The organism is Duganella rhizosphaerae (assembly GCF_040364205.1).
GTDB lineage: Bacteria > Pseudomonadota > Gammaproteobacteria > Burkholderiales > Burkholderiaceae_D > Rugamonas > Rugamonas rhizosphaerae.
On the sequence record NZ_BPWK01000012.1, the window covers coordinates 168,290 to 216,534 of the forward strand.

The window sequence follows — 48,245 nt, forward strand, 5'->3', positions numbered from 1 at the left end:
GCTCGGCGCTTTCCAGAAGTGGTTGAAGCCGATGCCCAGCATGTTGGCCAGCGAGGCGAACGAGGACAGGTGGCCACCGAGGTCGCCGTCGACGCGGTTGGCCTTGACGACCATCGCCATGGCGTTCCAGCGCATCCACGAGCGCAGCTTCTCTTCGTATTCCAGGTTGCCTGGGCAATGGGTTTCGAGATGGGCGGGGATGGTGTTGACGTAAGCGGTATTGGCGGAGAACGGGATGTCCGAGCCGCTTTGGCGGGCCAGGTCGATCAGGCGTTCCATCAGGTAGTGAGCACGTTCAGGGCCCTCTTGTTCCAGCACTGCAGCCAGTGCGTCCAACCATTCTTTGGTTTCTTGCGAATCAGGGTCGGTGTTTGCCGTTACCTGGTCAAGTTGAGCTGACATGTATTAAGTCTCCTGAGTTTGAGTGCTGAACTAACGCTGATTATTTACCAATACTTCAATGCCGTGTGCGATTCTAACAGCACTTTTCCGCTTTTTCAAATTACGATACGTCATTTCGTATTGTGAAATCACCCCATGAGAATCTTGTGCGCCGCAGCATCACAAAACGACCGTAAACGAGGCGCGGGGCGCGCTGCGGCTTTATAATCCTGCTTTCCTCTCCAACCTGGTTAAATCATGCCTGCTCAACTGATCGACGGAATCGCCCTCTCCCAAAAACTGCGCGCGGAAATTGCTGCACGTGCTGCCGCCCTCACCGCCCAAGGCAAACAGCCCGGCTTGGCCGTGATCATCGTCGGCGACGACCCGGCCAGCCACGTGTACGTGCGCAACAAGGTCAAGGCTTGCGAGGACGCCGGTTTCTATTCGTTGAAGGACCAGTACCCTGCCGACCTGAGCGAAGCCGCGCTGCTGGAGCGTATCGCCGCGCTGAACGCCGATCCGGCCATCCACGGCATCCTGGTGCAAATGCCGCTGCCTAAGCACATCGACCCGCACAAGGTCATCGAAGCGATCTCCACCAAGAAGGACGTGGACGGTTACTCGGTGCTGAGCGCCGGCGAGCTGATGGCCGGCCTGGACGGTTTCCGTCCGTGCACGCCGTACGGCTGCATGAAGCTGATCGAAAGCACCGGCGTCGACCTGCGCGGCAAGCACGCGGTCGTCATCGGCCGCAGCAACACCGTCGGCAAGCCGATGGCGCTGCTGCTCTTGCAAGCCAACGCCACCGTCACCATCTGTCATAGTGCGACGCCGGACCTGGGCCTGTACACCCGCCAGGCCGACGTCGTTGTGGCCGCAACCGGCCGCCGCAATACTCTGACCGCTGATATGGTGAAGCCGGGCGCGATCGTGATCGACGTCGGCATCAACCGTGACGAAGCGGGCAAGCTGTGCGGCGACGTCGATTTCGCCGGCATCAAGGAAGTGGCATCGCACATCACGCCGGTACCAGGCGGCGTGGGCCCGATGACCATCACCATGCTGCTGATGAACACCGTCGAAGCGGCCGAGCGTACTTAACCCGACAAGTCGGGGTCTGACCCCGCATGGGGTCAGACCCCTGTCGCCGCCGTGCGGGGTGAACGATTCCCGCGAGCGTACGTAACCATTATTGGAACTGATATGACTACAGATAACCCGCTTCTCGACTTTTCCGGCCTGCCGCGTTTCGATGCGATCAAGCCCGAGCACGTCACCCCGGCCATCGACGAGCTGCTGGTCAAGAGCCGCGCCGTGGTCGAGCAACTGGAAGCGCCGTCCGAGCAGGTGACGTGGGATAACTTCGTCACCCCGCTGGAAAACGCCACCGAGCTGCTGGGCCGCGCATGGGGCATCGTCAGCCATCTGAACAATGTGGTCGATACGCCCGAGTTGCGCGCCACCTACAACGACAACCAGCCGAAAGTGACCGAGTTCTGGACCGCGCTGGCCCAGAACGAGGAGCTGTTCGGCAAGTACAAGGCGCTGCGCGCATCGGCCGGTTTCGACAGCCTGTCGCCGGCCCGCAAGCGCATCATCGACAACGCGATCCGCGATTTCCGCATGGGCGGCGCAGAACTGCCCGCCGATAAAAAAGAACGCTTTGCCGACATCCAGGAAGAACACGCGTCGGTCTCGACCCGCTTCTCCGAAAACGTGCTCGACGCCACCAACGACTACAAGCTGCTGGTAACCGACGAAGCCGACCTGGCCGGCCTGCCCGCCGATGTGAAAGCCGCCGCGCGCGCCGCCGCCGAAAAGGAAAACAAGCAGGGCTACGAATTCTCGCTGCACTTCCCGTCCTACTTCCCCATCCTGCAATTCGCCGACAAGCGCGAGCTGCGCGAAACCATCTACCGCGCCAACGCCACCAAGGCTTCCGAGCAGGGCGATGTGTTCAGCAAGAAGGAAGAGTGGGACAACACGCAAAACATCGTCACGCTGCTGAAGCTGCGCGACGAGGAAGCCAAGCTGCTGGGCTACAAGAACTTCGCCGAGGTATCGCTGGTGCCGAAGATGGCGCAATCGCCCGACCAGGTGATCGCCTTCCTGGAAGACCTGGCCAAGCGCGCGCGCCCGTTCGCCGAGCAGGACCTGGCCGAACTGAAAAAATTCGCACAGGAAGAACTGGGCATAGCCGAACTGAAGGCCTGGGACATTCCATACGCCTCCGAAAAACTGCAGGAGCGCCGCTACGCCTTCTCGGCGCAGGAAGTGAAGCAGTACTTCCCTGAGCACAAAGTGGTCGACGGCCTGTTCCGCCTGATCCAGAACCTGTTCACCGTCGAGATCAAGCCGGACGACGCGCCGGTCTGGCACAAGGACGTGCGCTTCTTCCGCATCGAGCGCAACGGCAAGCTGATCGGCCAGTTCTACCTCGACCTGTACGCGCGCGCCGGCAAGAGCGGCGGCGCCTGGATGGACGACGCCCGCGGCCGCCGTGCCGAGGAAGAGAAAGTCCAAACCCCGGTCGCCTACCTGACCTGCAACTTCACCGAGCCTGCGGTGGTGGACGGCGTTGCACAGCCGTCGCTGTTCACGCACGATGAAGTGATCACGCTGTTCCACGAATTCGGCCACGGCCTGCACCACATGCTGACGCAGGTGGACGAGCTGGGCGTATCCGGCATCTCCGGCGTCGAGTGGGATGCGGTGGAACTGCCGTCGCAATTCATGGAGAACTTCTGCTGGGAATGGGAAGTGCTGGAACACATGACCTCACACGTGAGCACCGGCGAAGCGCTGCCGCGCGCGCTGTACGACAAGATGCTGGCCGCGAAGAATTTCCAGTCCGGCCTGCAGACCTTGCGCCAGGTGGAATTCTCGCTGCTGGACATGCACCTGCACTACGACTACGACGCCAGCACCGGCAAGACCGTGCAGCAGTTGATCGACGAAGTGCGCGCCAAATTCGCGCTGATCATTCCGCCGGCGTTCAATCGCTTCCAGAACTCCTTCGGCCACATTTTCTCCGGCGGCTACGCGGCGGGCTACTACAGCTACAAGTGGGCCGAGGTGCTGTCGGCCGACGCCTACGCCGCGTTCGAAGAAGCCAAGGCGCTGGGCCCGGAAGCCACCACCGAAACCGGCAAGCGCTATCTGCAGGAGATCCTGTCGGTAGGCGGCTCGCGGCCTGCGCTGGAATCGTTCACGGCCTTCCGTGGCCGCGAGCCCAGCATCGACGCGCTGCTGCGTCACAGCGGCATGGCGGCCTGATCATGAAGCGGCTGGCCGTCTTCGCCACCGCGCTGCTGTGCCTCGGCACGGCCAGCGCCCAGGTGTACAAATGGGTCGACGACAAGGGCGTGACCCACTACAGCGACCAGCCGCCACCGCCGTCGGCGCCGACCAAAACAAAAGTCGAAGTGAAATCGTTTTCCACCGGTGGAGCTTCGGTGGAGTTGCCGCAGGAACTGGCCGACGCCGTGCGCAATCGCCCGGTCACGCTGTACACCACGGCCCAGTGCGATGGTTGCGACAACGCCCGCGCCATGTTGATGGCGCGCGGCATTCCTTTCAATGAAAAAACCATTACTTCGGTGGACGACCAGTTCGCACTGAAGAAGGCAGGCGGCAACGGCCAACTGCCATTGTTGCTGGTCGGCCGCAGCAAGCTGACCGGCTTCGAGCAAAACAGCTGGGACGTGTTGTTGAGCGACGCCGGCTATCCGCTGGAAAAACGCTTGCCACCGAATTATCAATATCCGGCGCCGGTTTCCGCCGCGCCGCCGCCAGCGCCGCCAGTCGAAGCGGCGCGCCCCGTCGAGGAGCTGGCCAAGCCTCTGCCACCGGTCAATGCGCCGCCCGGCTTCCAGTTCTAGAATTAGCGTTCGGTAGCAACATCGGTGCCAGCGCCAAAAATAATTTTCGAATAAACTGGAATCAGGCAGCACCTCGCTGCATGCACTTCCCCTCTACAGAACAGATCAAAACAGCTATGACACGCATCGATTTCCACACCAACGTGCCGGACAAAGTCGCCTACGCCTGCCGCCTCGTGCGCAAGGCCTGGGGGGCGAACAAACGCGTGGTGCTAATGGCAGACGATGAGGCGCAACTGGCAGAACTTAACGCGGCGATGTGGACATTTTCCGCCACCGACTTCCTGCCCCATGTGCTCGCTGGCGACGCCCTCGCCGCGCACACGCCAATCATTCTCACGGACAACGATGAGGCAGAATTACCACACAAAGAATTATTGGTAAATTTGTCGCGCCGCGAGCCTTCCGGGGTCGCGCAATTCGAGCGCATGATCGAAGTAATTTCCTCCGATGAGGATGACGCGGCCGCAGGCCGCAAGCGCTATGTCGCATACAAGCAGCAAGACTATCCACTTACCCACTTTGTCACAGGAAAATCATGAGCCAAGCCCAATCGTTTGACGCCAGTATCCCTGTATTGACGGAAGTCCTGAAGGCCGAGCCGCTGGGCGATGAACTGCTGCCCGGCGAGGCCGCTTCCGGTACCCGCTCCACCTTGTCCAAGCGCGCCGAAATGGCGGCCGAGCTGGAAGCCGACGCCATCGACAACTGGAGCGATGCCGAATGGGCGATGATGGAGCATCGCCTGTCCGAACGCATCATGCACCAGCTGCAATCGCGCGTCGATTTCGTGCTGGAGCAGCGCATCAAGGACTGCATGGCCGAAGTCCTGACCCACGCCCTGCACGGCCTGACCAACGAAATCCGCATCGGCCTGCACGACACCATCGAGAAAATCGTCGCCCGCGCCGTTTCGCAAGAGCTGACGCACTTGCAGGCCAAAAAGTAACAATCCCCCTCCCCGGTCCGCGCCCGCTTGGTGCGTGGACCGCACTCTTCCAGCGCAGGGCCGCCTCAAAACCGGGAAATGCGGACACTACGCCGTCTCAAAACCTGGAAGCGCCATTTAAAAGTGCGAAACCCAGCGAATCTCCCTTTGCGTAAAGAATAATTTGTTGTACCTTTTGGCCTTGCAGAAAAAATTCTGCGGCGTTCATGAGACACCGTCGCTTATTCAACCACTGGAGAATGCATATGCAGTTCAAGACCAAATTCATTCCACTCGCCATCGCACTGGCTTTTGCTGGCAGCGCCGGCGCGCAAGAAGTGATCAAGATCGGCCACGTCGCGCCGGTCTCCGGTCCGTCCGCGCACCTGGGCAAGGACAATGAAAACGGCGCCAAGATGGCCGTCGAAGAATTGAACGCCAAAGGCATCAAGATCGGCGGCAAGCCGGTCAAGTTCGTCCTCGTGCTGGAAGACGACGGCGGCGATCCGAAACAGGGCACGGCGGTCGCGCAGAAGCTGGTCGACGCCAAAGTCAACGGCGTGATCGGCCACCTGAACTCCGGCACCACCATCCCCGCTTCGAAGATTTACTTCGACGCCGGCATCCCGGAAATTTCGCCAGCCACCACCCAGACCAAATATACGCAGCAAGGCTTCAACTCGGTGTTCCGCGTGGTCGCCAATGACGCCAAGCTGGGCGGCACGCTGGGCGGCTATGCAGTCAACAAGATGGGCGTGAAGAAGATCGCCGTCATCGACGACCGCACCGCCTACGGCCAGGGCGTGGCGGAAGAGTTCATCAAGGGCGCCAAGAAAGCGCTGCCGGGTGTGCAAATCGTCGGCAAGGAATTCACCACCGACAAGGCCACCGACTTCAACGCCATCCTGACCACCATCAAGGGCAAGAATCCCGACCTGATCTTCTTCGGCGGCATGGACTCGGTAGGCGGCCCGCTGCTGCGCCAGATGAAGGCGCTGGGCATCCAGGCCAAGTACATGGGCGGCGACGGCCTGTGCACCGAATCGCTGCCTAAGCTGGCCGGCGCCGACGCGGTCAAGGTCGTCACCTGCGCCGAAGCCGGCGGTGTGCCGCCTGAGCTGCAAAAGAACATGGACGACTTCCATGCGCGCTACAAGAAGAAGTACAACATGGACGTGCAACTGTACGCGCCATACGTGTACGACTCGGTCATGACGATGGCTGCCGCGATGCAGGCCGCAAACTCTGCTGAGCCTGCCAAGTACCTGCCGTTCCTGCAAAAGATCAAGTATCAGGGCGTGACCGGCCTGATCGAGTTCGATGCCAAGGGCGACATCAAGGATGGTTCGCTGACCATGTACAACTACAACAACGGCACCAAGACCATTACTTCGGTCATCAAGTAAGTTTAATAAAAAAGCCCCGTCGGCCTGAACGCGCTCAAGATCGCGCTCAGTGCAGACGGGGCTTTTTTTGATTCTACTGCGGCGCTGATTACTTCTGCGCCAGCACCCATTTCACCAGGGTTTTCGCTTCAGCATCGGTCACTTGCGGATTGGCTGGCATCGGGATCGCGCCCCAGGCGCCGGAACCGCCCTTCATCACTTTGGTGACCAGCTTGGCTTCAGCGTCTTTCTGGCCGGCGTACTTGGCGGCGACATCCTTGTAGGCAGGGCCGACCAGCTTGGTGCTCACGGCGTGGCATGCCAGGCAGTTCTTGGCTTTTGCCAGGTCCATGCCCGCGTCCGCCATCGCGGCTTGCGACGCGAATGCCGATGCGACCACCATGCCAACCATCATCAAATTACGTTTCATTGTCTTCTCCAGGTAAGTGCTACTCAATTCTGCCAACAATTCTACCGTGTTTTCCCAGTGCACATTAAACGCCATACCGCATATGCCCGTTGACCAATAATAGAATATTGCTGCCCGTAAAGCCATTTTCTTTGTAAGATGACGTAACTGGAGGAACACATCATGCCTATCATCTTGGTGATCTTGGCCCTGTGCGGGCTGCGGTATTTTGAAGTGTGGAAGTTCGCCCTGCTGTCCTGGTGGTGGATTATCGGGCTGATGGTGTTCGCCTTCGTGTGGTTCGAGTTCCTGGAGCCGATGCTGGGCCTGGACAAGCGCAAGGCGCACGACGAAGACGAAAAGCGCCGGAAGGCGCGCGTGAAGCAGAATTTCGACAAGAAATAGCAGTCACCCCGCACTGCGGCCGAAGGGGGCATCTCGCACTGCGAGATGCGGGCGCAGCCCTCCCCTGACCCCGTACGGGGTCAGACCCCAGCCTCAGGGTGAGGGGTCAGCGCTTGATCTGCGACAGATCGCGCACCGCGCCACGGTCGGCCGACGTCGTCAGCGCCGCGTATGCTTGCAGCGCCTGCGACACGTAGCGCTGGCGGTTGACCGGCTTCCACGCCGCATCGCCCTTGGCTTCCATGGCCGCGCGACGCGCCGCCAGGTCCGCATCGCTGATGCGCAGGTTGATGGTGCGGTTCGGGATATCGATATCGATCATGTCGCCCTCTTCCACCAGGCCGATCGCGCCGCCTTCCGCCGCTTCCGGCGAAGCATGACCGATCACCAGTCCCGACGAACCGCCCGAGAAGCGGCCATCCGTCAGCAGCGCGCAGGCTTTGCCCAGGCCCTTGGACTTGATGTACGAAGTCGGATACAGCATCTCCTGCATGCCAGGGCCGCCCTTCGGACCTTCGTAGCGGATGATGACCACATCGCCTTCATGCACGGTATCGCCAAGGATGCCCTCAACCGCAGCGTCCTGGCTCTCGAACACGCGCGCCTTGCCGCTGAATTTCAAAATGCTTTCATCGACGCCGGCCGTCTTCACGATGCAGCCGTTCTGCGCCAGGTTGCCGTACAAGACAGCCAGGCCGCCGTCCTGCGAATAGGCGTGCGCCTTGTCGCGGATGCAGCCGGTGCTGCGGTCGGTGTCCAGCGCGTCGTAGCGTTCCGATTGCGAGAACGCCGTCTGCGTCGGCACGCCGCCAGGCGCGGCGCGGAACAGCTGGTGCACGGCCGGATCGTCGCTGCGCTTGATGTCGTTGCGTTCGATCGCATCGCCCAAGGTTGGCGCGTGAATGGTCGGCAGCGAGGTATCGAGCAAACCGGCGCGCGCCAGTTCGCCCAGGATCGCCACGATGCCGCCGGCGCGGTGCACGTCTTCGATGTGGTACTTGTCGGTCATCGGCGCGACCTTGCACAGGCATGGCACCTTGCGCGAGATGCGGTCGATGTCCTTCATGTCGAAGTCCACTTCCGCTTCGTGCGCGGCGGCCAGCAAGTGCAGCACGGTGTTGGTGGAACCGCCCATCGACACATCCAGCGCCATCGCATTTTCAAACGCAGCCTTGCTGGCGATGGAACGCGGCAGCACCGAGTAGTCATCCTGCTCGTAGTGGCGCTTGGCCAGTTCGACGATCAAACGGCCGGCGCGCAGGAACAGCTGCTCGCGGTCGGAGTGGGTGGCGACGATGGTGCCGTTGCCCGGCAGCGCCAGGCCCAACGCCTCGGTCAGGCAGTTCATCGAGTTCGCGGTGAACATGCCGGAGCACGAACCGCAGGTAGGGCATGCCGAACGTTCGATCTCGGCGACGTCCGCATCGCTGACCGACTGGTCGCCGGCCTTGATCATGGCGTCGACCAGATCGAGCTTGATGATCTTCTGTTTGCCGTCGACCACCTTGATCACCTTGCCCGCCTCCATCGGGCCGCCGGAGATGAACACCACCGGAATGTTGAGGCGCATCGCGGCCATCAGCATGCCCGGCGTGATCTTGTCGCAGTTGGAGATGCAGACCATCGCATCGGCGCAGTGGGCGTTGACCATGTACTCGACCGAGTCGGCGATCAGGTCGCGCGACGGCAGCGAGTACAGCATGCCGCCGTGGCCCATGGCGATGCCGTCATCGACGGCGATGGTGTTGAATTCCTTGGCCACGCCGCCGGCCTTCTCGATCTCGCGCGCCACCAGCTGGCCCAGGTCCTTCAGGTGCACGTGGCCCGGCACGAACTGCGTGAACGAGTTCACCACAGCGACGATAGGTTTGTCGAAGTCGCCGTCCTTCATGCCGGTCGCGCGCCACAGGGCGCGGGCGCCGGCCATGTTGCGGCCGTGGGTGGTGGTGCGGGAACGGTATTGCGGCATGATGTTTCTCCAATGATAAAGGCGGGCTTAAGACCGCTGTCGTAGCATGACAGATTGCCTTTCCCCTGCCCCGGTGTCAAATATAGTATTTTCGACTCTGTGAGTCGTATAAAATATCACTGGTAAAAATTTCAATAGTAAACAATATGAACCTGGAACTGCGGCAACTGCGCTATTTCGTCACCGTCGCCGAGGAACTCCACTTCGGCAAGGCGGCGCTGCGCCTGCACATGACGCAGCCACCGCTGTCGCAGACGATACAGGCGCTGGAAGAGCTGCTGGGCGCCTCGCTGTTCGAGCGCAACCGCCGTGGCGTGGCGCTGACGCCCGCCGGCCTGGCGCTGCTGCCGGAAGCGCGCCGCATACTGGCGCAATCGCAGGAACTGCCGCAGCTGGTGCAGCGCGCCGCCGCCGGCGAGGTGGGCAGGCTGACGCTGGCCTTCATCTCTTCGGCCGACTACAGCGTGCTGCCGCCCTTCCTGCGCGCCTACCGCGCCGCGTATCCACAAGTGCAGATCACGCTGCAGGAAGCCACGTCGGATCTGCAACTGGACGACCTGCTCAACAACCGTATCGACGCCGGCCTGCTGATCCCACCGCTGCCGGACAAGGCCAAACTGGAGCTGGACTACCTGCCGGTGCTGAGCGAGCCTCTGGTGCTGGCCCTGCCGGCCGGCCTGCTGAAGAAGCAAGGCAAGCTGGCATTGGCCTCCCTGCCGCCGCTACCGTTGATCGTCTTCCCGCGCGCGATCTCGCCAGCCTTGTACGACGCCATCCTGTCGGTGTTCCGCGACGCCGGCATCACGCCGGAGATAGGCCAGCAGGCGATCCAGATGCAGACCATCGTCAGCCTGGTGTCGGCGGGCATGGGCATGGCGCTGGTGCCGCAGTCCGTGTCCAACCTGATGCGGACCGGGGTAGAATACCGGGCGCTGCGCGACGCCACGCCGCTGGTGGAAACCGGCCTGGCCTGGCGGCGCGACAATGCCTCGCCGGTGCTGCGCGGCTTTTTGGAATTATTAAGAAAGAACACCCTATGCTGATACACCCGATGCCCGACCCGATCGCCCTGCAACTGGGGCCGGTGGCGATCCACTGGTACGGATTGATGTACGTCCTCGCCTTCGCCATGTTCATCACGCTGGGGCGCGTGCGCATCAAGCAGCCGCACATCGCCGCGCAGGGGTGGCGCAAGGAAGACCTGGACGACATGCTGTTCTACGGCATGCTGGGCGTGGTGATCGGCGGCCGCATGGGCGAGGTGCTGTTCTACCGTCCTGGCTATTTCTTCGCCAATCCGATCGAGATCTTCAAGGTCTGGCACGGCGGCATGTCCTTCCACGGCGGCTTCCTCGGCGTGCTGATCGCGATGGCCGTGTGGGCGCGCAAGAGCGGCCGCAATCTGCTGGACGTGTACGACTTCATCGCGCCACTGGTGCCGCTGGGTTATGCCGCCGGCCGCCTGGGCAACTTCATCAACGCCGAACTGCCGGGCCGCGTGGTCAGCGATCAATCGCTGCCGTGGGCGATGCTGTGGCCGGATACGAACTATCCGCTGTCGCCGAATCCCGTGTTCCTGCAAGGCTTGCGCCATCCGTCGCCGCTCTATCAGCTGTTGATTGACGGCCTGGTGGTATTCATCATCCTGTGGCTGTACGCGCGCAAGGAGCGTCCGCGCCTGGCGGTCGGCGCGACGTACACGCTGCTGTACGGCTGCGCGCGATTCTTCACCGAATACTTCCGCACGCCGGACTGGGAGACCACCTTCCTCGGCATGCCGATCACCTCGGGCCAGGTGCTGTCGCTGCCGATGATCATCGGCGCACTGGCGATGCTGGCATGGGCCTACACGGTCAAACAGAAAGGCCGCGCCCCAGTCTTACGCTAAGGCCTTGCGCAGCATGTAGGCCGCCAGGCCGTAGAGCACGACCGCGAAGATTTTCTTGAGGGTCTGCACCGGCAGCTTATGTGCGGTGCGGGCGCCCAGCGGCGCCAGTGTTACGCTGGCCGCCGCGATCACCAGCAACGCCGGCAGGTAGATGAAGCCCAGCGAGTATTCGGGCAGGTCCGGCGTGCCCAAGCCATAGTAGATATTCGACAGCGTGCCCGCCAGCGCGATCGGAAAGCCCAGCGCGGCGCTGGTCGCCACCGCGTTCTGCATCCTGACGTTACACCAGGTCATGAACGGAATCGACAGGAAGCCACCGCCCGCACCCAGCAAGCCCGCCACCAGGCCGATGACGCCACCGGCGCCGAACATGGCTGCGTTCCCCGGCAGGCCGCGCTGCGCAACGCCTTCCACAACCACCGCCTTTTTACCGAACAGTATCTGTGTCGCGGAGAAGCCCAGGAACACGCAGAACAAAATCGCCTGCCCCGCAGGACTCATTTGCTTGGCGATCCAGGGCCCGCACCAGGCGCCGAGCAATATGCCCGGCGACAGCAGCAGCGCCACCCGCCACAACACCGCACCATGCAGATGATGCGCGCGCACCGACGACATCGACGTGAACAGGATCACGCCCAGCGATGTCGCCACCGCCATATGGATGTTCACGCTGTCGGGAAAGCCCTTGGCGCTGAAGATCATCGTGATGAACGGCACCAGTATCATGCCGCCGCCTATACCCAACAGGCCCGCCAGGAAGCCGCCCACGGCCCCCATCAGCAGCAAGACCAGTACCAGGCCGATATCCATCAAGCGCCTTTCTTGAGCAGCTTGACGATGGTGTTCCACTGCGCCGCCGTCACCGGCGTGATCGACAGACGGCTGCCTTTTTGCAGCACCACCATATCCTCCAACGCCGGTATGGTGCGCATCTCGGCCAGCGGCAGCAGCCGCGTTTTCTGCGTGCCCTGCACATCGACCGAGATCCAGCGCGGCTGCTCCGGCGTGGCCTTGGGATCGTAGTACTTGCTGTCCTTGTCGAATTGCGTGGCGTCGGGATAGGCGCCTCCCACCACCCTCGCCAGGCCGGCAATGCCGGGCTCCGGACAACTTGAATGGTAGAACAGCACGCCGTCGCCGTCCTGCATGCCATCGCGCATGAAGTTGCGCGCCTGGTAGTTGCGCACGCCGAACCACGGCGTGGTCTGATCGGGCGACGCCATGACGTCGTCGATGCTCACTTCATCAGGCTCGGATTTCATCAACCAATATTGCATGGAGCGACTCCCAATAAAAACGTCCAGACGAAAAAAAGCGGCTGCGCACTCACATGCTTGCAACCGCTTCTTAGTAATGAGGCCCCGCCTGTGCCGTCTTTGCCGGCATCCCGAACCAAACGGTTCAAGGTGGTCACAGTTAGTTCAATTTCGGGTTCATCGGACTAGCGACGCTCACGCCCATCGAACAAAATTCCGCAACCGGTGCACATAAATGGTTCAAGGAATATATGGCAATCGCGAACACCGCAGGGTGAAACGAAGTTTACTCTCTTGTCCGCCGCAAAGGAAGGAGTTTAGCGAATTAAAACAGAGTTTCTTGCGGCGTCAGCGCGCTATCGAGCACTTTGTGCATGGCGCTGATCTTCGTCTGCACTTCCAGTATAGACATGTCGGACAACGGCCCCACCGGCGATTTCACCGACAGGAACTCCGCCGCCATGCCCAGCGCCGCCATCACGGCGATGCGATCGTTGCCCTTGACTTTACCGCCGTCGCGTATCGCCGTCATCTTCTTGTCCAGGAAGGACGCGGCCTCGCGCAACGCGCGCTCCTCGCCTTCCTTGACGACCAGCCGATACGGCGAACCCATGATGGTGACATCGAGCTGTATCATCGTGCATCCTCGTTTGCAGGCTGTTCTTCCTCTTCGGCGTCGCCGTCGAGCGCGGGGATTTTTTCCAGCAAAGCCTCGACGCGGCCGGCCGCCTCGCTCAACTTGCGCTGATAGCCCATGTTCTCCACCACGAGGGCGGCATTAGCCTGACGCAATTGTGCATTTTCCCGGCGCAGCGCCTGGGTCATCTCGGCCAGCTGGTCGATTTTGTCGGATAGTTCTTGGAAATCTGAAATCATCCCGCCACTATAGGCAGCGCGCGGAACGCCGTCAACCGAATCGCACGCCCGGCCCGCATATTTGGCGGGCAAGCGCGCGATTTATTTCCTCACTGTCAACGTCGCGGCAAAAATTGCTACTTTGCCAGCAAGCGTGGCGTAATACTCACATAGCCCTCGATGCCGCTGGCCTGACCCGGCTCCGCCTCGACGATCACGTTGATCTCGCGCTTGCCCACGCCGGCCGGCAGCGGCAGCTCGAACGCCGCCAGCGCGTAGCTGTCCTTCTTGCCGACCAACTGGCCGTTCAGCCAAACCTCCGCCTTGCCACGCACGCCGGCGAAGCGGATCATGCCACTGCCGTCGGCCAGATTCTTGCGCGGCGTGAAGCTGGCGCGGTACAGGTGATATTTCGCGGCGGCCGGCGCGATCATCGGCGGCGAACCCCAGCCCCAGGTGTTCATATCGAAGCTGGCCAGCTGCTGATTCGGGTCGGGACGCTCGGCGCTGTCCGGCGCGATGCGCCAGCTGCGCACGAAGGTCAACGGCGCTTCGGCCGCCGCCACGTAGGGCCGGGCAGGAACCGCCTTGACCGGAATGCTGATGTGAGCAGGCGCCAGGCCGGGTGCCGTGGCGGTCACGCCGATCGCCTCCGCGCCGTCGTAGCTGGTCTGCACGATCAGTTGCGCCAGGCCGTTGAACAGACGGCGCGTCGCGCCCTTCTCATCCTCATGCGAGTTCGGATCGCCGTTGCCGTGGCCGATGGAGCGGCCGCCGCCCGTTACGGCAAACGTCACCTGCGCATCGGCCAGCGGGACAGCGCGGCCTTGCGCATCCAGCGCGCGCACGGTGATCGGCATCGCATCGCGGCCGTCGCCCGCCAACTGCGCGCGGTCCGGCAGCAGCTCCAGCGTGACGGCGGCGCCGGTGGTTTCGACGGCCGTGCGCGCGACTTCCTTGCCGCCGTTGTAGCCGATCGCTTCCAGCTTGCCGGGCGCGTAGGCGACGTTGAAGCTGTTCATGCGGTACGGGTCCACTTTCTGCTCGCCCAGCAGGCGGCCGTTCAGCAGCAGCAGCACGCGTTCCACGTTGGCCATCACCATCACGCGGATGTCCTTGCCCTCGCTGCCGCTCCAGTTCCAGTGCGGCGCGATGTAGATCAGCGGACGGTCCTTGATCCACTGTACCTGATGGATGTAATAGGCGTTCTTCGGGAAGCCATTCAGGTCCATGATGCCGAACACCGAGCTGACCGACGGCCATTCGTTCGGCGTCGGCTCGCCACGGTAATCGAAACCGGTCCAGACGAAGCCACCCGCCACATATGGCCGCGTGGCGATTGCCTGCCAGGCGTCGCGATGGGTGTTGCCCCACTCCGCCGCATCGTCGTCGTAGCTGGCGATCAGGTTCTTCTCGCGGACAGTCTTGAACTCGCCGCGCGTCATATAGGCCGACGTGTCTTCGGAGCTGGTGAATGGCTTGTTGGGATTGGCCTTGTGATAGCGGTCGTAATCGGGCACCTGGTAATTGGAACCCACCACGTCCACCGCATGCGAAACGTTCAAGGCAGTCAGGAAGCCGCCGTTCATCGCCGCCGTGACGGGACGGGTATCGTCCAGCGCCTTCACGGTCGCCGACATGCGGCGCACCATTTCGTAGCCCACTTCGGTGGCCTGCTCCGGCTCCTCGTTAAATACCGACCACAGGATTACGCCCGGATGATGGCGGTCGCGCTTGACCATCCACTCCAGCTGCCGCATATAGTCCGGCGATGGATTGAAGTTGCGGTTCTCGTCCATCACGACGAAACCCATGCGATCCACCAGGTCCAGCACCTCGGCCGCGGGCGCGTTATGCGAGAAGCGAATCGCGTTCACGCCAAGCTCCTTCAGCCGGCGCAGACGATACTCCCATACGGAGTCCGGCACGGCCACGCCGACACCGGCATGATCCTGGTGGATGCAAACACCCTGTAACTTCACATGCACGCCGTTGAGGAAGAAGCCCTGCGCCGCATCGAAGCGAATGGTACGGAAGCCGGTATTCAGCGATACCTCATCGAGCGGCTTGCCATCCTGCAGAACGCGCGTCGTCACGCGATACAGATTGGTTTTCTCCAGCGACCACAAAGCCGGATTGGCGATAGCCAGCGGCACCTGCACCGTATTCGTGCCCAGCGCCGTCACGCGCGCAGCCGCGCTCTGGCGTGCCACCTGCTTGCCGGCAGGGTCGAATACCGACACTTCCACCGTCACGCCGCTGGCCTGCTTGCCGCTGTTGTTCAGCGTGACCTCCACCGGAATAGTCCACTGATTGCCCTTGCCCGATGGCGGCCGGGGCGTCGCATGCACGCCATCAGTCACGACATGCACGGGATCGCGCTTGACCAGCCACGCATGGCGATACATGCCAGCCCCCTCATACCACCAGCCCTCCATGGCCTCCGCATCGGCGCGGATGGCGATGGTGTTCATCGCATCGCCATAGCGCAGGTAGGGCGTGATGTCGATATAGCTGGAGTTGTAGCCGGACCAGTTGCGATTGACCACATTGCCGTTCACCCAAACGGTGGCGTGGGTGGCGATGGCGTCAAACTGCAATTCGAAGTGGCGGCCGCGATCGGCCGCATCCACGCGCAGATAGCGCCTGTACCAGCCGATGCCGCGCGGACGATAGCCCTGCGAGACGTTCGCGTTGGGATCGAACGGACCTTCAACCGCCCAGTCATGCGGCAGGTCCAGGTGGCGCCAGTCGGAATCGTCGTATTCAGTACCGGCCGCGCCGGCGGCGTTGCCGGCCTTGGCGTTGCCGTAGGATTCGCCATGCCCCTTGATCGGCGGCTGGACGATGTCGCCCAGGTGGAACAGCCAGCCGCGATCCAGCGACAAGCGCTCACGCCCCGGCGTTGCAGCCTGCGCAGCCACGCAGGCCGTCAGCAGAAGAACGGCGGAACACAGCCGCCGCCAGTTGAATGTGGTCGATTTCAATCCGCGCCCCCTTAATAAAAAAACGGAGCAGCGCCATCACGCACCGCTCCGCTAAAACCACGATAAAAACAGATAAGCAGATTACAGCTTGAACGACAGGCCCAGGTTGAAGCGGCGGCCAAACTCGGTCACTTCCTGCTGCACAGGGATGTTCGAGCTGGTATAGACGGCCTTCTGGTTGGTCAGGTTGTCGATGCCGAAGCGCAGCTGGACATTCGGCGTCAATTGCTTGGCCAGGTTCAGCGTCACATAGGTTTCGGCTTCGTTCTCGATCAGCTGGCCGGCGCCCCAGGTTGGATTACGCACGAAGGCACTGTGGTAGTTGGCGGAGATGCGCGCCTCGTAACCGGCCTTCTCGTACCACAGCGTTACGCCGCCGTTGCTCTTCATCAGACCTTCGATCGGATAAGGATTCACGGTCGGCGTTTTTTCGCGGATGTTACTGGTGGTGTAGGCGTAGTTGCTGGCGATGCCCAGACCATCGAACGGCGCAGGCAGCGAAGTAAAGGCCTGCTGGTACACCAGCTCCACGCCGCGGATATCGCCGCCGTCACCGTTGACCGAACGGGTAATGGTGGCAGGACGGCCATTGACAGTGGTGCTGTCGCTGGTGATGGCGATGTAGCGCGAAACCTTCTTGTAGAACGCACCAGCCGACAGCAGCGAGCCTTTGCCGAAGTACCACTGGTAAGCCAGGTCGACCTGGTTGGCCATCATCGGCTTCAGTTCCGGATTACCTGCGCTGCCGCTGATCGGCTGGGTGGTATCCGCCACCACGTTCAGGTTGCGCGAGGAACGCATCTCGTCCAGCGGCGCCCGCGACATGGCGCGCGCCACGCTGAAGCGCACCTGGCGTTCCTGCGCCTCGTCCATGTTGAAGATCAGGTTAAGGCTAGGCAGGATCTCGTTGTAGGAGGTGCCGCCCTCCACCGCCGTCGGCGCCTGGTTATTCAGCGATTGCATGCCATAGCCGGTCTGCGTGGTGTGCACCAGACGCACGCCGACGTTGCCGCGATAGGTCTTGCCGAAAGCTTCGCCGTCCAGATCACCCTGCACGAAGGCCGACGTGCTGCGCTCCTTGACCTTCCAGCCGGACAGCAGGTCGTTCTGCGTTTGCGGACGGCCGTTCGGGTTGAAGGCATCCGGACCGAAAGCTGCGGAGGTCGAAGCGCCGAAGTCCTTCAGCGCGATGTATGAAGGGAAGCCGCTGACATTGACGGTCTCGTATGCCGATGCAGGAATTGTCTTCGCATCGAGCTGCCAGGTGGTCTGGCGATAGCTCTTCTCGCGGTCGGTGGCGCGCACGCCAACCTTCAGGCGGCTGATGATGCTGCCCTCGATCGGACGCGATGCACTAAGGCTCACCGCGTTCAGCAAATCCTTGATGTGGCCGTCGGTATCGACGTACAGGGTCGACGCGCCGAAGTTGGCGGGATTGCCGGTGTCCATGCCAAAGTTGTAGCTCTGGTTCTCGTTACCGGTGAAGTCCCAGGTGATCGTGGTCGGGTTGTTCGAATACTGGCGCACGTCGCGCCACTGGCTGCTGCGCATCGCGTGCGAAGTCGACAGATCGCTTTCCACCTTCCAGTCGCCGACGTTGAACTTGCCATTGATGCCGCTGGCGGCAACGCTGGTGTCCTGTATCCACAGGTAGTCGTTGGTGACCACGCCGACGTTCTTCAGCGTGCCGCCGGCGACGTAGCCGTTGCGGATATCGAGGTTGCTGAAGTTGCCCGACTCGTAGCCGTCCCAGTTACCCAGGTCGCCGGTCCAGTGCTGCAGGCCCGGCTCGCGGATCGCGGCCTTGGCGTAGTAGCTGTCGGCGGTGATCAGCACATCGTTGGACGGTTTCCATTCGACCTTGCCAAGAACGCTGGTACGCTTGTCCTTGCCGCGTTTGACTTCATCCTGGAAGCCCCACGGCGTCTTGTCTACTTTGCCGTCGCCGTTCAGGTCAGCCGAGTGGTCTTCATTGAAGCCCCAGTGGCGCACGTTCTTTTGCAGCGAAGGCTGGTCCTGGTAGCTGGCGGCCAGCGCCACACCCAGCGTCTTGTTGTTGAACTGGTCGATGTAGACACCACCCAGGCGCGGCGCGGTCTTGTCGGCGCCGCCAATGTCCTTGGCCAGCGCATAGTACAACGCGTCCGCCTTCAGCGAAACCTGGCGGCCCGAATACTTCAGCGGCGAGACGGTTTGCAGGTCGATGGTGGTGGCGATGCCGCCTTCGGCCAGTTCGGCGTTCTGCGTCTTGTAGATGGTGGCGCCGCTCAGCGACTCCGATGGGAACTGCTCGAAACGCACGGCGCGGTTAGGCTCCGACGAGGCCAGCTCGCGGCCGTTCAACGTGGCGCCGATGAAGCGCGGGCCCATGCCGCGCGCGACGATCTGGCTGGCGTTGCCGCGATCCAGGCCGGACGACATGCCCGGCAGACGCGCCAGCGATTCGGCGATGGTGGTGTCCGGCAGCTTGCCGATGTCTTCCGACGAGATCACTTCCACGATGCTGTTCGAAGCCTCCTTCGCTGCCAACGCGTTGCGCACCGAGGCACGGATGCCGGTGACGTTTACTTGTTGGATATCAGCTGCGGCTGCGGCTTCCTGGGCAAGCGCTTGTTGGACCAGCATAGGGGACGTGAAAAGCGTGGCGATGAGCCAGCTCATTTTTTTGTGCTTCATGTGCATCTCCAGTGTTGTTTTGGTTTCGTCTCTGATTAACGACTAGGACGAATAACTGGATGCTAGCGAAACGAAAGAAGCACTTCCAATAGCTTATTGAGTGCGGGCCATACCAAGTTCGTATATCAAGCCCACGAAGGCTTACGCAGGCCGGCGATAGTGAGGGTAGATGGCGGCTGCGGCATCGCGCAGCGCGAGCAGCATCGCATCGGCGCCAGGCGAGAGCTGGTGTCGTTTGCGCGTCACAATGCCGAACGAATCCATGCTGACGCCCAGGTCGAACGGCAGCACCGTCATCAGGCCTGCCTCCAGATACGGCTGCACCGCGTCCGCAGGCAGCGCGACGATCATGTCATTGCTCATGAGGAGGCTGGCAACGACGGGCAAATCGAGGGTCTCGACGGTTTCCGCGGGCTGCTCCAAACCGTGAGAAAGGAACAGCGCCGTCAAGCGGTCGCGCAGGATGCTGCCGGCGGGCGGCAGTATCCAGCACTGCTCCATCAGGTCTTCCAATTTCAGGTCGGTGCGTCCGGCCAGCGGATGACCGGCGCCCGCGATCAGCAGGTGCGGTTCATCGGTCAGCGGTTCGAAATTGAGTTCGTCGGCGGCCGCCGTGTCGAGAATGCGGCCCACCACCAGATCCAACTCGCCGCTGCGCAGGCGTTCCACCAGCGCTTTACTGGTCGACATGCTGACCGAGACATGCACCCGCGAGTGGCGCGATTTCAGCAGGTTGATCGCTTTCGGCACCAGGCCGGTGGCCGGCGCCAGCACGGTGCCTATGCCCACGCGTCCGCGCAAGCCGGACAGCAGCTCCATCACTTCCTGGTGTGCCGCGTCCATCTCCGCCAACGCCGCACCGGCGCGGCGTATCAGTACTTTCCCGTACCAGGTCGGGGCGACGCCGCGCGACAGGCGTTCGAACAACTGAACGCCGAGCGCGTGTTCAAGCTCGCCCAATAATTTGGACGCACCGGGTTGGGTCAGGTTGGCGGCTTGCGCTGCGTGTGCAATCGATCCGTGCCGGCCCAATTCGACCAACAACACCAAATGGCGGGTTTTCAGGTGGGAGCGGACGAAGCGATCGGAGCTTGAATCGGTCATAGGGGTGATTTTCTGGATCGCCCATCATAAGGGCGCGCCGATGTAGCGTCAATCACCGTGGCGCGGACGTTGGGAATCGGCGACTGCGGCGGGGCCGTCGTCGAACGGGGTGTCGACCACGCCCGGCGCCAGCCCCTCGGCCACGCCAGGCGGCAGTCCATACAGGCCGCCGCGCGCGCCCAACAACAGCAACCTCTTCAAGTCGGCGCCGCCGAAGGCCATGCTGGCCACGGGCTCGCGCGCCAGTTCGATGCGCTGGCGTGGATGGCCGTCGGCGTCGTACTGCGCCACCGCCCCGCCCTGCACGCTCCACAGCATGCCCGCGCTGTCGACGGTGGCCGCGCCCCGCTCCGGCGCCGGCGCCGGCATCGAAGCAAACGTGCGCACATCGCTTACCTTGGCGCGCTCCGCGTCGTACGTGCATTGCATGATGTCGCCCCTGATGGCGTCGGCGAAGTACATGCGCGCGCCGTCCACGCTGAAGGCGATGCTACGCGCCGTGACCACCACCGGCAAGGCCAGTCGGCGCAATCCGTGGCGCGTCGAATACTGGTAAAAGCTGCCGATAGGCCGCTGGTCGGCGCCGGTGTTAGCGGTACCAAAGACAAAATTCCCCTGCCGGTCGGTGCGTCCGTCACTGATGACGGTGCGCGCTTCGGCGGCGTCGATGGTCGCCAGCACCTGCGCCTGCAGCGGGCGGCCGGACTGGCCGGCGGCCGTCAGCTCCACCATGCCGAGGCGCTTGCCCAACCCGAGCAGCACCCGCCCGGAACGGCAGCACGCGATCAGGCCAGCGCTTTCCAGCAGGCGCACGCCGCTCGGCATGCTGTCCTGCGCTGGCCAGGCATAGAGCTGGCTGCCCTGCGGGTCCGGCCAGCGCCAGCAGGCCGCCTGGGCGTCCCAGCGCAGCGCGCATGCGGCCTGGCCGACGCGTACCAGCATAACGCCGGGCGTGGTAGCGAGGGGCGTACTGAGTTGGCTCATGCTGAGGGGCTCCAGATAGATGACGTGACCGCACCAGTCTAAGTGGACCTTTCCCCTCGCAGATATGAATAAATCGCCCGCTGGCATGCCGATATCGAATACCTGCGAAGCCCCGCCCTAGCTATGCGATATTGATATGCCTACTTACGAATTAATCATATTTCCAGTCTAACTGGCAGGCTTAGACTGGACGCTGTTCCTGAACTTACTCTCCACACCTATGAAAATCATCAAACTGACGACCTACCGTGTACCACCGCGCTGGATGCTGCTCAAGATCGAAACCGATGAAGGCGTCGTCGGCTGGGGCGAACCGGTCATCGAAGGCCGCGCACGCACCGTGGAGACGGCGGTGCAGGAAATGGAACCGTACCTGATCGGCCAGGACCCGGCCCGCATCAACGACCTGTGGCAAACCATGTACCGCGCCGGCTTCTATCGCGGCGGCGCCATCACGATGAGCGCCATCGCCGGCATCGACCAGGCGCTGTGGGACATCAAGGGCAAGGTGATGGGCAAGCCGGTCTACGAGCTGCTGGGCGGCCTGGTACGCGACCGCATGAAGATGTACAGCTGGGTGGGCGGCGACCGCCCTTCCGACATCATTGAGCACATCAGCAAGCTGCGCGAAGGCGGCTTCGACACCTTCAAGATGAACGCCACCGAGGAACTGGGCATGCTGGATACCGCCGCCGCCGTCGACAAGGCGGTCGAGCGTGTCGCTGAAATCCGCGCCGCCTTCGGCAACAGCATCGAGTTCGGCCTGGACTTCCACGGCCGCGTGGCCGCGCCGATGGCCAAGGTTCTGCTGCGCGAGCTGGAGCCATATCGCCCTCTGTTCGTCGAAGAGCCGGTACTGGCCGAGCAAGCCGAATACTATCCGCGCCTGGCCGAGACCACGTCGATTCCGCTGGCGGCCGGCGAACGCATGTACTCGCGCTTCGAATTCAAGAACGTGTTCCACGCCGGCGGCCTGTCCATCGTGCAGCCGGACCTGTCGCATGCGGGCGGCATCACCGAGTGCCTGAAGATCGCCTCGATGGCGGAAGCCTACGACATCGCACTGGCGCCGCACTGCCCTCTTGGCCCTGTCGCGCTGGCGGCCTGCCTGAGCGTGGACTTTGTGTCCTACAACGCGGTGCTGCAGGAGCAGAGCATGGGCATTCACTACAACAAGGGCGGCGAGCTGCTCGACTATGTCCTCAACAAGGAAGACTTCCGCATCACCGACGGCTACATGAAACCGCTGACCAAGCCAGGCCTGGGCGTGGAAGTCGATGAAGAACGCGTGATCGCAGCCAGCAAAAATGCGCCCGACTGGCGCAACCCGGTGTGGCGTCACGCCGACGGCAGCGTCGCCGAGTGGTAAGCATGGCAGACCACATGCCCTACATGCCCTCCATGCCCTTTTTGTTGCGCCGCCATTCGATCGCCGTGCTGATCGCGGGCGTCCTGGCAGGCGCCGCCAGCGCCGATACGATGTTGTCCATCGACGCCAGCGCAGCCACGCCCGCACCAAAAGCGGCTGCGCTGCGCATGGGCAGCTCCGTCGCGCCCAACGGAGACAGGCTGGGCGCCAACGCCCGCTACCTGACCCGCAACGGCGCGCCGTGGCTGCCGGTGATGGGCGAGTTCCACTACAGCCGCACGCCCGCCTCGCAATGGGAAGCGGAGCTGCGCAAGATGAAGGCCGCCGGCATCGACATCGTCACCAGTTACGTGATGTGGAACCACCACGAAGAAGTGGCGGGTAAATTCGACTGGCAGGGCAACCGCGACCTGCGCCGCTACGTGCAGCTGGCCGCCAAGGCCGGGCTGGACGTGGTGGTGCGCGTAGGCCCGTGGGCGCATGCGGAAGTGCGCTACGGCGGCGTACCGGATTGGGTGGTCAACGCCATGCCGACCCGCTCCAACGATCCGCAATACATGGCGCTGGTGGAGAAGCTGTACGCGCAGATCGGCGCGCAGCTCAAGGGCCAGCTGTGGAAGGATGGCGGCCCCGTGATCGGCATCCAGCTGGAAAACGAATACAACATCGATGGCCCCGGCAAGGGCGCGGCGCACATCGCCGCGTTGAAGAAGCTGGCGCTGAAGGCGGGCATGGATGTGCCCTACTACACCGTCACCGGCTGGGACGGCACCATCTATCCAAGCGGCGAAGTGACGCCGGTGTTCGGCGGCTATCCCGACGAACCCTGGGGCACCAGCACCAAAGAGCTGCCGCCGAAAGAGACTTACGCCTTCAGGTTCGACACCCGCGTCAGCGGCGACCTGGGTGCGCAGACCGCCGCCCATGCGCCCGGCACGGCGGAGACGGACAAGGACGTGACGCCTTTCCTCGGCGCCGAATATGGCGCGGGCCTGCCGTTCATGTACCGCCGCCGCACGGTGGTTTCGGCGGACGATATCGCGTCGATGCTGCCGGTGCAGCTGGGTTCCGGCGTGAACCTGATGGGCTACTACATGTTCCACGGCGGCCGCAATCCGACTGGCCTGGGCGGCACCTCGATGGAAGAGAGTACCCTCAGCGGCGGCTACAACGACACCACCATGATCAGCTACGACTTCCAGGCCCCGCTTGGGCCGGACGGCCAGCAGCGCAAGGTGCTGGAGAAGCTGCGGCCCTTCCATCTGTTCCTGCACGATTTCGGTTCCCGCCTGGCGCCGATGACGGTGCGTAAGCCGGACGCCTCTCCCGCCACGCCGGACGACCTGAAGACGGCGCGCTTTGCCGTGCGCAGCGAAGGCGATCACGGTTTCCTGTTCGTGAACAACCACGTGCGCCAATACCCGATGGCGGCGCAGCAAGCCACACAGTTCTCGGTCAAGCTGCCGGGCCAGACGATCACGCTGCCAGCCACGCCGGTCGATATCGCCGACGGCGCATACTTTATCTGGCCGCTGAACCTTGATCTCGACGGCGTCAACCTCGCCTACGCCACGGCGCAGCCATTGGCTTTGCTCGACCAGGGCAAGGCCGGGGTGGTGGCGGTGTTCGGCGCCAGCGCCGGCGTGCCGGTGGAGCTGGCGTTCGACGCCGCGCTCGCACCGCAGATCCACGCCGGCAGCGGACAGCTTGCAGTAACCGGTGGCCACGCACTGCTCAGCGGCGTGCAACCCGGCGCCAACGCAGCGCTGACGGTGCAGCGTGCCGGCAAACGGCCGCTGACCATCGTCGTGCTGACAGCCGAACAATCGCAGCAACTGAGCGTGGCGGAGCTGGGCGGCCAGCGCCGTCTGATCCTGAGCGGCCAGCAGGCCTACATCGCCGACGGCGCGTTGCAAATGCGCTCTGCAGGCAGCAACAAGTTCCGCTTCGCCGTTTATCCTGCGTTGAGTGGCCAGCCGAAGGCAAGCACCGCAGCCCAGGCATGGACCACTGCCGCAGCCGCGACCAGTGTGAGCGTCGCGCTGCGCGCTGCCGGCAACGACGGCATCTTCCAGGCATTCGAGGCTGAACTGCCTGTCCGCGATCTGAAAGCAACCGTCACGCCGACGCGCGCGGCGCAAGAAGCGGCACCTATCGTCATCGGCGGCGGCGCCAAGGCCGCCGTGCAGCCGCTGCCGGAAAACTTCAAGGCCGCAGGCGCGTGGCAGATCAACGTCCCACGCGAACAACTGCGCGGGCTGGATGACGCCCTGCTGCAAATCGACTTCGTCGGCGACATCGGCCGCCTGTACTCGGGCACCCGTATGCTGGACGACTGGTACTACAGCGGCTACCAATGGCAGTTCGGCCTGCGCCAGGCCAGCGCCCTGCTCGACCAGCCGCTGACCGTCTCCGTACTGCCGTTGCGGGCCGACGCACCAATCTACTTGCCCAAAGAGGCGAGACCCGACTTTGCAGGCCAGGCCCAAATAGCCGCCGTGCGCAGCGTCAGCGTGATACCCGTGTATCAGCTGCGCGTTACGCCATAAACAAAAAAACAAACACTGGAGACCCACCATGAAACGTACCCTACTCGCCGCCGCCACCCTGTGCCTGATGGCTGCAGCCCATGCCGCCGAACCGGTCAAGATCGGCTTCCTCGTCAAACAGGCCGAGGAGCCTTGGTTCCAGGATGAATGGCGCTACGCCGAACAGGCGGCGAAGGAAAAGGGTTTCGCACTGGTGAAGATCGGTGTGCCAAACGGCGAGAAGATGATCGCCGCGATCGACAACCTGGCCGCGCAAAAAGCGCAGGGCTTCGTCATCTGCGCGCCGGACGTCAAGCTGGGCACCGCCGTCGAACGCGCCGCCAAGCGCAATAACATGAAAGTGATCTCGGTCGACGACCGCCTGGTCGACGGCGGCGGCAAACCTATCGCATCGATCCCGCACATGGGCATCTCCGGCTACGCCATCGGCAAGCAGGTAGGCGAAGGCATCGCCGCCGAGATCAAGGCGCGCAAATGGAATATGGCCGACGTGGGCGCGATCCGCGTCGCCTACGACCAGCTGCCGACCGCCAAGGAACGCACCATGGGCGCGGTCGATGCGCTGAAGGCCGCCGGCTTCCCGGTGGCGAACATCGTCGATGCGCCGCAATCCAAGACCGATACCGAAAGCGCCTTCAACGCCGCCAACATCGCGCTGACCAAGAACGCCCGCTTCAAGCACTGGGTGGCAGTCGGCCTGAATGACGAGGCGGTGCTGGGCGCGGTGCGCGCCGCCGAAGGCCGCGGCATCAAGGCGGACAACATGGTCGGCGTAGGCATCGGCGGCGCCAAGGCCGCTGAAAACGAATTGAACAAGCCTGCGCCAACGGGCTTCTACGGCTCCGTGATGATCAGCGCCAGGGAGCATGGCTACCAGACCTCGGTCAATATGTACAACTGGATCACCGGCAAAGGCGTGCCGCCGGCCGAAGTCCTGACCAAGGGCATGCTGATGACCCGCGCAAACCAGGCCGACGTACGCAAGCAAATGGGCCAGTGACATGACCGCGTACCTGCAGTTTGACCAGGTCAGCAAAGTCTTCCCCGGCGTGAAGGCGCTCAACGGCGTCAGTTTCGCAGCGCACGCCGGCCAGGTCCATGGGCTGCTCGGTGAAAACGGCGCCGGCAAATCCACGCTGTTGAAGATTCTCGGCGGCCAGTACAAGCCGGACGGCGGCCGCCTGCTGGTCGACGGCAAGGAATGCCGCTTCACCAGCGCCAAGGACGCCATCGGAGCCGGCATCGCCGTGATCCACCAGGAACTGCAATACGTGCCCGAACTGACCGTGGCGGAGAACGTGCTGCTGGGCCGCATGCCCACCCGCTTTGGCCTGCTGGACAAACCGAAGGCCCACAAACTCGTGGCCGAAAAGCTGGCCGCCATCGGCGTCGACCTGGCGCCGGACGCCAGGCTGGCCGACCTGTCGATCGCGCAGCGCCAGATGGTAGAGATCTGCAAGGCCATCATGCAGGACGCGCAGGTCATCGCCTTCGATGAACCGACGTCCAGCCTGTCGCACCGCGAAACCGAGATCCTGTTCCGCCTCGTGAAGGAACTGCGCGCCGACGGCCGCACGCTGATCTATATCTCGCACCGCCTGGAAGAGCTGTACGCGCTGTGCGACGCCTGCACCATCTTCCGCGACGGCCGCAAGATCGTCACCCACGACGTGATGGCCGACGTGCCGCGCGAACGCCTGATCAGCGACATGGTGGGCCGTGAACTGAGCGACATCTACGACTACCGTACCCGCCAGCTCGGCGAAGAACGCCTGAAGATACAAGGCCTGAACGGCAAACACGTAAAGGGTCCGCAGAGCTTCTCCGTGCGCGGCGGCGAGGTGCTGGGCTTCTTCGGCCTGGTCGGCGCCGGCCGCAGCGAATTGATGCGCCTCCTGTACAACGCCGATGCGCGCAGCGCCGGCAGCGTGACGCTCGACGGCGCCACCGTATCGACCTCCGGCCCGTCCGCCGCCATCGCGGCCGGCATCGTGCTGTGCCCCGAAGACCGCAAGGAGCAAGGCATCCTGGCCACCGCCTCGGTGGCGGAGAACATCAACATCAGCGTGCGCCGCCACGACCTGCTGGGCGGCCTGTTCCTGCGCCACAAACGCGAAGCGGCGCTGGCCGAGGACTTCATCGCCCGCCTGCGCATCAAGACGCCCAACCGCCAGCAGGAGATCCGCCTGCTCTCCGGCGGCAACCAGCAGAAGGTGATCCTGGCGCGCTGGCTGGCCGAACCCGGCCTCAAGGTGCTGATCCTCGACGAGCCGACGCGCGGCATCGACGTCGGCGCCAAGAACGATATCTACCGCATCATTCACGAAGTCGCGGAGCGCGGCTGCTGCGTGATCGTGGTGTCGAGCGAACTGCCGGAAGTGCTGGGCATCTCGGACCGCGTGATCGTCATGCGCGAAGGCGAAATCTGCGGCGAACTGTCGCGCGCCGACGCCAGCGAAACCGAGGTGCTGCGCCTGGCGCTGCCCGATTCGATCCCGCCCACCCTCGCCGCCATCCACATTGAAACGCCAGCACTTCCCACACGGAGCATCGCATGAACGTCTCACAATTGAATCCGGCCGCCAAGCCTGCGGTATCCCCCGCCCAGCGTCAGTGGCTGGTTGAATACAGCATGCCGCTGGCCTACGTGGTGCTGTTCGCCGTGCTGGCCGTCACCGTCGAGAACTTCTTCTCGCTGACGAACGTGGTCGGCCTGATGCTGTCGGTGGCGCAGATCGGCATGGTCGCCTGCACCATGATGCTGTGCCTGGCCTCGCGCGATTTCGATCTGTCGGTCGGCTCCACCATCGCCTTCGCCGGCGTGCTGGGCGCCATCGTGCTGGAACAAAGCGGCAGCGTGCTGCTGGCGGTGGGCGCCGGCCTGGTTGCCGGCGCGCTGATCGGCGCCCTGAACGGCGTACTGATCGCCTACCTGCGCGTGAACGCGCTGATCGCCACGCTGGCGACCATGCTGATGGTGCGCGGCCTGGCCTTCATCGTATCGAAAGGCCAGGCGGTCGGCATCAGCAACGACGCCTTCATCAACTTCGGAGACACCCGCATCTTCGGCCTGCCGCTGCCGGTGCTGGTGTGCGCCTGCTGCTTCCTGGTGTTCGGCGTACTGCTGAACCAGACCGTCTTCGGCCGCAACACCCTGGCCATCGGCGGCAATCCGGAAGCGGCGCGCCTGGCCGGCGTGCGCGTCGAGCGGCTGCGCGTGTGGATCTTCCTGCTGCAAGGCTTGGTCACGGCGATGGCGGGCCTGATCCTGGCCTCGCGCATCACCAGCGGCCAGCCGAATGCGGCGCAGGGATTTGAGCTGGATGTGATTTCGGCCTGCGTGCTGGGCGGCGTGTCGCTCCAGGGTGGCAAGGCGCGCATGTTCGGCGTGTTGATCGGGGTGCTGATCATGGGGACGGTGGAAAACGTCATGAACCTGCTGGACGTCGACGCCTTCTACCAGTATCTGATGCGCGGCGTGATCCTGCTGGCCGCCGTGCTGCTGGACCAGCTGAAAACCCGCGGCGAGCGCCGCTGATCCCCCCGTACCACTGGGGTCGGACCCCATCCGGGGTCCGACCCCGCTCTGCCGGGGTTAGCTGGCCACACCCACCAGCTGCACGCCTGCGCTGCCGCCCGTGATGGACGCGGTCAGCAAATCGGCAAAGGTGTGCATGCGGTCCACCGTCCATGTGGCGGCCATCTCGTACGGGCTGCTGCCCTGGTCCGCATGCGCCACCAGGTCGGCGAAGTTGATCGCCGCCACCTGCTTGCCGCTGGCGTCGACCAGGTCCAGCTCGCTGACGTTGACCTTGGCATAATCGGCCACCGTGAACTGCGCGTAGGATTTGCCGCCGTCGACATAGTTGATCACCAGGTCGGAACCGTCGATATTGGCCTTGACGTGATCGGCCGCGATGGTGACGCTGCTGAACAGCTTGTTGCCGGTGAACTTGAGGATGTCGTTGCCGCCAGCCACTTCGTGCACCGTATCCTTGCCGTCGCCCATGGACATCACATACGTGTCCTTGCCCGCGCCGCCGTACAGGGCGTCGTTGCCCATGCCGCTGTACAGGGTGTCGTCGCCGGCGCCGCCGAACAGGCGGTTGTTGCCCGCGTACTTGTAGCCCAGCGTGTAGGCCAGCATGCCGGCGATGAAGAAGTCGGCGCCCTGGAAGTCGCTCAGATGCAGGTTGACGCCCAGGTATTTGCCCAGCCAGTTCACGCCGTCGCCGCTGGCGTTGGAGGCCGTCTTCAGCGCGCTGCCCATCCAGTCCTTGGCATCGGCCAGGGCCGTGCCGACGTCGGCGTCGGCCACGTAGTTGACGCCGCTGCTGATGCCGTTCACCGCCGTGGTCAGGCCGCTCTTGCCGCTGTCGAGCGCGGACTTGAGCGGCGTGGCGACGTCGATGCCGGACGAGGACAGGCCGGTGGTGCTGGCGATGGCGGACAGCGCATCGTTGCCAACCGTATTGAGGCCGTCGGCCAGCTTGCCGCCGCTGGCCGTGGCCTTGGCCAGCTCCGCCTTGATGCTGTCGGCCACGCCGGCCCAGCCCTTGCTGATCTCGTCCGAGAAGGTGGTGTTCAGATACTTGGTGATGGCGTCGAAGCCCTTGCCCGCGTCGTTCCAGGCCGCGTTCAGCGCGTTGGCCTTGCCCACCAGCAGGTGATCGATCACGCCCCAGCCCAGGCCCATCATGGTGTCGTTGCCGTCGCCGCCGCCGACATAGCTGCCGGCATTGGTGGCGAAGATGGTGTCGTCGCCGGCGCCGCCCATGATCACATTGCCCACCAGGTTGAGCTTGCCCAGGTCGCCCTTGGCCAGCGCGCCGTACTGCGAGCGGATGAAGTTGGCGTTCATGGCCGCGCCGACCCAGTCGCCGGCCGACTCGTAGTCGTTCTCGACGATGGCTTCGGCCGCGTTGAACACGGTGATCTCGGCCAGGCCGATGATGGTGTCGTTGCCGGCGCCGCCCAGGGCGATGTTGTTCTGGCCGGAGGAGACGATCAGGTCGTTGCCGTTGCCGCCCATGCCGATGGTGGTGGTGCCGGCCAGGATCATGGTGTCGTTGCCGTCGCCGGCGTGCACGAAGTTCATGCCGGTGTCGAGGCTGACCTTGGTCGAGCTGGTGGTCTGCGCCTTGTCCGAGCCTTCCACCGCCTCGGTGGTCGTGCTGGAGTAGCTCAGTTTGCTGCCGCCGTTGAGCACGACCAGGAAGTCGTCGCCCGAGTCGGCCAGCACCACGTTGTGGTCGCCGTAGACCACGGCCGTGTCGTTGCCGGCGCCGGTCCAGGCCACGTTGAGCTGGGTGCTGCCCTTGGTGGTGCTGGTGGTGGTCTGGTTGCTGCCTTCGGCTTCGTTGGTGCTGGTGCTGGTGTTGCCGCCGCCGTAGCTGACCATCACCAGCGTGTCCTTGCCGCTGCCGCCGATCACGCCGTTGTCCTTGCCGACCACGGTTTCGACGTTGTTGCCGTCGCCGGCCACGATCAGGTTGCCGTTGACGTTGACGGACTTGGCAGCCGTGCCGAAGGCCAGCGCGGTCAGCACGTCGTCGCCGCTGCCGCCTTCGATCAGGTTGCCCTTGCCCAGCGCGGTCACGACGTTGTTGCCGCCGCCGGCCGACACCACGTTGTAGGTGCCGACCACGGTGACGACGTCGTTGCCGGCGCCGGTGACGATGCCGGACTTGCTGCCGATGGCGCTGACCACGTCGTTGCCGGCGCCGGTCGCCACCAGGTTGTTCACGCCCAGCGCGGTGGCCACGGTGTCGGCGCTGCCGCCGATCAGCACGTTGTTCTTGCCGAACGCCGTCATCACGTCGTGCCCGCTCTGGCTGGACGCCAGGCCCGACAGGCCGGCCTTGGCCACCAGGTCGGTGGCGGCCACGCCGGAGGCCAGCGAATCGACCAGGCCGACGGCGGTCGCGGCGATTTCCGCGTAGTTGCCGGTGGCCAGCAGGTTGTTGGCGCCGACGGCCGTGACCGTGTCCGCGCCGGCGTCGCCCCACACCACGTTGCGGGCGCCGAACACGGTGACCGTGTCGTTGCCGCTGCCGCTCCACACCACGTTGTTGGCGCCGATGCCGGTCACCACGTCGTTGCCGCCGCCGGTGTAGACCACGTTGGTGGAGCCGATGGCGCTGACCACGTCGTTGCCGTCGCCGTGAGCCACGTTGCTGCCGATGAAGGAAGCCACGGCCTTGGTGGCGCCGCCGGCCGCGCTGCCCAGCTTGGCGGTGACGTCGGCCAGGCCGTCACCCAGGCCGGTCACGATGACGTTGACCGAACCGGCCGCCGTCACCACGTTGTTGCCGGCCGTGTTGACGACGATGTTGTTGCCGCCCAGCGCGGTGGTGACGTTGTCGCCGCCGTTGGCCAGCACGATGTTGTTGCCGCCGGCCGCCGTCACCACGTCCTTGCCGGCGCCGGTGTAGATGACGTTGTTGCCGCCCACGGCCACCACGGTGTCGTTGCCGGCGCCGCTGTTGATGGCGGAAGCCAGCTTGGCGCTGGCGTTGTTGATGGCGGTGGCGGCCGCCTTGCTTGGCACGGCGTCGCTCAGTACCTTGGCCAGTCCGCCGGTGGCGGCCTTGACCATGCCGCCCAGTTCGGTCAGCACCACGTTGGCGCCGCCCAGCGCGACCACGGTGTCGCCGCCCACGGTGGTGGCCACCAGGTTGGCGCCGCCCACGCCCACCAGCGTGTTGCCGCTGCCGTTGGCCAGCAGCACGTTGTTCACGCCCACCGCCACTTCGGTGTTGCCGCCCTGGTTGCTGACCAGCGCGTTGCTGTCGCCCAGCGCCGCCACCTTGTTGCCGGCGCCGCCGGTGTAGGCGATGTTGAGCAGGCCGCCCAGCACGATGTTGCTGCCGCCGCCGTCGTCGATCACCACGTTGGCGCCGCCGCCGGCGACGATGTTGTCCTTGCCGTCGCTGGCGGTGACGCCGTTGGCGCCGCCCAGCGCGACCACCAGGTCGTTGCCGCTGCCGGCGTTGATGACGTTGGCGCCGCCCACGGCCTGCACCTTGTCGTTGCCGGCGCCGGTGCTGATGACGTTGGCGCCGCCGGCGGCGGTGACCGTGTCCCAGCCGGTGCCGGTGGTCACCACATTGGCCGCGCCGTTCACCGTGACGTTGTTGTTGCCGTTGCCGGCCTTGACTTCGTTGGCGCCGCCGTTGGCCTTGATGGTGTCGTCGCCGGCGCCGGCCGTGATGTGGTTGTTGCCGCCGTCGGCCGTCACCGTGTTGGTGCCCTCGCCGGCGTCGATCACGTTGCTGGCCGCCTTGACGGTGATGCGGTCGTCGCCGCCGCCGGTGTTGATGACGTTGCTGGCGCCGTCGGCCGTGACCACGTCCGCGTCCTTGCCGGTGTTGATGATGTTGGACGCGCCGCCGGCGTTGATGACGTTCCAGCCGTCGCCCGCGTTGACCGTGTTGGAGCCGCCGTTGACGGTGATGTTGTCGTTGCCGCCGTCGGTGCTGATGGTGTTGGCGCCACCGTTGGCCGTGATGGTGTTGTCGCCGCCGTCGACGTCGATCTTGTTCCAGCCGCCGTTGGCCGTCACGCGGTCGTTGCCGTTGCCGGCGGTGATCTCGTTGTAGGCGCTGTTGATCGACAGGCTGTTGTTGCCGTCGCCCAGGTCGACGTCGGCCGCCGCGCCGGCCGCCACGGTCACCGTGTCGTTGCCGGCGCCGCCCGTGATCTTGTTGTAGACGCCGACGTCGACGCGGATGGTGTCGTCGCCGTTGCCGCCGTCGATGCGGTTGTAGCCGCCCACGCGCACGATGATGGTGTCGTTGCCGTCGTCGCCGTACAGGTTGTTGTAGGCGCCGGCGTTGACGGTGATGGTGTCGTTGCCGCCGTCGCCGTGGATGATGTTGGCGCCCAGCGAACTGGCCGTGTAATTATTGTCGCCGTTGCCCAGGCTTTTCTTGGTGTAGCCCAGTTCGCTGATCTTCTTGGCCGCCGCGGTGATGTCGTTGCCCACCGCGTCGAACGCATCGCCGATGCCATTCAGGTCGCCGCCGATGTCCTTGACGGTGTCGCCGACCTTGTCGACCGCCTTGACGATAGGTTTCACCACGTTTTTCTTTAACCAGCTGCCGATACTCATCTTTACCCCTTGTTATGGATTGGTACACTTGCATTAAATCAAGGGAAAATGACAGGATGGCAAACAGAACGATTACAAAGCTGTAATCGAAGGCCAGGATTGACGGCGGGCGGGCCAAGCCGGACAATGCCGCCATGAAAGCGCTTTTAGTAGAAGATGAACAACGAATTGCCAGTTTTGTATGCACTGGCCTGCGCGAGCACGGTTTCCGGGTCGACCATTGCGAAGATGGCAACCTTGGCTATGATTACGCGCTGGCCCGCGACTACGACGTGGTCTTGCTGGACGTGATGGTGCCGGGCCGCGACGGCCTGTCCATCCTCAAGGCCATGCGGCGCGAGGGGCGCAACGTGCCCGTGATCCTGCTGACCGCCCGCAACGAACTGGACGACCGCCTGACCGGCCTCAACCTGGGCGCCGACGATTACCTGGCCAAGCCCTTCTATGTGGAGGAGCTGGTGGCGCGCATCCACGCCCTGCTGCGGCGCGTGAGCGGCGAACGGCAGAACGTGCTGACCCTGGGCCCGCTGCGGCTGGACCGCCTGAGCCGGGTGGCCGAGGTGGACGGCCGCGCCGTCGAGCTGACCGCGCGCGAAATCAACCTGCTGGAATACCTGATGCGTTCGCCGGGCCGGGTGTACACCCGCACCCAGATCCTAGAACATGTGTGGGGCTACGATTTCGAGCCGCAGACCAATATGGTGGACGTCTGCATCCAGCGCCTGCGCAAGAAGCTGGAACTGCCCGACAGCGTGGCCATCGAGGCCGTGCGCGGCGTCGGCTACCGGCTGCGCAAGCCGGACGGCGCGGCGTGAGGGCGCGCTGGCCGCGCCTGCGCTCGTTCCGGCTGCGCATCGCCCTCGGCTCCACCCTCACCGCGCTGGCCGCCATCATTTTGCTGTACGCCATGGCCAGCTACACCATCGTCCACCGCCGCGCCGACATCATCGACCGCATGCTGTCGGCCCACCTGGCCGGCCCCGGTTTCCAGGCCACGCCGCAAGCGCTGTGGCCAGCCACGGACGCCCAGCTCAACGCCAGCTTCAGCGGCTTCGCGCCGGCCGGCGGCAGCGCCGAAGCCTATGCGCTGCTGCTGGTGGAGGACGCCGGCCGCGGCCCGCAATACCGCAGCCCGGCGTGGCAGCGCGTATTCGGCAACGCCAGCCTGCCCTCCGGCCCGGGACTGCACACCGTGACGGGCGCCGGCCAGAGCTGGCGCATCGGCCAGGCCGTGTATGGCTCGGTCACGATCTGGGTGGCGGTCAACCGCAGCCTGTCCGACGCCCAGGTGCGCGCCAGCCTGCTGCGCTTCGCGGCCGCCATCGCGGTGCTGGCCGTGGCCATGGGCGCGCTGGCCTGGTATCTGGCCGGACGGGCGATGCGGCCGGTGGAGCACCTGACCGGCGTCATGGTGCGGCTCAACGCGAGCGAGCTGGACCAACGGGTCTCGGCCGCCGAGGAAGACCTGGAATTCGCCCAGATGGTCAGCGTGTTCAACGCCATGCTGGACCGCCTGCAGCGCAGCTTCCTGCAGGCGGCGCGCTTTTCCGGCGACGCCGCCCATGAGCTGAGGACGCCGCTGACCATCCTCCAGGGCGAGCTGGAACGCAGCTTCGCCCAGGCCGGGGCCGCAGCTGATCCGGTGCTGGAACAGGGCCTGGCCAATATGCTCGATGAGGTAAGGCGGCTGGATAGCATCGTGCGCAAGCTGCTGTTGCTGGCGCGGGCCGACGCCGGCCAGCTGGCCATCCCCATGTGCCCGCTCGACCTGCGGCCGACCCTGGACGAACTGGCCGAGGACATCGGCCTGCTCGATGACGAACGCGCGGTGCGGCTGGACCTGCCGGACCGCATCGCCGTGCGCGGCGACGCCGAGCTGCTGTGCCAGGTGTTGCAAAACCTGGTCAGCAACGCCGTCAAATATGGCTTGCCGGGCGGCTGGATCGCGCTGTCGGCCCGGCACCAGGACGAACAATGGCGCATCGACGTCGGCAATGCATCGAACGGCATCGCCGCCGAACACCGGCACCGGCTGTTCGACCGCTTCTACCGGGCCGACCAGGCCCACCAGCGCCGCGTGCCGGGGGTCGGGTTGGGTCTGTCGCTGGCGCGCGACATCGCCATCGCCCACGGCGGCAGCCTGGACCTGGCCGAGGCGGAGCCGGGCCGGGTGCGCTTCCGGTTGACACTGCCCGCGGCCTGAGCCCTGGCGGCGAACGCGGTCAGGCCGGCAGCGGCGCCTCGTTGCTGTCGGCCAGCTGAGCCCGCAAGTCCTGCCAATTGTCGTCGCCGATCATGCCGGACGCTTCCAACACGCCGTCATGGCCGACCATCAGATAGGCCGGCGAGGCCATCATGGCGTTCAGCAGCCGGTAGTCGCGCAGCGTCACCCGCAGCACCCGCGACAGCGGGAAGGCGCCGCCCAGGAACTGGCGCACGCGCCAGCCCGGCTCATGGCTGACGATCCAGATCGCCAGCCCGGCTTGCTCGGCCTGCGGCAGCATCTGGCCGATCTCGGCCAGCTTGGTTTTGCACTTGGGGCATTTGCTCGACAAGAACAGCAGCGCCGAAGCCTGGCCGCTGGCGCTCAACCCATGTGTTGCGCCGCCGGCCAAGACACGCGCCGGCACCTGCGGCACCGGCTCGCCTGGCCGCAGCGGTTCCGGCGTTTCGCGCTCGCGCCGACTCGTTTGCAGCACCGACAGCGTCAGCTTGAGGTTGAGCGCCAAGCCGCAAGCGAGCAACGCCAGGGTGAGATAGAGTATCTGGCTATCCATCGCCGGGGCTCAATAAGTGGACGATTTCATGGAAGTGGACCGCGATCACGCACACCAGCAAGCCCAGCGAGGCCGCCAGCAGCGCGGCGTGCAGCGGCAGCGCCGCGCCGGCCGGCAGCATCAGGCCGGCGCCAATCGCCGCGATGACCAGCCCATTGCGCAGCAGGTCCAGGCCGGACAGGGAACGCTCCGCCTCGCCGAAGCAGCTGCAGCGCACCACGCTTTGCGTAGAGAACTTGTACCCGACCAGCGCCGTGAACCCGCACAACATCAGCAGCGCGGCCAGCAAGCCGGTGCGCGCCAGGCCACCGAGCAGCAGCGCGGCCACCGCCAACTCCGCCACCGGAATCGCCGGCGCCACCAGCGCGCGCAACGCCGGGCCCATGCCGAACAGGCTGGCCAGATTGTCGCGGAAGCCGGCCAGGTCGCGCAGCTTGGCCGTGGCGGCGGCCAGCATCAGCAGGGCGACGAAATAGCGCAGGATCTCACTCATGAATTGGTCAACGTTCATCGCGGCCAACGCTCCACAGTCCAGTTTTGCGAGTAAGACTGTCGAAAAGTCTCTGTTTGCATCTTGGCAATAGTAGGAGTTTGCATAAACATTGTCAACTTCAATACCAAATAAGAAAACATTCCATTTAAGGCACATATCTGCGTCATTTTTGCGCTTATTTGCACACACACCAACCTTGCGTCTTGAAATACGGCAGGGTCGTCCCTATAATTGGCACTCGTTCCAAGGGAGTGCTAACAGCGCTCTCGGCCAAACTTTCCGCCTCAGCAACCTTGTTGGTGTGGCAACAAACTGTACCATTGTTAATTTAAGGAGTTTTGTATGAACCTTCGCCCTTTGAACGATCGCGTAATCGTCAAACGCCTCGACCAGGAAACCAAAACTGCGTCCGGCCTGATCATCCCTGATGCGGCTGCTGAAAAACCGGATCAAGGCGAAGTACTCGCCGTCGGCAATGGCAAGATTCTGGAAGATGGCAAAGTCCGTCCGCTGGATGTCAAGGTAGGCGACCGCGTCCTGTTCGGCAAATACGCCGGCCAAACCGTCAAAGTCGACGGCCAGGAACTGATGGTCATGCGCGAAGAAGACATCATGGCAATCGTCGTCAAGTAATTGACACGCACGTTTGCAATCGTACTCACCTAATTCTGGAGAAACAACATGGCAGCTAAAGAAGTAATTTTCGGCGACGCAGCGCGCGCCAAAATGGTTGAAGGCGTCAACATCCTGGCCAACGCGGTCAAAGTCACGCTGGGCCCTAAAGGCCGTAACGTGGTGCTGGAACGTTCGTTCGGCGCCCCTACCGTCACCAAGGACGGCGTGTCGGTCGCTAAAGAAGTCGAACTGAAAGACAAGCTGCAGAACATGGGCGCGCAAATGGTCAAGGAAGTTGCTTCCCGCACCAGCGACAACGCCGGCGACGGCACCACCACCGCCACCGTGCTGGCCCAGGCCATCGTGCGCGAAGGCATGAAGTTCGTTGCCGCCGGCATGAACCCGATGGACCTGAAGCGCGGCATCGACAAGGCAGTTGCTGCCACCGTCGAGCAGATCGCCATCATCGCCCGTCCATGCACCACCACCAAGGAAATCGCCCAGGTTGGTTCGATCTCCGCCAACTCGGATTCGTCGATCGGCGACCGCATCGCTGAAGCGATGGCAAAAGTCGGCAAGGAAGGCGTCATCACCGTGGAAGACGGCAAGTCGCTGAACGACGAGCTGGACATCGTTGAAGGTATGCAGTTCGACCGCGGCTACCTGTCGCCATACTTCATCAACAACCAAGAGAAGCAAGTCGCTATACTGGACAATCCATTCGTCCTGCTGTGCGACAAGAAAATCTCGAACATCCGCGATCTGCTGCCGGTACTGGAACAAGTCGCCAAAGCCGGCCGTCCACTGCTGATCATCGCCGAAGACATCGAAGGCGAAGCGCTGGCGACCCTGGTTGTGAACAACATCCGCGGCATCCTGAAAACCTGCGCAGTCAAAGCCCCAGGCTTCGGCGACCGTCGCAAGGCCATGCTGGAAGACATCGCGATCCTGACCGGCGGTCAAGTGGTTGCTGAAGAAGTCGGCATGACCCTGGAAAAAATCTCGCTGGAAGAGCTGGGCCAGGCCAAGCGCATCGAAATCGGCAAGGAAAACACCATCATCATCGACGGTGCCGGCCAAGCTGAAAGCATCGAAGGCCGCGTCAAGCAAATCCGCGTGCAGATCGAAGAAGCGACCTCGGACTACGACCGTGAAAAACTGCAAGAACGCGTGGCCAAGCTGGCCGGCGGCGTTGCAGTGATCAAAGTCGGTGCAGCCACCGAAGTTGAAATGAAAGAGAAAAAAGCCCGCGTTGAAGATGCACTGCACGCTACCCGCGCTGCCGTGGAAGAAGGCATCGTGCCAGGCGGCGGCGTAGCCCTGCTGCGCGCCCGCGCTTCGATCACCGTCAAAGGCGACAACCCGGACCAGGACGCAGGCATCAAGATCGTTCTGCGCGCCATGGAAGAGCCACTGCGCATGATCGTGCAAAACGCCGGCGAAGAAGCTTCGGTGGTGGTTGCTGCGGTTCTGGCTGGCAAAGGTAACTACGGTTACAACGCCGCCAACGGCACCTACGGCGACATGGTTGAAATGGGCGTTCTGGATCCAGCTAAAGTCACCCGTTCGGCACTGCAAAACGCAGCATCGATCGCCGGCCTGATGCTGACCACCGACTGCATGATCGCTGAAGTCAGCGACGACAAAGCAGCCGGCGGCATGGGCGGCATGGGTGGTATGGGCGGCATGGGCGGCATGGACGGCATGATGTAATTGCCGGCATAAGCCTCGCTGTACAGAAAAGCCAGCTTCTTCGGAAGCTGGCTTTTTTTATTTGCAGACCGCAGTCACGTTGATGAAATCGACAAAACCGGGGCCGTTGCTATTGCTGCCCTCGTTGTTCGTCAACGTGCAGGTCTGGCCTGACGGATTGCTCGCCACCGTCACCTTGTAACTGGCGCCTGGAACAACCAGCGGAGAATAGTTCTGCGCGAACACGCTCAAGCCGTTGTTGCTGACGCTCAGCTGATTGCCTTGGGCATCGGCGAAACTGACGGTGCCGCCTGTAGCCAGTCCCGACACCGTTACGCCCACCTTGTACGTCGACAATGCGACCGCAGCGATATTGCACGTCACCGTAACAGCGCGGATATCGACCGCGTCCGGCAACATCGTGCCCGTGCCGTTCGCGACGGTGCACGCCCGGCCGTTCGGGTTGGCGAGCACGGTGACGTTATACGGGGCGTTCGATGCCACCGGATTGGCGAACTGAAAATGATTATTGCCTGTCACTGCGATGATTTCAGTGCCGTTATTTACCAGCAGTACAGTGTTGTTGGGCGCCATGCCATAGGTATCGCCCGCAATAGTCGCCGATGTATGTGGCGTATAGCGGTAATCGAGTAGCCCACCGCCGCCGCCACAGCCAGCCATGCCCAACGTCAGCAGCAGCGTGATTGCCTTGAGTTTATCCATGATATCTCGCAGAAGAGTATGTCTGCTAGAAATAATATCATTTAATAAACATAAGAAATACGCCAATTGTCACGGGCAGCCGCACGATTGAACCGACAAGATTGATGAAAAAACAAACTATCCCTACAATCGACCTTCCTTCACTCTTTCGAACTGGACTGATATGCGCGCCTATCGCTTTCTTCCCTTGCTGCTGTGCGCCGGACTGGCGCAGGCCCAGATGCCGGCCCAGGACACCGTCAAGGGCGGCAAGGACCATCCGCTGCTGTCGCGCTTTGAAGGGTCGAAGATGGTCGGCTACGGTCTCAAGGAATTTGACGAGGTGATGCTGCCCGCCGGCAAACGCGTCGAGAACAAGAACGGCCAGATGGCGTTCGACAGCACGCTACTGTTGGAAGGAAAATACACCCGCATGGCCTATAACTTCCCGCGCGAACGCTCGGCGCTGGAGGTGATGCGCAACTACCAGGCGGCGCTGGAAAAGGCCGGCCTGAAAACCGTGTTCGCCTGCGCCAAGGATACTTGCGGCAACAACTTCGGCGAGTTCTTCCTCGATAAACGTGTCGGCAACCATTTCATCCAGGGTGCCGAAGCCAGCTCCGATCCGTTCAACTACGGCCGCAACGACGAGCGCTACCTTCTGGCCAAAGGCACGCGCCCGGACGGGTCGCTGGTCCACGTGGGCGTGTATTCGGTGGCGCCGGTGCAGGACAAGCTGGGCGGCATCTACGTCGAGATCGTCGAAGCCAAGGCGATGGAAGGCGGCAAGGTGTCGGTCAACCTGAACGCGGCGGACATGGCCAAGGGCATCGCGGCCGACGGCAAGGTGGCCGTGTACGGCGTCTTCTTCGACACCGACAAGACCGACGTCAAGCCGGAGTCCAAGGCCGCGCTGGCCGAGATGGCCAAGCTGCTGCAACAGGACGGCAAACTGAAGCTGTACGTGGTCGGCCATACGGACAGCCAGGGCGCGCTGGCGCACAACCTGGAGCTGTCGCAGAAACGGGCGGAGTCGGTGATCAAGGTGCTGGCGGCGGACTACAAGGTCGACGCCAAGCGGCTCAGCGCCAAGGGCGTGGCCTCCTACGCGCCGGCGGCCTCGAACGATGCTGAGGCCGGACGCGAGAAGAATCGCCGGGTCGAGCTGGTCAAACAATAAGCCAATCAGGCGTCGCGGTACTCCGCTTCCAGCTCCTCGCGGCGCGGGGTGTCGGCGATGTGCAGGATCAGCGTCTCGCGCAGCTCGTGCGCGGGATGCGCGGCGCGGTGCTTGGCGAACCAGAACGCTTCGCTCAGCTCTTCATCCTCGTGCGCGGTGGTGATCAGCAACTGTTCGTCCGGCACGTCTTCGTAGTTGACCGCTTCCAGGCTGGCGTCTTCAATCGCTTCGCGCCAGGCCTCGCACTCCTTGCCCCACGCCAGCGCCAGCGCGCAGCCGGACTCCACCAGCCAGCGGCTGGTTTCCCACATCGTCATCTCCGCCACGTCGGCCTCGACCACCAGCACGGCTTTGAAGTGCGACAGGCCTTCCAGCGCGGGAAGATCGCTGTCCGGGGAAAGGTGTAGATAACGGATGACTGGCTTCTGCATGATGGGACCATAAAAAACGAATCCCGGATTTTAACAGGGAGGAGCGCGGCCCTCCCTGCCCTCAGTACTTAAAACGGATCAAGCGCGATGGTGAACTTGCCGCTCGCATCGAGCGCGCCCATCGTATAGCCCTGCCAGCCCGGATACGCCTGCGGTTCCCAGTAGAACACGCCCAGGCCGTTCGAGCCCAAGGCCTTGGTCTTGGTCAGCAGGTCGGCCAGCATGGCTTTGCTGGTGGCGGCCTGGGTCCAGTCCAGCCCCACTTCCGTCACCATCACCGGCTTGGCGTAGCGCGACACCATGTCCCACATATTGGTCGAGATCTTGTTGTTGTAGTTGGCCCAGTCCGACGCCGGCGGATAGTGCGACATGCCGATCACGTCCCACTTGGCGCCCGCGCTCTTGACGCCGTCGAAGAACCAGCGGAACACCGCGTTGTCGTAGCCGTTGGCCAGGTGCAGGATCACCTTGGCGTCTGGGTAGACCGCCTTGGTGGCGTTGTAGCCGCTGTTGATCAGCCCGGCCAGGTTGGCGAAGCTGGTGGTCTTCCCTTCCGGCCACAGCATGCCGCTGTTGATCTCGTTGCCGACCTGTACCCACTCGACCGTGATGCCATTGGTCTTCAGGTAGCTGAGGATGCCCTGCGTGTGGCTGTAGACGTCGTTGTTGAGCTGCGCCAGCGTGTGGCCGGCCCAGGCGGCGGGCTTGGTCTGCTGGCCGGGATCGGCCCAGCCGTCGCTGTAGTGGAAGTCGATCAGGATGCGCTGGCCTTGCGCGGCGGCGCGCTTGGCTTTGTACAGCACGTCGGCGCCGTTGTTCCAGCCTCCGCTGGGATTGACCCACACGCGCAGCCGGATCGAGTTCACCTGCAAGTTCTTCAACAGCACAAACGGATCGGTCTTGACGCCGCTGCTGTTGTAGAACGAATAGCCGCTGGACTCCTGCTGGCTGACCCAGCCGACATCGGCGCCGTTGGCGAAGGTGGCGCACCGCGCACCCAGGCTGAACGCCAGGCCGCAGACTGCGAACAGCAAATGCTTGAGCTTCATGATTTTGTCTCCAGTTTTTTATAGTTTGAATGACACTCACTGCCGACCACGTGTGCGCACCTCCCCCTGCCGCGTCGCGCGGCTTCTCAAAAAAACGGATGACGATGAGTGCTGCCGCTAGCCGAAGCGCGCGGCCGGCAAGCCGGCCACGTCCAGGCGCACGGCGAACAGGCCGCCGGTCAGCGGGAACTCCTTCAGCTGCTCCGGCGTATTGCCCTCGCAGGCGGTGGTGATGTACAGCGTCTTCAGGTCGGCGCCGCCGAAGGTGCACGAGGCGGGATGGAGGGCCGGCACATGGATGGTGTCCAGCAGTACGCCATCGGCCGAGTAGCGGCAGACGCGGGCGCCGCCCCACTGCGCGATCCAGACGCAGCCTTCGCTGTCGACCGTCATGCCGTCCGGCGAACCTTCGCCGTCGCCGAACTGGCGCCACAGGCGGCGCTCGCCCAGCGTGCCGTCGGCCGCCAGCGGATAGGTGTAGGTGCGGCCTTCAAAGCTGTCGGTGTGGTACATGGTGGCGCCGTCCAGGCTGAAGGCCGGGCCGTTGCAGATGTGGTAGTCCTGGTCGGCCACCGTCAGCGACAGGTCGGTATCGAGCCGGAACAGGCGGCCGATGGTCTGCTCGTAATCGGTGTTGTGCATGGAGCCGGCCCACAGGCGGCCGGCGCTGTCGACCTTGGCGTCGTTCATGCGCTCGGCGCTGCCGGCCGCGAACGGACGCGCCAGGTACTCGATGCGCAGCTCCGGCTCCAGCCATACGCGGGCGATGCCGTCGCGCAGGCCGGCCATGAAACCGTCGCCGTCGCGGCGCGCCACCAGCCAGCAGATGTAGTCGGGCATGGTCCAGCTGCGGCGTTCGCCACTGCCCGCATCCAGCGCGTGCAGCATCCGGTTTTTCAGGTCGACGAAATACAGGCGATTTTGCTCCGCCATCCACAGCGGACCTTCGCCCAGTTCAGCGCCGGCTTCCCAGATACATTGCACGTCATGCTTGCTCATCAGTTTCACTCCGAGTGTCGAATCCGCCATCATAAAGCTTAAGCGGCTTAAGCGGCTTAAGCGTTCAAAGCAGCGCGCCACTTGCTCACATAGGCCGCTGCGCGTTGGCCCAGTTCCTCCAGGCCGACGCCCGGCGTGTACAACTGGCCGCCGATGCCGAAGCCGGTGGCGCCGGCGCGCACCCAGCCTTCCATATTGTCGGGCGTGATGCCGCCGACCGGCCACATCGGCGTGCCGGCGGGCACGACGCTGTTAAACGCCTTCAGGCCGTTGTGGCCAACCATATCGGCCGGGAACAGTTTCAGCGCATGGGCGCCGGCGTCCAGCGCGGCGAACGCCTCGGTCGGCGTGGCGACGCCGGGCGCGCAGTACATGCCCAGGTCGGCCGCGCGGCGGATCACGGCCGGATTGCAGTTCGGCGACACCAGCAGGCGTCCGCCCGCTTCGTACACGGCCTCGACGTGGCCGACGTTGAGCATGGTGCCGCCGCCGACCAGCGTATCGGGCAACTGCTCCCGGACCAGCGCGGCGATGCATTCGATGGCGCCGGGACGGTTGAGCGGCACTTCCAGCGCGCGGAAGCCGGCCTGGTGCAGCACCTTGCCGACCGCGACCGCCTCCGCAGGATTCAAGCCGCGCAGGATGGCGACCAAAGGAACGGTTGGGTGGGATGGAGTCATGTTCAAGCCTGGTGATTGAATTGGGAAATCGCGGCGCAGTACACGCGATGCGGATCGAGCACGTCGCACTGCAGACCGAAATGCGAGGCGGCCACGGCGTAGCGGGCCGCCAGCGCCGTCGAGCCGATGACGGTGATGCCGGCCGCGCCGCCCACCTCGGCCAGCGCGCGCGTGGCGGCGGCAAACTCGGCGCCGATCAGCAGGCCGCTGACCACGGCCGGCGCCTGCGCCATCGGCGCGCTGCGCGAGACCACGCCGGCACGCACGCGGAACAGGGTATTCGACAACGGCTCGTTCAGGGCGGCCTGGTTCAGGCCGACGGCGTAGCCCTCGGCATCCGAGGCGTCGCCGCCCATCATGGACGACAAGGTGCCGCGCGCCGACAACATGGCGTACAGCTCGCCGGTCATGTAGGTGGACAGCGACTGGATCACGCCGTCGCGCAGCAGCACCCATTTGCTGTGGGTGCCGGGCAGCACCAGCCAGCCGTCGCGATGGCCGAGCGCCACCGCGCCCAGCAGCTGGGTCTCCTCGCCGCGCATGACGTCGACGGCGCCGCCGTTGCGGTAGCAATAGCCGGGGACGATGCGGCAGCGGCCGGCCCAGTCGGCGTCGGTCACCGGCGCCAGGTGTTGCGGCAGGCGCTGCAAGGGCACGCTGCTGTCGAGGTAATTGACTTCCTGCCATCCGGAGGCGCTGCCGACCATGCCGGACATGATCACCGGCACATCGGGGGCGATGCCGATGGCGTCGAGCAGGCCGGCCAGCGAGTCGCCGAAGCGCTCGCGTGCGCCGACCGCCAGCATGCCCTGGTCATCCTCGTGTTCGGCCAGGCAGGCGCCATGTTGATCGATCAGATAGGCGCGACGGTTGCTCGTGCCCCAGTCTATGCCCAGTATATTTTTGTCCACTACGATATCCCTTTGACGACGCTGCCGCCATGGTACGAAAAAGACCGCCGCGGCTCCAATGAATTATCTCGCGGGAGTAATATCAAAATGGTATAGCGTAGGCCTGTTCAGGCCGGTAAAAGTTGCCCCTTGGATGCCTTTGGTTTAGTATGACCGCAACCAACAATCCAGGCATCCCCGTTTATGGAATCTCGCACCCCGTCCACCCGAAATCTGTTCATTGCAGGCGCCGTCGCCGGTGTGTTGCTGCTGGGCGGGGGTGTCTATTTCGCCAACATGACGCCGGCCGAATCGCAGGTCTTGCCGGCCCATGCCACGCTGCCGGCCAAGGCCAGCGGCCCGGCGTCGGCCCCGGCGTCCGCCAGCGCGACGGCAGCGCCGCGCGCGGCCGTCAACGTGGCGCCGTCGGCACCGGCCGAAGTCCAGCACCTGCGCAGCAAGGAACAGGCCGCGGCAGCGCTGATGGCGCTGCCGGAACTGCAAGCCTGGTCGGCCATCGTGGAAAAGAATTCGGGCGGGAAATCGCACGGGGCCTTGATCGAGTACGACCCGACCCCGCGCAAGCTGAACGGCAAGAACTACTGGCAGTTCAGCTTTGTGGAAAACAGCAGCGATGCGGCGCAGCGCTGGGAGAGCTTCCTGGTGTCGTCGAGCGACGAGGAAATCCTGGTGGAAGACGCCAGCACCGACGAAGTCATCAGCCTGGCGCGCTGGCGCCGTGAAAAACACCCCGCCAAGCGCACCAGCATCGACGGCTAAGCCGCCGCCCGCACCGGCGCGGCCTTCGCGGCTGCGCCCACCTGCCCTATCCACAGCACTGAGAACAAGGTCAGCCCGGAAGCGATCCAGCCGTTCAGGCCGTAGCCGACGATATGGCCGGCCGCGTCGGTGTGCAGCATCAAACCTCCCAGCAGCGCGCCCACGCCGCTGCCCACTTGCTGGATCGCCGAGTTGGAGCTGAGGAAGGCGCCGCGCTTGACCGGTTCCGGCACCGTCGTCATCAAGGCCTGCAGCGGGATGTTGCGGCCCGACAGAGCCATCATGAAGAACGGGAAGAACAGGATCACCGCCGCCAGCGGGATCACGGGCATGTGCGTCATGAACATCATCGGCAGGATCGAGAACAGCGCGATGGTGCGGTACACGCGCTGGGCGCCGACGCGGTCCGACCATTTGCCGATCATGCGCGCGCTGAACAGCGTGGCCACGCCGCCGGCCAGGTAGACAAAGGTGATTTCCGCCGGCTGCACGCCGATGTTCTCCACCAGCACCGGCGAGATGAAGGGGATCACCAGCATGCCCGTCAGCATGTTCACGCCCGACAGCAGGAAGGCCTTCAGATGGCCGCGCACGCGGTACAGGCCGATCAGATTGGGCAACACCTCCGACAGCGGCACGCGGCGCGTCAAATGGCCGTTCAGCGTTGGCAGCACGCGCCAGGCGGCGAACCAGATCAGCAGCGAAAACACCACCAGCAGATAGAATGGCGAGGCCCAGCCGAAGTGCGCGGCCAGCATCACGCCGGTCGGCACGCCGGCCACGGCGGCCAGGCTGAACGAGGTCATCACGATGCCGGTGGCGGCGCCGCGGCGCTCGGCCGGGATCAGGTCGCCGATGATCGCCATGATGATCGAGGCCAGCACGCCGCCGGTCAGGCCGGCAAAGGCGCGCGACAGCACCAGCACGTGGAAGGTGGGCGCCAGCGCGCAGGCCAGGTTGGACAAGGTGAACAGCGCGAACATCGCCAGCAGCAAGCGCTTGCGGTCGAAGCGGTCGATATACATCGAGGCCAGCAGGCCGGACAGGCCGGCGCACCAGGCGTAGGCCGACACCGCGCCGGACACGGCCGCCGGCTCGATGGAGAAGGCGCGCATCAGTTGCGGCGCCAGCGGCATCATCACCATGAAGTCCATGATGACGGTGAACTGGGTCAGCGCCAAGAGCCAGAGCACGATGCGCTCGCGCGCCGGCGGCAGCGGTAGGGTGATTGTTGTCATAGGATTGCCGGGGTCCGTTTGGATTAGTCCAGTTGCTTCACGTCGCTGACCGCGCGCTGCAGGATGGTGCGGATCTGGGCGGCGCGTTCGTCGCTGGCGCCGGGGCCGTGGGCTTTGTCGATCACGGCGGCCTTCAGCTCATGCATCATCATGCGCAGGTCGACACGCCCCTCGGACGGCTCGTTCAGGCGCGCCAGGATGACGTCGACGAACTGGCGGTTCTCGGCCAGGAACGCCAGGCCTTCGGGCGTAATGGTGTGCAGTTTCTTGTTGCCGTCGGTCGTGGCCGAGACATGTCCCATATCGAGCAGCAAGGACAGCAGCGGGTAAATGGCGCCGGGGCTGGGCGTGTAGCCGCCGCCGGACAGCTGTTCGAGCTCCTTGATGATCTCGTAGCCGTGACGCGGTTTGTCGGCGATCAGGTGCAGCACGACATAGCGCATGGCGCCGGCGTCGAACATCTTCGGCCCGCGGCCGCGGCCGCCGCCGCCGCCGCCGCCGCCGCCGCGATGATGGTGATGGTCGCCATGCATGGCGTGATGACGGTGTTGGTGATGTAAAAATCTAAACATTTTTGAACTCCTTACGATATAACAAGTTAAGATATAACTTATTGAGATATATCTTAACTTGTTTACAGAAGAGTTCAAGGACTTTTTTTACTATAATTTGCGCTTGACCTTCACGCCACGTCAGAGTTCAAGCTGCTCCCATGCTCACAGTAAAACAACTTTCCAAGCTGACCGGCGTCACCACCCGGACCCTGCACTATTACGACGAGATCGGCTTGTTGAAGCCTACGCGCGTCGGCGACAACGGTTATCGCTATTACGGCGAGGCCGCGCAGTTGCGGTTGCAGCAGATCCTGTTCTACCGGGAGCTGGACGTGCCGCTGGCGGAGGTCCGCAAGCTGATGGAGCGTGACGATTTCGACGTCATGGCCGCCCTGCTCAGTCACAAGGAAGCGTTGCGCAACCAGGCCGAGCGGCTGCAGGGGCTGATCGCGACTGTGGACAACACCATCCTCCACCTACAAGGGAAGCAGATCATGAGCAGCGAAGGTTTATTTTCCGGCTTGAACAAGCCGCAGCAACAGGCATACGCCGAGGAAGCGGAACAGCGCTACGACGCCGCCACGGTCAGGGCATCCACCAAGCAATGGGGCGCTTACAGCAAGGCCAGGCAGGACGCCATCATGGCGGAAGGGAATACGGTTTATACCGATATGGTCGCGGCCATGCCGCAGGGAGCGGACAGCGCGGCGGTGCAGGCGATCGTGCAGCGCTGGCGCGACCATCTGGAATATTTCTGGGTGCCGCAGGTGGAGCAGCTGACCAGCCTGGCCGCCACCTACTCCGAAGACGCCCGCTTCAAAGCCAACTTCGACAAGATCCACCCCGACTTGGCGACCTTCATGCTGCAAGCGGTGCAGCACTACGTCCGGGGTCAGGTCTGACATTCTACGTCCGGGGTCAGATACCGTCTTGAATGACAAGCCCTTTCGATAGGTAATTGGGATCGAAAGGCTTGTCATTGTGTATCACCCCATAAATTAAGTGGGCCAGTTTGTGCATAAC

General features: G+C 63.7%; 43 protein-coding genes and 1 other RNA gene (1 of these 44 cut by a window edge). 21 read left to right on the forward strand and 23 right to left on the reverse strand.

The genetic code is table 11. The features are described from left to right. Window positions 1-402, reverse strand: partial view of a pyruvate dehydrogenase (acetyl-transferring), homodimeric type gene (gene aceE / locus RUGAMON1_RS23400; RefSeq protein WP_445232788.1) — the 5' portion only. It extends 2,289 nt beyond the left edge of the window; only the first 402 of its 2,691 coding nucleotides appear in the window; its start codon is at window positions 400-402; its stop codon lies beyond the left edge, outside the window. 237 nt (window positions 403-639) lie between these two features. Between aceE and folD the strand changes: the two genes are divergently transcribed. From folD to RUGAMON1_RS23430, 6 genes are all read left to right on the forward strand, one after another. Further along, window positions 640-1,485: a bifunctional methylenetetrahydrofolate dehydrogenase/methenyltetrahydrofolate cyclohydrolase FolD gene (folD, locus tag RUGAMON1_RS23405; protein WP_445232789.1), complete on the forward strand. Its 846-nt coding sequence runs from the start codon at window positions 640-642 to the stop codon at window positions 1,483-1,485. Window positions 1,486-1,587: 102 nt separating this feature from the next. Then, window positions 1,588-3,660: a M3 family metallopeptidase gene (locus tag RUGAMON1_RS23410; RefSeq protein ID WP_445232790.1), complete on the forward strand. Its 2,073-nt coding sequence runs from the start codon at window positions 1,588-1,590 to the stop codon at window positions 3,658-3,660. 2 nt (window positions 3,661-3,662) lie between these two features. After that, entirely contained in the window at window positions 3,663-4,265 is a 603-nt protein-coding gene (locus RUGAMON1_RS23415) for a DUF4124 domain-containing protein (RefSeq protein WP_445232791.1), read from the forward strand. 116 nt (window positions 4,266-4,381) lie between these two features. Continuing rightward, complete coding sequence (locus RUGAMON1_RS23420; protein ID WP_445232792.1) at window positions 4,382-4,807, forward strand: DNA polymerase III subunit chi; 426 nt, start codon at window positions 4,382-4,384, stop codon at window positions 4,805-4,807. Further along, window positions 4,804-5,214: a DUF2486 family protein gene (locus tag RUGAMON1_RS23425; protein WP_116990532.1), complete on the forward strand. Its 411-nt coding sequence runs from the start codon at window positions 4,804-4,806 to the stop codon at window positions 5,212-5,214. The genes RUGAMON1_RS23420 and RUGAMON1_RS23425 overlap by 4 nt, the downstream gene beginning before the upstream one ends. A 245-nt stretch (window positions 5,215-5,459) precedes the next feature. Then, window positions 5,460-6,599 carry a branched-chain amino acid ABC transporter substrate-binding protein gene (locus RUGAMON1_RS23430; RefSeq protein ID WP_445232793.1) on the forward strand — a complete coding sequence of 380 codons (1,140 nt, stop codon included), beginning with the start codon at window positions 5,460-5,462 and terminating at the stop codon, window positions 6,597-6,599. 88 nt (window positions 6,600-6,687) lie between these two features. Here RUGAMON1_RS23430 and RUGAMON1_RS23435 read toward each other — a convergent pair whose 3' ends face one another. Beyond that, window positions 6,688-7,008: a c-type cytochrome gene (locus tag RUGAMON1_RS23435; RefSeq protein WP_217942150.1), complete on the reverse strand. Its 321-nt coding sequence runs from the start codon at window positions 7,006-7,008 to the stop codon at window positions 6,688-6,690. Window positions 7,009-7,170: 162 nt separating this feature from the next. On the opposite strand from RUGAMON1_RS23435, the gene RUGAMON1_RS23440 reads away from it, so the two are divergent. Then, window positions 7,171-7,392 (forward strand): TIGR04438 family Trp-rich protein, encoded by a 222-nt coding sequence (locus tag RUGAMON1_RS23440; protein ID WP_332853173.1) that lies wholly within the window; start codon window positions 7,171-7,173, stop codon window positions 7,390-7,392. A gap of 106 nt (window positions 7,393-7,498) precedes the next feature. Here the strand turns inward: RUGAMON1_RS23440 and ilvD are convergent, their stop codons facing one another. Then, window positions 7,499-9,361 carry a dihydroxy-acid dehydratase gene (gene ilvD / locus RUGAMON1_RS23445; RefSeq protein WP_332853174.1) on the reverse strand — a complete coding sequence of 621 codons (1,863 nt, stop codon included), beginning with the start codon at window positions 9,359-9,361 and terminating at the stop codon, window positions 7,499-7,501. Between the two features lie 146 nt (window positions 9,362-9,507). On the opposite strand from ilvD, the gene RUGAMON1_RS23450 reads away from it, so the two are divergent. Together RUGAMON1_RS23450 and lgt are read left to right on the forward strand one after the other, a co-directional pair. After that, window positions 9,508-10,404 carry a LysR family transcriptional regulator gene (locus tag RUGAMON1_RS23450; protein WP_445232794.1) on the forward strand — a complete coding sequence of 299 codons (897 nt, stop codon included), beginning with the start codon at window positions 9,508-9,510 and terminating at the stop codon, window positions 10,402-10,404. Further along, window positions 10,398-11,249 (forward strand): prolipoprotein diacylglyceryl transferase, encoded by an 852-nt coding sequence (gene lgt / locus RUGAMON1_RS23455; protein ID WP_445232795.1) that lies wholly within the window; start codon window positions 10,398-10,400, stop codon window positions 11,247-11,249. Before RUGAMON1_RS23450 ends, lgt begins: the two co-directional genes overlap by 7 nt. On the opposite strand, the gene RUGAMON1_RS23460 is transcribed toward lgt, so the two are convergent. The 9 genes from RUGAMON1_RS23460 to RUGAMON1_RS23500 form a co-directional block, all read right to left on the reverse strand. Continuing rightward, entirely contained in the window at window positions 11,241-12,059 is an 819-nt protein-coding gene (locus RUGAMON1_RS23460) for a sulfite exporter TauE/SafE family protein (protein WP_445232796.1), read from the reverse strand. The genes lgt and RUGAMON1_RS23460 overlap by 9 nt on opposite strands. Further along, window positions 12,059-12,526 (reverse strand): EVE domain-containing protein, encoded by a 468-nt coding sequence (locus tag RUGAMON1_RS23465; RefSeq protein WP_445232797.1) that lies wholly within the window; start codon window positions 12,524-12,526, stop codon window positions 12,059-12,061. The genes RUGAMON1_RS23460 and RUGAMON1_RS23465 overlap by 1 nt, the downstream gene beginning before the upstream one ends. Window positions 12,527-12,603: 77 nt before the next feature. Continuing rightward, a non-coding RNA gene (gene ssrS, locus RUGAMON1_RS23470) (6S RNA) lies at window positions 12,604-12,784 on the reverse strand. Window positions 12,785-12,830: 46 nt separating this feature from the next. Then, complete coding sequence (locus RUGAMON1_RS23475) at window positions 12,831-13,142, reverse strand: cell division protein ZapA (RefSeq protein ID WP_445232798.1); 312 nt, start codon at window positions 13,140-13,142, stop codon at window positions 12,831-12,833. Then, on the reverse strand, window positions 13,139-13,453 hold the full coding sequence (locus tag RUGAMON1_RS23480) for a hypothetical protein (protein ID WP_445232799.1): 315 nt from the start codon (window positions 13,451-13,453) through the stop codon (window positions 13,139-13,141). The genes RUGAMON1_RS23475 and RUGAMON1_RS23480 overlap by 4 nt, the downstream gene beginning before the upstream one ends. A gap of 44 nt (window positions 13,454-13,497) precedes the next feature. Continuing rightward, the gene (gene galA, locus RUGAMON1_RS23485; RefSeq protein WP_445232800.1) at window positions 13,498-16,347 is read right to left on the reverse strand and encodes a beta-galactosidase GalA; all 2,850 of its coding nucleotides are present in this window, start codon (window positions 16,345-16,347) and stop codon (window positions 13,498-13,500) included. An 81-nt stretch (window positions 16,348-16,428) separates the two neighbouring features. Beyond that, window positions 16,429-19,023, reverse strand: a complete 2,595-nt coding sequence (locus RUGAMON1_RS23490) for a TonB-dependent receptor (protein ID WP_445232801.1) — start codon at window positions 19,021-19,023, stop codon at window positions 16,429-16,431. Window positions 19,024-19,164: 141 nt separating this feature from the next. Then, window positions 19,165-20,127, reverse strand: a complete 963-nt coding sequence (locus RUGAMON1_RS23495) for a LysR substrate-binding domain-containing protein (protein WP_116990545.1) — start codon at window positions 20,125-20,127, stop codon at window positions 19,165-19,167. Between the two features lie 48 nt (window positions 20,128-20,175). Continuing rightward, window positions 20,176-21,111: an SMP-30/gluconolactonase/LRE family protein gene (locus RUGAMON1_RS23500; RefSeq protein WP_445232802.1), complete on the reverse strand. Its 936-nt coding sequence runs from the start codon at window positions 21,109-21,111 to the stop codon at window positions 20,176-20,178. Window positions 21,112-21,331: 220 nt separating this feature from the next. Here RUGAMON1_RS23500 and dgoD point away from each other — a divergent pair, with 220 nt between their 5' ends. From dgoD to araH, 5 genes are read left to right on the forward strand one after another with little or no spacing between them, the layout of a single operon-like run. After that, window positions 21,332-22,480 (forward strand): galactonate dehydratase, encoded by a 1,149-nt coding sequence (gene dgoD / locus RUGAMON1_RS23505; protein ID WP_445232803.1) that lies wholly within the window; start codon window positions 21,332-21,334, stop codon window positions 22,478-22,480. A gap of 2 nt (window positions 22,481-22,482) precedes the next feature. Further along, on the forward strand, window positions 22,483-25,029 hold the full coding sequence (locus RUGAMON1_RS23510) for a beta-galactosidase (RefSeq protein ID WP_445232804.1): 2,547 nt from the start codon (window positions 22,483-22,485) through the stop codon (window positions 25,027-25,029). Window positions 25,030-25,057: 28 nt separating this feature from the next. Further along, the gene (locus RUGAMON1_RS23515) at window positions 25,058-26,029 is read left to right on the forward strand and encodes an arabinose ABC transporter substrate-binding protein (protein ID WP_445232805.1); all 972 of its coding nucleotides are present in this window, start codon (window positions 25,058-25,060) and stop codon (window positions 26,027-26,029) included. Window position 26,030: 1 nt separating this feature from the next. After that, the gene (gene araG, locus RUGAMON1_RS23520) at window positions 26,031-27,587 is read left to right on the forward strand and encodes an L-arabinose ABC transporter ATP-binding protein AraG (protein WP_445232806.1); all 1,557 of its coding nucleotides are present in this window, start codon (window positions 26,031-26,033) and stop codon (window positions 27,585-27,587) included. Then, window positions 27,584-28,567 (forward strand): L-arabinose ABC transporter permease AraH, encoded by a 984-nt coding sequence (gene araH / locus RUGAMON1_RS23525; RefSeq protein ID WP_445232807.1) that lies wholly within the window; start codon window positions 27,584-27,586, stop codon window positions 28,565-28,567. Before araG ends, araH begins: the two co-directional genes overlap by 4 nt. Window positions 28,568-28,624: 57 nt before the next feature. Here araH and RUGAMON1_RS23530 read toward each other — a convergent pair whose 3' ends face one another. Continuing rightward, window positions 28,625-33,142: a beta strand repeat-containing protein gene (locus tag RUGAMON1_RS23530; RefSeq protein WP_445232808.1), complete on the reverse strand. Its 4,518-nt coding sequence runs from the start codon at window positions 33,140-33,142 to the stop codon at window positions 28,625-28,627. A gap of 134 nt (window positions 33,143-33,276) precedes the next feature. Here RUGAMON1_RS23530 and RUGAMON1_RS23535 point away from each other — a divergent pair, with 134 nt between their 5' ends. Further along, window positions 33,277-33,957, forward strand: a complete 681-nt coding sequence (locus RUGAMON1_RS23535) for a response regulator transcription factor (protein ID WP_445232809.1) — start codon at window positions 33,277-33,279, stop codon at window positions 33,955-33,957. After that, complete coding sequence (locus RUGAMON1_RS23540) at window positions 33,954-35,345, forward strand: sensor histidine kinase (RefSeq protein ID WP_445232810.1); 1,392 nt, start codon at window positions 33,954-33,956, stop codon at window positions 35,343-35,345. Before RUGAMON1_RS23535 ends, RUGAMON1_RS23540 begins: the two co-directional genes overlap by 4 nt. A 19-nt stretch (window positions 35,346-35,364) precedes the next feature. Here the strand turns inward: RUGAMON1_RS23540 and RUGAMON1_RS23545 are convergent, their stop codons facing one another. Beyond that, entirely contained in the window at window positions 35,365-35,919 is a 555-nt protein-coding gene (locus tag RUGAMON1_RS23545) for a hypothetical protein (RefSeq protein WP_445232811.1), read from the reverse strand. Further along, window positions 35,912-36,412 (reverse strand): MauE/DoxX family redox-associated membrane protein, encoded by a 501-nt coding sequence (locus tag RUGAMON1_RS23550; protein ID WP_445232812.1) that lies wholly within the window; start codon window positions 36,410-36,412, stop codon window positions 35,912-35,914. Before RUGAMON1_RS23550 ends, RUGAMON1_RS23545 begins: the two co-directional genes overlap by 8 nt. Before the next feature lie 342 nt (window positions 36,413-36,754). Here RUGAMON1_RS23550 and groES point away from each other — a divergent pair, with 342 nt between their 5' ends. Beyond that, window positions 36,755-37,045: a co-chaperone GroES gene (gene groES / locus RUGAMON1_RS23555; RefSeq protein ID WP_008451606.1), complete on the forward strand. Its 291-nt coding sequence runs from the start codon at window positions 36,755-36,757 to the stop codon at window positions 37,043-37,045. Window positions 37,046-37,093: 48 nt separating this feature from the next. Continuing rightward, the gene (groL, locus tag RUGAMON1_RS23560) at window positions 37,094-38,740 is read left to right on the forward strand and encodes a chaperonin GroEL (RefSeq protein ID WP_445232813.1); all 1,647 of its coding nucleotides are present in this window, start codon (window positions 37,094-37,096) and stop codon (window positions 38,738-38,740) included. A 57-nt stretch (window positions 38,741-38,797) separates the two neighbouring features. On the opposite strand, the gene RUGAMON1_RS23565 is transcribed toward groL, so the two are convergent. Next, on the reverse strand, window positions 38,798-39,442 hold the full coding sequence (locus RUGAMON1_RS23565; protein ID WP_445232814.1) for a hypothetical protein: 645 nt from the start codon (window positions 39,440-39,442) through the stop codon (window positions 38,798-38,800). A gap of 163 nt (window positions 39,443-39,605) precedes the next feature. Between RUGAMON1_RS23565 and RUGAMON1_RS23570 the strand changes: the two genes are divergently transcribed. Then, window positions 39,606-40,601, forward strand: a complete 996-nt coding sequence (locus tag RUGAMON1_RS23570; protein ID WP_445232815.1) for an OmpA family protein — start codon at window positions 39,606-39,608, stop codon at window positions 40,599-40,601. A 5-nt stretch (window positions 40,602-40,606) separates the two neighbouring features. On the opposite strand, the gene RUGAMON1_RS23575 is transcribed toward RUGAMON1_RS23570, so the two are convergent. The 5 genes from RUGAMON1_RS23575 to RUGAMON1_RS23595 form a co-directional block, all read right to left on the reverse strand. After that, window positions 40,607-41,032 carry a DUF7684 family protein gene (locus RUGAMON1_RS23575; protein WP_445232816.1) on the reverse strand — a complete coding sequence of 142 codons (426 nt, stop codon included), beginning with the start codon at window positions 41,030-41,032 and terminating at the stop codon, window positions 40,607-40,609. A 68-nt stretch (window positions 41,033-41,100) separates the two neighbouring features. After that, window positions 41,101-42,081 carry a glycoside hydrolase family 53 protein gene (locus tag RUGAMON1_RS23580; protein ID WP_445232817.1) on the reverse strand — a complete coding sequence of 327 codons (981 nt, stop codon included), beginning with the start codon at window positions 42,079-42,081 and terminating at the stop codon, window positions 41,101-41,103. Between the two features lie 117 nt (window positions 42,082-42,198). Continuing rightward, the gene (locus RUGAMON1_RS23585; protein WP_445232818.1) at window positions 42,199-43,080 is read right to left on the reverse strand and encodes an SMP-30/gluconolactonase/LRE family protein; all 882 of its coding nucleotides are present in this window, start codon (window positions 43,078-43,080) and stop codon (window positions 42,199-42,201) included. A 56-nt stretch (window positions 43,081-43,136) separates the two neighbouring features. Beyond that, window positions 43,137-43,760 carry a 2-dehydro-3-deoxy-6-phosphogalactonate aldolase gene (locus RUGAMON1_RS23590; protein ID WP_445232819.1) on the reverse strand — a complete coding sequence of 208 codons (624 nt, stop codon included), beginning with the start codon at window positions 43,758-43,760 and terminating at the stop codon, window positions 43,137-43,139. A 2-nt stretch (window positions 43,761-43,762) separates the two neighbouring features. After that, on the reverse strand, window positions 43,763-44,671 hold the full coding sequence (locus RUGAMON1_RS23595) for a 2-dehydro-3-deoxygalactonokinase (protein ID WP_445232820.1): 909 nt from the start codon (window positions 44,669-44,671) through the stop codon (window positions 43,763-43,765). 183 nt (window positions 44,672-44,854) lie between these two features. Between RUGAMON1_RS23595 and RUGAMON1_RS23600 the strand changes: the two genes are divergently transcribed. Then, entirely contained in the window at window positions 44,855-45,430 is a 576-nt protein-coding gene (locus tag RUGAMON1_RS23600) for a hypothetical protein (protein ID WP_445232821.1), read from the forward strand. Here RUGAMON1_RS23600 and RUGAMON1_RS23605 read toward each other — a convergent pair. Both RUGAMON1_RS23605 and RUGAMON1_RS23610 read right to left on the reverse strand, forming a co-directional pair. Next, window positions 45,427-46,668 carry an MFS transporter gene (locus tag RUGAMON1_RS23605; protein ID WP_445232822.1) on the reverse strand — a complete coding sequence of 414 codons (1,242 nt, stop codon included), beginning with the start codon at window positions 46,666-46,668 and terminating at the stop codon, window positions 45,427-45,429. The two genes, RUGAMON1_RS23600 and RUGAMON1_RS23605, sit on opposite strands and share 4 nt — an antisense overlap. 23 nt (window positions 46,669-46,691) lie before the next feature. After that, window positions 46,692-47,240 carry a PadR family transcriptional regulator gene (locus tag RUGAMON1_RS23610; protein ID WP_445232823.1) on the reverse strand — a complete coding sequence of 183 codons (549 nt, stop codon included), beginning with the start codon at window positions 47,238-47,240 and terminating at the stop codon, window positions 46,692-46,694. A 140-nt stretch (window positions 47,241-47,380) separates the two neighbouring features. On the opposite strand from RUGAMON1_RS23610, the gene RUGAMON1_RS23615 reads away from it, so the two are divergent. Continuing rightward, window positions 47,381-48,124 carry a MerR family transcriptional regulator gene (locus RUGAMON1_RS23615; RefSeq protein WP_445232824.1) on the forward strand — a complete coding sequence of 248 codons (744 nt, stop codon included), beginning with the start codon at window positions 47,381-47,383 and terminating at the stop codon, window positions 48,122-48,124. Window positions 48,125-48,245 lie beyond the last annotated feature (121 nt).

Bases quoted from the DNA above. Each gene is read 5' to 3' on its own strand.
- folD (WP_445232789.1), top strand. From the start codon at position 640: ATGCCTGCTCAACTGATCGACGGAATCGCCCTCTCCCAAAAACTGCGC.
- RUGAMON1_RS23410 (WP_445232790.1), top strand. From the start codon at position 1,588: ATGACTACAGATAACCCGCTTCTCGACTTTTCCGGCCTGCCGCGTTTC.
- RUGAMON1_RS23415 (WP_445232791.1), top strand. From the start codon at position 3,663: ATGAAGCGGCTGGCCGTCTTCGCCACCGCGCTGCTGTGCCTCGGCACG.
- RUGAMON1_RS23420 (WP_445232792.1), top strand. From the start codon at position 4,382: ATGACACGCATCGATTTCCACACCAACGTGCCGGACAAAGTCGCCTAC.
- RUGAMON1_RS23425 (WP_116990532.1), top strand. From the start codon at position 4,804: ATGAGCCAAGCCCAATCGTTTGACGCCAGTATCCCTGTATTGACGGAA.
- RUGAMON1_RS23430 (WP_445232793.1), top strand. From the start codon at position 5,460: ATGCAGTTCAAGACCAAATTCATTCCACTCGCCATCGCACTGGCTTTT.
- RUGAMON1_RS23435 (WP_217942150.1), bottom strand. From the start codon at position 7,008: ATGAAACGTAATTTGATGATGGTTGGCATGGTGGTCGCATCGGCATTC.
- RUGAMON1_RS23440 (WP_332853173.1), top strand. From the start codon at position 7,171: ATGCCTATCATCTTGGTGATCTTGGCCCTGTGCGGGCTGCGGTATTTT.
- ilvD (WP_332853174.1), bottom strand. From the start codon at position 9,361: ATGCCGCAATACCGTTCCCGCACCACCACCCACGGCCGCAACATGGCC.
- RUGAMON1_RS23450 (WP_445232794.1), top strand. From the start codon at position 9,508: ATGAACCTGGAACTGCGGCAACTGCGCTATTTCGTCACCGTCGCCGAG.
- lgt (WP_445232795.1), top strand. From the start codon at position 10,398: ATGCTGATACACCCGATGCCCGACCCGATCGCCCTGCAACTGGGGCCG.
- RUGAMON1_RS23460 (WP_445232796.1), bottom strand. From the start codon at position 12,059: ATGGATATCGGCCTGGTACTGGTCTTGCTGCTGATGGGGGCCGTGGGC.
- RUGAMON1_RS23465 (WP_445232797.1), bottom strand. From the start codon at position 12,526: ATGCAATATTGGTTGATGAAATCCGAGCCTGATGAAGTGAGCATCGAC.
- RUGAMON1_RS23475 (WP_445232798.1), bottom strand. From the start codon at position 13,142: ATGATACAGCTCGATGTCACCATCATGGGTTCGCCGTATCGGCTGGTC.
- RUGAMON1_RS23490 (WP_445232801.1), bottom strand. From the start codon at position 19,023: ATGAAGCACAAAAAAATGAGCTGGCTCATCGCCACGCTTTTCACGTCC.
- RUGAMON1_RS23495 (WP_116990545.1), bottom strand. From the start codon at position 20,127: ATGACCGATTCAAGCTCCGATCGCTTCGTCCGCTCCCACCTGAAAACC.
- RUGAMON1_RS23500 (WP_445232802.1), bottom strand. From the start codon at position 21,111: ATGAGCCAACTCAGTACGCCCCTCGCTACCACGCCCGGCGTTATGCTG.
- dgoD (WP_445232803.1), top strand. From the start codon at position 21,332: ATGAAAATCATCAAACTGACGACCTACCGTGTACCACCGCGCTGGATG.
- RUGAMON1_RS23510 (WP_445232804.1), top strand. From the start codon at position 22,483: ATGGCAGACCACATGCCCTACATGCCCTCCATGCCCTTTTTGTTGCGC.
- RUGAMON1_RS23515 (WP_445232805.1), top strand. From the start codon at position 25,058: ATGAAACGTACCCTACTCGCCGCCGCCACCCTGTGCCTGATGGCTGCA.
- araG (WP_445232806.1), top strand. From the start codon at position 26,031: ATGACCGCGTACCTGCAGTTTGACCAGGTCAGCAAAGTCTTCCCCGGC.
- araH (WP_445232807.1), top strand. From the start codon at position 27,584: ATGAACGTCTCACAATTGAATCCGGCCGCCAAGCCTGCGGTATCCCCC.
- RUGAMON1_RS23530 (WP_445232808.1), bottom strand. From the start codon at position 33,142: ATGAGTATCGGCAGCTGGTTAAAGAAAAACGTGGTGAAACCTATCGTC.
- RUGAMON1_RS23535 (WP_445232809.1), top strand. From the start codon at position 33,277: ATGAAAGCGCTTTTAGTAGAAGATGAACAACGAATTGCCAGTTTTGTA.
- RUGAMON1_RS23545 (WP_445232811.1), bottom strand. From the start codon at position 35,919: ATGGATAGCCAGATACTCTATCTCACCCTGGCGTTGCTCGCTTGCGGC.
- RUGAMON1_RS23550 (WP_445232812.1), bottom strand. From the start codon at position 36,412: ATGAGTGAGATCCTGCGCTATTTCGTCGCCCTGCTGATGCTGGCCGCC.
- groES (WP_008451606.1), top strand. From the start codon at position 36,755: ATGAACCTTCGCCCTTTGAACGATCGCGTAATCGTCAAACGCCTCGAC.
- groL (WP_445232813.1), top strand. From the start codon at position 37,094: ATGGCAGCTAAAGAAGTAATTTTCGGCGACGCAGCGCGCGCCAAAATG.
- RUGAMON1_RS23565 (WP_445232814.1), bottom strand. From the start codon at position 39,442: ATGGATAAACTCAAGGCAATCACGCTGCTGCTGACGTTGGGCATGGCT.
- RUGAMON1_RS23570 (WP_445232815.1), top strand. From the start codon at position 39,606: ATGCGCGCCTATCGCTTTCTTCCCTTGCTGCTGTGCGCCGGACTGGCG.
- RUGAMON1_RS23575 (WP_445232816.1), bottom strand. From the start codon at position 41,032: ATGCAGAAGCCAGTCATCCGTTATCTACACCTTTCCCCGGACAGCGAT.
- RUGAMON1_RS23580 (WP_445232817.1), bottom strand. From the start codon at position 42,081: ATGAAGCTCAAGCATTTGCTGTTCGCAGTCTGCGGCCTGGCGTTCAGC.
- RUGAMON1_RS23585 (WP_445232818.1), bottom strand. From the start codon at position 43,080: ATGAGCAAGCATGACGTGCAATGTATCTGGGAAGCCGGCGCTGAACTG.
- RUGAMON1_RS23590 (WP_445232819.1), bottom strand. From the start codon at position 43,760: ATGACTCCATCCCACCCAACCGTTCCTTTGGTCGCCATCCTGCGCGGC.
- RUGAMON1_RS23600 (WP_445232821.1), top strand. From the start codon at position 44,855: ATGGAATCTCGCACCCCGTCCACCCGAAATCTGTTCATTGCAGGCGCC.
- RUGAMON1_RS23605 (WP_445232822.1), bottom strand. From the start codon at position 46,668: ATGACAACAATCACCCTACCGCTGCCGCCGGCGCGCGAGCGCATCGTG.
- RUGAMON1_RS23610 (WP_445232823.1), bottom strand. From the start codon at position 47,240: ATGTTTAGATTTTTACATCACCAACACCGTCATCACGCCATGCATGGC.
- RUGAMON1_RS23615 (WP_445232824.1), top strand. From the start codon at position 47,381: ATGCTCACAGTAAAACAACTTTCCAAGCTGACCGGCGTCACCACCCGG.